Here is a 56,480-nt window from a genome sequence, read left to right as displayed (position 1 = left end):
CTCCACATCGAGAAGATGCACCTCAACGGCTGAGGGGGACCCGGGATCCACAGTGGGTTGAGGTCCGAGATTCATCACCGCTGGCAGCCGCGTGCCGTTGCCATCCACCCAAGCCCAGGCCGCGTACACCCCAAGCCCGGGCAGGAATTTGCGGCCATCCACCTGCAGATTGGCTGTCGGCCATCCCAGACCACGCCCCAGCCCTCGCCCGCGCACCACCTCTCCTTGAAAGTGATAGGCACGGCCCAGCAGGGTGGCAGCTCTGTTCAGCTCTCCCGCGCTGAGCGCCGCGCGGATGCGGCTGCTGCTCATCCTCCCTTCCCCGTCTTCCAGGATCGGCACGACGCTGACCTTGACTCCAGCTGCTGAGGCCAGACGCGCCAGTGTGGTGGTGTCACCCTCGCGGCCGCGGCCGAAACGGAAGTTGGCTCCAACAGCAATGTGACGCGCCTGAAGAGTGGTCAGCAGCACTTGATCCACGAAGTCGGCGGCGCTCAGTTGTGACAGCTGCTTGGTGAACGGCACCAGGACCAGCTGATCAATCCCCAGGGGGTCGAGCAAATGCAGTTTTTCATCCGGGAGATCGAGGCGTAGGCGAGGCTCTCCGTGCAAAACCTCCCTGGGGTGGGGCCAGAAACTCACCACGGTGGGATGGCCGCCTTCAGGATCCGTGGTGATGGCCTTGATTACACGCCGGTGCCCGGCATGGAGACCATCAAAACTGCCCAGGGCTAGCGCAGTGGGCGTGCGGGCCTGCTGAGGTGAGCAGAGGGGGATCAACGGGCCGTGCACAGTGCGGTGGTTAGTGGCAAGTTTGGACGACAGACGACCAAGCCCGCATGGCCGACCGGCTCGATTTCCAGCTGCTGGCCCTTGGCCTGAAGCGGACGGCATGGATTCGCTTCTGGATCCAGACCGTCCTCGGTGTGGTGGTGGTCGGGGTGCTGCTCTTCAACAACATCGGCGGCAGCCTCTCCCGGAATGCAGATCGTGCAGTGGGACTGAGTCCGGGACTGTCCCTGACCACCCTGTCGTTCTTTGTGTTGCTCTTCAGCCTCTGGCAGGGCTGGCTGATCGTGCGCTTGGGGCGTGCGCTCGACAGCGGTGTGCGTCCGAGTCGCTCAGAAGCCAGTCGTCTGATCAAGCGAGGCATCTTTGCCGATCTCCTCGGACTGGTGTTGGCGGCGGTTGGCTATCAGTCGCTGGCAGGAGCCCTGTTCGTGCAAGCCTCGTCGCAGACTCCAGGAATTGCGATCGGTAGCCAGGGTGCTGCTGAGAACTTGGCAATCACCTCGCTGGAGATGCTCTCCGTTTTGAGCAACACGCAGGTGCTGTTCGCCCACCTGATCGGATTGCTGTTTTCGCTCTGGCTGCTGCAGAGGATCTATCGAACGCGTTGACCATTGAGGTCCAATCGTGGAAGACCTCCGAGGGGACCACGCCAGAACAACTCTGGTTGGATGGGGGTGAGTGAGGGGCTGTTGGCTTCGATCTGGGCCACATCCGTTGGCCAGTCCCTCGGACCATCCCCGCCCGACTCCAGGTCTTCCACGACTTCGCCCGCCAGCCAGTAATAGGTGCGGCCACGAGGATCCTTTCGTGGGCTGAACTGCTCGTCGTACCGACGGATTGAGAGGCGCGTCCAGCGCAGAGGGCCCATCACTTCTGGCCGGCAGGGGGGGATGTTCAAATTGAGGAGCAGATTCTCGGGCCATTGGTCCTTCAGAGCAGCTGTAGCCACGTCCACCGCCAGGGCGGCGGCACCCTGGAAGTCGCGCCACTGGAAACAGGCACTGCTGATGGCCATCGATGGCAACCCCTCGAGGGTTCCTTCCATCGCAGCGGCCACGGTGCCGGAGCAGAACACATCCGTCCCCAGATTCGGGCCATGGTTGATGCCGGACAGCACCAGGTCCGGCGCTTCGTCCATCAGCTCAAACAGGGCCAATTTCATGCAGTCGGCTGGTGTGCCGCTGCAGGCCCAAGCAGTGATCCCCGCATCAAACAGGCTGTCGGCTTTTTCGGCTCGAATCGGGGTTTGGAGGGTGAGGCCATGGCCGGTGGCGGATCGCTCGCGGTCGGGGCAAACCACGGTCACCTGATGCCCTGCCGCGGCAGCGGCAGCCGCCAGAGCGCGGATGCCGTCGGCAAATACCCCGTCGTCATTGCTGATCAAGATCCGCAAGGGGGCCATGGAATCAAACGCCGATGGGGCGAACCTAGTCGTGATCACTGCTTACAGTCAGCTGTCGTCTTGTCAAAGCCGTGAGCGCCACCGTCACCCTGCAGCAGCTCACCGATCAGCTGGAGGCCCTTGAGGCCGAAGCGGCTGAAGCCATCGCCGCCGCTGCCGATGCCGATGCCCTCGAGCAGTTGCGGGTTGGATTGCTTGGAAAGAAAGGCCGTCTCTCCGGCGTTCTCGGATCCATGGGTAAGTTGCCCGGCAACGAGCGGCCGCTGGTAGGGCAGCGCGCCAATGTTTTGAAAACTCAGGTGCAGACGCTCCTGGGAGAGCGCCTCCTGGCCGTGAAACAGGCCGCGATGGAGGCTCGCATCGCAGCGGAGACTCTGGATGTCACCGCTCCTCCGGTAGGCGTTCCCATGGGGCATCGCCACCCCTTGATCAGCACCACCGAGGAGATCGTTGATCTGTTCTGTGGTCTTGGTTATCAGGTGGAGGAGGGGCCCGAGGTGGAGACCGACCATCACAATTTCACCGCCCTCAACATTCCCCCGGAGCACCCGGCCCGGGACATGCAGGACACCTTTTATCTGAAAGACAACCTGCTGTTGCGTACGCACACCTCACCGGTGCAGATCCGGCATCTGGAAAGCAATCCACCGCCGGTGCGCATCGTGGCCCCCGGCCGCGTGTATCGCCGGGATGCCGTGGACGCCACCCATTCCCCGGTGTTCCACCAGGTGGAGGTGCTGGCCATCGATGAAGGCTTGGATTTCAGTCACCTGCGCGGCACGGTGATGGCCTTCCTCAAGGCCTTTTTCGGAGATCTGCCGGTGCGTTTCCGCGCCAGTTATTTCCCGTTCACAGAGCCTTCCGCTGAGGTCGATGTGCAGTGGCGGGGTCGCTGGCTTGAAGTGATGGGTTGCGGGATGGTGGACCCTGCGGTGCTCGAAGGCCTGGGGCTCGATCCTGAGCGCTGGAGTGGTTTTGCCGCTGGTCTTGGCGTGGAACGTTTTTGCATGGTCCGCCATGGCATTGACGACATCCGCCGGCTCTACACCAGCGATCTGCGCTTCCTCGAGCAGTTCTGAGGGCAGGGCTGATCCTTTGCGGGCGCGTTTCGGGGAAGAGTGATGCCCGATCTCTGCGCTCTCTCCATGATCCAGTGAGATGTGATTCGGCTTGAGCGGTGTCTGTGCTTTCGGTGTTCGATGGCTCCGCGCGAGCCCTGGAGATCGTTCAGGTTCTCTCGAAGCATGAATGGGCGTTTCTCTCCCAGCTTCTGCGTCGTGGTGATGCCGAGGAGACCAGGCTTCCCCTGCCATCGGTGCTGTGCAACATCCTCACGGAGCTGGGACCGGTTTACGTGAAGCTGGGCCAGTTGCTCAGCACGCGCCCGGACCTGCTCGGTGAGGCCTATATCGAGGCCCTCAGTGAGCTGCAGGCCAACGTGCCGCCAGTGCCCTGGGAGAAGGTGCGTCCCCAACTGGAAGAGCAGCTGAACAGCGAGGTCACGCAGGCCTTCCGCACGTTCGACCACGATCCGATTGCAGCTGGCAGTGTGGGACAGGTGTACCGGGCCTCCTTGCAGGACGGGGTGCCGGTGGCCGTGAAGGTGCTGCGGCCAGGCATCGAGGTCCAGGTGGCTGAGGACGGCCGTCTGCTGCGCAAGATTGCGGCCCTGGCCTCAGCCACGGCGTTGGGCAGCCAGTACGACTTCATCGGGCTGGCTGACCAGGTGCTTGATGCCCTGGGCCGAGAATTGGATTTCCGCATCGAAGCTCAGAACACTCTCCGTTTGGAGCGCTGTCTGGAGGCCTCTTCATTTGTTCCTGAGGGGCAGCTGCGGTTGCCCCAGGTGGTGCAGAACCTCTCCGGTCAGCGGGTGCTGGTGTTGGAGTGGATTGAAGGGGACGCCATCCTCACGGACCAAGCGCGGCTCTCCCTCAGCCAGGGTCCGGGGGTTGGTGCCACCACCACGGCGCTTCTGGGTGCCTTTGTGGAGCAGTACTTCGTGGAGGGTTTTTTCCATGCTGATCCCCACCCGGGGAATCTGAAGGTGTTGAGCGATGGCAGCGTGGTGCTGCTCGATGCCGGCATGGTCGGCGTGTTCGACCCGCGCACCCGCAGCAATCTGCTGGATCTGGTGCTGGCGCTGATCAATCAGGATGGTGCCAGGGCCACCGATCTGCTGGAACAGATCGCTCCAGCAGCCCGCGGGATAAAGGTTGACCGGCAACAGCTCCAACGCCAGTTGGATGCGTTGATTGCCAGCAGTTTCTCCAAACCCTTGGAAGAGCTGAATTTCGCTCTGTTTTTGGCCGATCTTCTGCAGTTGGCCAACCGCACTGGTCTGCGCGTGCCCGGAACGCTTGGGCTGTTTGTGAAGTCGGTCACCAATTTGGAAGGTGTGGGCTGCTCGCTCAACCCTGCGTTCAGTTTCACCGGAGAAATGCAGCCCCTGGTGGCTCAATTGCTGGCGCGCTCGGTGATGTTGCCGCAGGAGCGTTTGATGCAGTTCGGCCTGGATCTGCGCAATTTCTCCCTTGAAGCGCCGCGTCAATTCAGTCAGCTGCTGCGGCGTTTTAGCAGTGATGAGCTCGTGTTTGCCCTGCAGCTTGAGGGGCTGGAGTCGTTGCGCGCCACGCTGGAGCGACTGTCGCAGCGGGTGTCGCTGGCGATTCTGGTGGCCGCACTGCTGCTCAGCGCCACGCTGATGGCGACGCTCGCTCAGCAGCAATTGCTGCGCAATGTGAGCGAGGGCTTGTTTATCGGCGCCACGCTCTTCGGTCTCTGGTTGATCGTGTCCCTGCTTCGCTCCAGCCGTCGCTGATCAACAAAGATCCAACCGAGGGCCATTCAGCTGAGCTTTCTCATAAACTTGTTGTGCTGTTGCTTGATGCGATCGGTGCCCCGGGTCGGACTGATCGTCAACGATGGCAAGCCTCTGGCGGTTGAGATCGCCATCACCATTCAGGCTCGCCTGGAGCGCGGCGGCCACGAGGTGGTGAGAGTGAGTAGCTCCGGAGGGATGGTGGGCTTTGCCAATCCCGACCAGCACCTGCGCATGCTCGGATACAACGCCTGTGTTCCCGAAGGCTTTGATCCGTCGATGGCCCTGGCGATCGTGCTGGGGGGAGATGGCACGGTGCTCTCGGCCGCGCGTCAGACAGCGCCGGTGGGTGTGCCGATTCTCACGATCAACACGGGCCATCTCGGCTTTTTGGCCGAGGCTTACCTCGATGACCTGGATCGGGCCTTGGATCAGGTGCTCACGGAGCAGTGGACGATTGAGGAGCGTGCCAATCTGGTGGTGAGCGTGATGCGCGGCGATCAACGCCGCTGGGAGGCTCTGTCGCTCAACGAAATGGCTCTGCACCGTGAACCACTCACGAGCATGTGTCACTTCGAGATCGCCATCGGCCGCCACGCACCGGTGGATATTTCTGCGGATGGCGTCATTCTCTCCACACCCACCGGATCCACGGCTTATGCCCTCAGCGCTGGAGGACCGGTGATCACACCCGATTGTCCGGTGCTGCAGCTGACGCCGATCGCGCCTCACTCGCTGGCCTCAAGAGCTCTGGTGTTCAGCGACCAGGAACCTGTGACCGTGTTTCCCGCCACGCCGGAACGGCTGATGATGGTGGTGGACGGCAGTGCGGGCTGTTATGTGTGGCCTGAAGACCGGGTGCTGATCCGGCGCAGCGACCATCCCGTTCGGTTTGTGCGCCTGACAGACCATGAGTTCTTCCAGGTGCTGCGCAACAAACTGGGCTGGGGTCTTCCTCACGTGGCCAAGCCCAATCGTTCATGACTGTTTCTGAAACGCTGATGAGCGAAAGCGATGAACGCCCTTTGGTGTTGTTGCTGGGCCAGGACGCTTTGGCCCTGGCGGACCGGCTGCTGGCGTCTGGCTACCAAACCCACGCGGGGGCGTCTGCCGGGATTAGTGGCGTGCCGGCGGCGGGCCTTGTAGGAGCTGATGCGATCGATCAGGTGGCCTCGCTCAGGGATCGGTTTGGGTCAATGCCGATCCTGATTGGCGTCAGCGAAGACACGATTGAGGCCCGCGAGGTTTGTTTCAGCTGCGGAGCAGACGATTTCTGGTTCACCACGAGTGGGCCAAGCGATCTGTTGCAGAGGCTGCGGCTGCATCTGGTGATTCAGGACCGCAGCCAGATGCGTCGTCCCTTATTAAAGGTGGGCGATCTCAGTGTTGACATCAGCTGCCGGCAGGTTCGGCGTGGCCAGAGGCCCGTTGCTCTCACGTCTCGTGAATACGCCCTGCTGATGTTGCTGATGGAGGAGCGCGGCACCGTGGTGGGCCGCGACAGGATCCTGCGTGAGGTCTGGAACGACGAACAGGGATCCTCTAGCAACGTGATCGAGGTCTATGTGCGTTATTTGCGTCAGAAGCTGGAGGAGGGGGGTGAGTCGCGACTGATCCATACGATTCGTGGCCGCGGCTACTGCCTCAACGATGGTGCGCCAAGACTCGACCCCAGCTGATGGAGCTGCCACCGCCACCGCAAAACCTGCCGATTGAAGCGCGCTGGTGCCTGGAGTCGCGTGAATCCGCCTGCATTGATCTGGAGGTGGCTGATACGCCCAGGGAACAGCAGCTCGGCTTGATGCAACGTCCAGCGCTGCCGCCGCTGCGAGGCATGTGGTTCCCCGCCAGTCCGCCCCGCCCCATGCGCTTCTGGATGTTGAACACCCTCGCCGCGCTCGATCTGGTGTTTGTGCGGGATGGACAGGTGCTGGCGATTTCCGCTGAAGTGCCTGTCTGTCCATCGCTTCCTTGCCCGTCCTATTGGGCGGATGCTGATGGAAACGGGCGTGCGGATTTCGCTGATGGTGTGATCGAGATCGGTGCTGGCGAAGCGGCGCGCCTGGGGATCAAGATCGGCGACTCCGTTGTGATTGAAGGCCTGTGAACGAACGCCGATGATTGAACATTTGCTCGTCAATTTCAAAACGAACGAGTAAGCACGACCTGTCGTTTGGTGCGTTCGATCATTGTCTGGATCCTCAGCTGTCTGGGTCACCGCTGAGGATCAGCTGAAAGGTCTGTTGGAGTGTGGGTTGGGTCCTGCTGGGCGCGGCATTGTGAAAGAACACTCTCGAGCGTTGCAGAGCAGCGTTGAATGGTATGGCCGATGTTTCAGCTCTGATGCGGTCGGTGCTTGCCGGTACGGATGCCCACGTGTACGTCAAGGACTCCAACTTTCATTTCGTTTATGGCAATGCGGCTGTGGCCCGCACATTGCAAACGACCCCTGAGCAGATGATCGGAAAAGCCGATGTTGATTTCGTTGATGAGCAATCGGCTTTTCCTTTTCGCGAAGCCGATCAACGGGTCCTTGCTACTGGTAAGCCTGAGGTTTTGCTCACCGAGATCTTTGTCAACGGAGAACGATTGGCCTTCGAAGACCGTAAGTTTCCCGTGCAGCTTCCCGATGGCAGCGAGGGCGTTGGCGGCATCGCCTTTTTGCGTCGAGATCAATGAAAGCGCCGCTGTCTCCAGGATTCTTCTGTACTTAACCGAAGAACCCCTTGGATTGCAGGAATAGTCCGATGGCCAGCAGCGGCCCGAAGCCGGCGATCAGCACGGTGATCTTCATGCGCAGCGGGGAAACCTGTTTGTTCTTCTGAATTGACATGGTGCCTGACGCTGTTCTCAGCCTGATTCTGGGGCTCAGGACCCCGGTTTTGTGCCCTTGAGGATCAGAACGGGATTCATCGGCGCCAGGCGAGTGCCCTCGGCAAGAGGCTGACCGCGCCAGGATTGTTGCTGGCTGATCCGCAGCTGCAGCCCGGCCAGCTCGAGCACAGGCCGCAGTTCGGCAAGAGCTTCCAGGGTGGCCAGGGGGATGACCACGATGCCGCCGGGTCTGAGGCGATCAATCACTCCCTTCAGCAGGGCTGTTCGTTGGCGCCCGCCTCCTCCCACCAGCACGCGATCTGGATCCGGAAGCTGAGGCAGCAGCGTCAGAGCATCCCCTTCAAGTACGGAGCTCGGTGCAACGCCGAGGCGTCGGGCATTGGCCTGGATCAAAGCCCCGCCACCGCTTCGTCGTTCGATCGCCATCAGCTGCAGCCGCGGGCGCAGGCGTAGGGCCTCCAGGCCCACACTCCCTGTTCCAGCCCCCAGATCCCAAAGTACGCCTTGTTCCGGCAGGTCGAGATCCGAGAGCAGCTGGATGCGCACCTCCCGTTTGGTCATCAGCCCAGGGCGGTCGTCGTGCTGCAGGTAGTCGCCATCCTCAATCCCAAACAATGGAAGAGCCTCTGGCGCGGATGGGACGGGAGGTTGGGCCAGCAGTACAACCAGGTGCAGAGGATGAAGGTCATCCGGGCAAGGCTTGTTCGCTTCGATGCACTGCACGCGTTCGTCGTGGTGACCGAGGGCTTCACACAGCCAGAGGCAGTAGCTCGATTCGAGTCCGCTGCCGCGCAGAGTCGCGCGGACCTCTTCGACGCCCCCTCGGCCTGGATCGGTGAGCACCGCCAGGGCGGCCGGCCGTTTCTGCAACCGCTGGGCCAGGGGGCTGGGATCACGGCCGTGCAGGCTGATCCATTCGGCTTCCTGCCAGGGTCTGCCCAGGCGGGCGAAGGCCAGCTGCATGGAGGAGGGTGCTGGGTGGAAACGCAGCCGCTTGCTCCCCAGCCGCTCGATCAACACGCGACCAATGCCGAACCACAGGGGATCTCCACTGGCCAGCACCACAATCCGCAGGGTCTGCGCAAGCGGGCGAAGGGCTTCACTGAGGGCAATCGGATCATCACTGGCCAAGCGCTGCTGTTCGGTGGCGCGACTGCCCAGCCAATCCACAAGTTGGGGCAGCATGCGCTTTGGAGCTGCCACCAGGTCAGCGTCTTGCACCAGGCTTTGGTGCATCGGAGGTAGGGACGCAGGTGCGCCAGCGTCGGTTCCGATCACATCGATCATGACGTCATTGTGCTGAAGCCTGGATGTGGTGGGGATGGTCCCGATCGGGCAAATCTTTGGTGCAAAGTTTTGCGTTGACCGGACTCTTTTTTAGGAGCTGGCTAAAGAAGGTTCACCTTGAACTTTGGCAATGCCAGTGCGCTCTATCGCCCGCCGCGGCTCCCTAGCGCTTTTGGCCTCTGCCATCACGGCAGGTGTTTTGGTGAGCTCCTGCGGCAAGTCGGAAGAGAGCAAGACGGCTTCGGCTGGCAGCGACTGTCCGAAAGCAGCGGTGGTTCAGGAGGGCACAGCCGTGACACCGGTGACAAAAGCCAATTACGCCGTTGCAGAAACTGAAGTGATCTTGGCGGATTACGTACGCAAGATCGCCAAGGGCACCTGCAGCGATGGCGTTGGTGTTTTCCTCCACCAGCGCGCAGCCATGGATCCAAAGGAGCGCACCATCCTGCGCCCCAATTTCGACACCCTGTATTCCTTCGCGGTGCTTGATCTCGAGAGCCCCGCCACTGTGGTCCTTCCTGATACGGACCGTTACCAGATTCTCGAAGTCATCGATGAAGAGCATTGGATTCCCCTGATCAGTGACAAACCAGGCAGTTATGAGTTGACCAAGGAGTCAGTTGGCAGTCGCTATGCCTTCGCTTTCGTACGCACGCAGGTCAATGTGCAGGATCCAGAGGATCTCAAGAAAGCAGCTGCTGCGCAGGATGGGATCAAGCTTGAGCAAGCCAAGAAAGGTGAATTTGTCTCGAAGAAGAAATACGACATGAAAGAGATCCTTGCTTTGCGTGAGGATTACAACAAGCGTCGAGAACCTGAAGGAGTTACATCAGAGATGGCGTTTGGAAAGAAGGGTGAATTGACAGAGGAATTGCGTAACTTTGGCGTTGCGGTTGGCTGGGGCGGCCTTCCCAAAGAGGGAGCCGTTTATCCCTTCCCCAAAGTGGTCAATTCCACTGAGCCCCACACGCTCACCTTGAAAGATGTACCCAGTGATCCCCGTGCTTTCTGGTCGGTGACTGTCTATGACCAGAAGGGGTTTTCAACCGGTGAAAGCTATAATATTAACAGTGCGTTTGCCAAAAAGAATGAGAATGGAGACTATGTGATTCACTTGGGTGGAGATAAGAGCAAAGACAATTATCTTGATATCTATCCAGGCTGGAATGTTGCTCTACGGATTTACTCGCCAACTGAGAATTATTTCAACGGAAACTGGACACCGCCTCAATTTGAGCCTGCGAATTGATTAATCGCTTCAGTGCGCATCAATCTAATTATTCATTTGTATTAAATTCATGACCAAAATTTTTTCCAGTTCCGCTACTGCGGCTCTGCTTGGCATCGCTTTGATTGCAGGCGGATGCGGTCAGACCAAAGCGCCTGATGCATCCTCCGAAGCACAATCTGATGCAACAGCAAAGGCATCATCTTCATCGCAAGCGTCTAAGCCAGAGGATTGCCCGAAGCCTGCCGTTGAGATCCAAAGTGAAGAGGTTGTGCCCGTTACCAAGGCCAACTACGCCGCAGCAGAAACCCAAATCGTGATGGCCGCTTATGTGGGCAAAATTGCCAAGGCCACCTGCAGTGGAGGTGTGGGGGTGTTGTGGAACGACAGCAAGGCTGCTGATCCCAAGGATCGAACGGTGATCCGGATTAATTTCGATACCCTCTATTCCTGGTTGGTTCTTGATCTCAACAGCCCAGCGACGATCACATTGCCTGAAACGGGTGGTCGTTATCAGAGCGCCATGGTTGTGAATGATGAAGGGTATACCTATGTGCATCAAGATCCCGGTGAATACAAGCTCACCAAGGAGGCCGTTGGCAGTCGCTATGCAACGGTGGCCTTCCGTACCGGTGTGAACATTCAGGACCCAGCTGATGTTGCGAAGGCGCAGGCCTTGCAGGCCAAGCTTGCGGTGAAGCAGGCACAGAAAGGGACCTTCATTCAGCCCAACCAATGGAATAAGGAGCAAATGCTTGCTCTGCGCGCCGACTACAACAAGGAGCGCAACGAGAAGGGGATCCAGTCGGAGGCCTTGTATGGGCGTAAGGGAGTCGTTTCTCCTGAGCAGAACAATATGGGAGTCGCCGTTGGCATTGGTGGACTTCCCAAAGAGGGAGCGGTGTACCTCTTCTACACACCCACATCAACCGATCCCCAGACACTCACTCTTAAAGATGTTCCCAATGCTGATAATGCCTTCTGGTCATTGACTGTGTATGACAAGGAGGGCTTCCCCACGGGTGAGCCGTTCAATTTGAACAGCGCCTTTGCGAAAACGAATGACCAGGGCGACGTTGTCGTTCACTTTGGCGGTGATAAAAATCAAGACAACTATCTTGCAATCTATCCAGGTTGGAATGCCACCTTGCGCATCTACAAACCTAAGCCTGCCTATTTCGACGGCAGTTGGGACCGGCCTGAATTGCAGTTAGCTCAATAGCTGGCCGGATTCGTTTTGTTTGAGGGCTCTTCTTGATAGGGCCCTATAGATCAGGAATTGAATGTTGCTGATCGGTCGCGCAGGCTTGCAATGAAAGCGACAACACAGATGCCCCAGATCACTCCTTTCACGATGATCCCACTAACATCTTCAATCGGGTGATCAGGCCTAAAAGTAGCGCCTCTCAAGTAGGCCTCCAGATGAGCAAAAAAGGGCACAAACATTCCGCCTGCGCTGTATCCCCATGCCCCAGCGAGGTACATGGTGGATTGGCTCAGTTTGGCCGTGCAGGCTGCTGCAGCCAGAAGTAACAAAATGCCTGAGCCATAGTCCTCAAGCATCGTTGTGGCGTTGATTGCGAAATAGTCGAGGCCGCGACGTGCAGTCTCGCCAAGGATGAAGATAGCTCCCATGGCATAGGCCATGGCTTGGGTTCCTTTCATGTTGAAGAAAAGTGCTTCTTAGGCTCAGTTTGCTCTCGCTGAACAGTTTGCGCTGGTCTTGTCTGGGAGAACTTTCGATTTCTGTCTGTATTGGTTGAGCTGCACAGATTGAACAGATGGAATAACAGAGCTTTCCTTTTTAAATCATTGCCTGAATGGGATCATCTTTAAATGTCCCTTGGCTGCCGCTTCTCGAAGTTACCCCTAGCTTCCAAATAGTGAGCTCTATCTTCGGATGACCATGACGCGTCGGCTGAGTCCGGTTTTCAAAGGACTCTCCACTGTCACCCTTGCTGCTTTGCTCGCTGTGGGCTATTCCAGTAAGTCTGATGGCGGCAATCAGTCTTTGAATAAAGGCAGCGGTGATGTCCCTAAGGGGTATACGTCGCCTATTCCGGACGAGCTGATGACGCCGGATTCGGTGAAAACCAGTGCCGGTACGTTCAACTTCTTTGATGGCATGCCCGATGCGGTCACTGCCAAGGCCAGCTTCGACAACCTCAAGTTCATTCGGGCTTATGAGACGTTCCTTACCTTGATGCCTGCGGCCAGCATCGAGATGTTGCGGGCTGGACATGCCTCTCAGGGAGTGACGGATCACACCAAGGTCATGTTGATGGCCCCACTGAATTCCAACCCCCTCTTTCTCACGGGTAACACCGATACGGTGTATGGGTCCACCTTCTTCAATTTGAAGAATACAGGGCCGTTGGTGATCGAGATTCCGGCAGGTCTTGGCCCTGGCACCATCAATGATGCATTCTTCCGCTTCGTGGCTGATACCGGAGCTCCCGGGCCGGACAAGGGCAAAGGCGGCAAGTATCTGATCCTTGGTCCTGACGACAAGGAGCCTGAGAATACCGATGGTTATTTCGTTTTCCGTTCGCCCAGTTACTCCAACTGGTTGATTTTAAGAGCCTTTCTCGATGATGAGGGTAAGCCAGATCAGGCTGTTGCGAATTATAAGAAAGGCCTAAGGCTCTACCCACTTTCGCAGAAAGATGACCCTCCAGCAATGACCTTTATTCAAGGAGGTGAAGGTGTATTTAACACGGTTCATGCGAATAATTTCCACTTCTTTGAAGAGCTCGACACGGTGATTCAGCGGGAGCCGATCAATCTGCTTGATCCTGAATTAAGAGGTTTGGCGTCATCGATTGGTCTGGAAAAAGGCAAGCCTTTTGCACCCAGCGCGCAGGAACGAGAACTCCTGGAGGAGGCGGTGCAGGTGGGTGTGGCTTATGTGCGCGCTGATATGGGCAAACCTCGCAACCCTGAGGTTTATTTCTACGAAGGTAAGCAATGGTTCACACCGTTTGGTGGTGGGAGCTACGAATGGCTGATTGATGGCGGTAAAGGAGGTCGGAATCTCGACGCTCGAAACAATTTCTTCTGGGGATACACCGTCAACACGCCAGCGATGGTGCTGAAGATGGAGGGCGTTGGCTCCCAGTACGGAGTGGTGGCTACAGATTCCACTGGCGCCTATCTCGATGGCAGCAAGACCTACAAATTCACGGTTGAGGCCGATGTTCCGGCGAAGGATTTCTGGTCGATGGTTGTTTATGACCCTCAGACCCGTTCTGAGCTGCAGACCGATCAGCTTCTTCCCAGCAAGAACAGCAAGCGCAATCAAGACATGGTTGTGAATGCTGACGGAACCACTGATCTGTATTTCGGCCCCTCAGCGCCGAAAGGTATGGAAGCGAATTGGATTCAAACGGTTCCTGGTAAGGGCTGGTTCGCTGTCTTCCGTCTCTATGGCCCGCTTCAACCTTGGTTCGACAAAACCTGGCAGCTCAACGACATCGAGCAGGTCAAGTGAGCCCTGTCATTCCTGAAATCCCTCCCATTTTTTGCTCTTCCATGAAACGCTTCACCCGCCTTCAGTTTGTTCTCGCTTCCGCTCTGCTCGTAGCCGGAAGTGGGGTTGTTCTCAAAGCCAACAACCTCATTCCCAAGGGTTACAACACGCCAATTCCTGGTGATGTGTTGACGCCGGATTCGGTTCAAACCCGAATCGGTACGTTCAATTATTTCGATGGTTTTCCCGACGATGAAACCATGCGCAAGGCACGCCGTCAGGTGGACCTAGGGCGTGGCGTTCAGACATTCCTGAACTTCATTCCCGCAGCATCCCTCGAGATGCTCTACGTCGGTCACCGTGATGGCTATGGCTTGAAGCCAAATCGCGACATCGGGTTGTTCGAAGAGCTGATGAGCTCCACATCCCTCTGGCTCACTGGGAACACCGACACGGTATACGCCTCAGCCTTTCTGGATCTCAGTGAAGGTCCTGTTGTGGTGGAAGTTCCCCCTGGCACAGGTCCTGGAACTGTCAATGATGCCTTCTTCCGTTTTGTTGTTGATATGGGCGGCCCTGGTCCAGATAAAGGTAAGGGCGGCAAGTATTTGATTCTTGGCCCAGGTCAGGAAGCTCCGGCGAGCACAGAGGGCTACTTCGTGGCCAGAACCCCGAGCAAGATCAACTGGCTGATCCTTCGTGGCTTCCTCGATCAGCAAGGCAAGCCCGATACAGCAAAAGCGGCATTTATGAATGGCCTCAAGGTGTATCCCTTCGCTAAAAGGAACAACCCTCCTGCCAACACGTTCAAGAACCTTACCGGTTCTGACGTGAACACGATCCATGCCAATGACTTCAAGTTCTACGAAGAACTCAATGACGTGATCCAGCGTGAGCCATCTGAGGTTTTCTCTCCTGAACTCCTGGGGATGGCTTCAGCAATCGGCATTCAAAAAGGGAAGCCATTTAAGCCATCGAAGGAACAAAAAGCCCTGCTGACTGAAGCTGTTGCCATCGGAAATGCCACAGCGCGTTCGATTCTGTTTGCTCCGCAGGATCCCAAGGCCTATATCTATCCCGGTAAAGCCGGCTACTGGCAAACCGGCTTCCCAGGCGGAAACCATGACTATGTCGTCAATGGCGGCAAGGGTGGGCGCGACATGGACGGACGCACCCTGTTTTTCTATCTCGCCACAGTGAATACTCCGGCGATGGTGCTGGAACTTCCTGGTGTGGGTTCGCAGTACGCCTTTTCTTCTCGTGACAGTAGCGGTGCCTATCTGGATGGTTCTAAAACCTACAAACTCAACATCCCTGCCAATCCCCCTGCCAAGAGGTTCTGGTCGTTTGTTGTTTACGACCCGCAAACCCGCTCCATGTTGCAGAGCAAGGAGATGCCCTACCCCAGCAAAAACAACAAGCGCAATCCTGAGATGGCCAAGAATGCCGACGGCAGCATTGATCTGTATTTCGGCCCTGAAGCCCCTGCTGGGAAAGAGGCCAACTGGGTGAAGACGGTTCCAGGAAAGGGTTGGTTCGGCATCTTCCGTCTTTATGGCCCAGGTCAGGAATGGTTTGACCGCTCCTGGAAGCTGGGAGCGATTGAAAAAATCTGATTGTTTTGACGATCTGAAATTTGTTTGGTTAATTCTCTTTTTACTGAATTCTTATGGCTCGTTCTGTTGATGTGGCTGTGATTGGTGGTGGTTTTGCCGGGATCACAGCAGCCCGTGACCTTCAAAAGCGGGGTTTCAAGGTCCTTCTCTTGGAAGCCCGAGATCGCTTGGGCGGTCGTACCTGGCACAAGCCGGTGAACGGTTTTGCGGTGGAACTTGGTGGAACCTGGATTCATTGGACCCAGCCATTCGTCTGGGCGGAAAAAGAACGCTACGGCCTTGAGATTCAGGAAACACCCGGCTGTGCTGCCGAGCGGATTGCGATCAAGATCGGTGATCAGGTGCATGACCTGCGCGAAGACCAGTTGGCTGAATTTGTTGATGGCTTTCATCAGTTTTTTGCAGAATCCAAGGCGGTTTGGGAGCTCCCTTACGACTCTCGTCACACGCGTGAGGCGATTGTTGAATGTGATGCTCTAACGGTGGCTGATCGGATGAATGCTTTGGAACTCACTCCCTTGCAGCGGACTGCTGTCGGGGGCATGCTCGAGATCCTTTCGATGAACCAACCCGCGAATGCTTCCTATGTGGAGATGATGCGTTGCTGGTCGCTCACCGGTTGGAATTACGAGCTGTTCAACGACACTGCCGCCCGTTACAAGTTCACGGAAGGGACTGGCGCTCTCGTTTCTGCGATTGAAGAGGATGGTGCTTTTGAAGTTGCACTGAACACGTCGGTGTCCTCTATTCAGCACTCAGCGACCGGTGTGTCAGTGACAACCGTGAATGGTGAGGTTGTCACTGCCAAGCGTGCTGTGGTGACTGTGCCGCTGAATGTGTTGAACAGCGTTTCGTTTGATCCGCCGCTCTCTGCGGTGAAGCAAGAGGCTTCGCAGCTGAAGCACGTCGGGGGCGGATACAAGGTGTTTTTTGAAGTGGAGGGTGACCCCGGAGCGGTGATGACCCTGTCCCGCTCCACCGATTCACCCCTGATCGGCAGCTTCACCTACAAACGCGGCGAGCAGCATTCGGTGTTGGCCGGGTTCAGTCTCGAACCCGGTGCCCTGGAGAAGCCAGTCTCTGAATGGCAAACCATTCTCGAAGAATTCATTCCTGGTGTTCGCCTGCTCTCTACGTTTGGTCATGACTGGGGTGATGACGCGCTTTCCAACGGCAGCTGGTGCACCTACCGACCCGGTTGCTTCGAACGCTTCGCCGATGAGCTTCCGCATCACGAAGGTCATCTGTACTTTGCCTCCGGTGATACCACCGAGGGTTGGCGCGGCTTCATCGAAGGCGCCATCGCCAGCGGCTCGCGTACGGCTGTGAATGTGGCTGACAGCCTGACTTCTCAGGCTGCTGCATCAGTCAAACAGCCAGCGCAGGCCTAGGTTCACGCCGCTTTGATCAACGCTGTAGGAATTACCACCGCCTCCGGCATAGTCAAGGCCGAAATACTTGTAGGAGAGTGAGATCTGAGCTGAGTTTCCTAGCGCATAGGCAATGCCTGCCTGGGCGGTTCCACTCAGATCCTTTTCTCCGCTCAGCCCGAATCCACCTGCGTCAAGGTAGGCAAAGGCCTGCCAGTCCTCACTGATGGCATAGGTGCCATAGACACCAATCAGCGGTTGCACCCAGGTGTTGCCGAAATTTTCACTTGAGGATTTCTCCAATTTGCGGCTGAGTTCTCTGTTGACGCGTACTCCCTCAACGGAGAGTGTTGTCTCGTTGTTCAGCGTGAAGTTGGTGCGAACGTTGGCGTCAATGATCCTCGCTCCGACAAGTCCAAGAAAGCTGCTGCTCCCTTTTTCCATGCGAGGTTTCTGGATAGCACCCCCGCGGTAACGGAAAGCCAGATCAACGATGGTTTGATTGGCCTCTACATCGAGATCAAGATCGCCTTCGACACGAAGAGTGCGTTTTCGAAGAGCACTTGGAAGATCCAGTCGGTTTCGTAAGGGATTGTTGGTTTCGTTGTAGAAGTTTGCGGATTGGCTATCCGACAAACTGCCGCTGTAGATCCCTGCCATGAACCCCAAGCGTCCATATTCCACCTGAGCTCTGAAGGTCAGTGCTTTATCGAGCTTGTCGATGACCTCGGAAAGTGGTAGTTCTGAGTCTGTTCTGTTGCCATTGACTTCTGACGTCGTGTAAGTCGTCGGCACCAAAAAGGCATAGAGATCAAGATAGACCCGCCAGGAGTCTTCCTCATCTTCCTGAGATTCTTCCTCATTGTTGACTGATTCAGCCTGGCTAAGCACCAGTGGTGTGCTGAAATCAGTTGCGTTCGCCTCGTCAGGAGTGCTTTCGTCTTGTGGCTTCGCTGCAACCTCCACACTCAGGAAGCTCAGTGTCGCAAGAAGGGCCAAGGATAAAGCTCGCATCACAACAGAGGTTGAATTCGCAAACGGTAGGGACGGCTTGGAATCATTGCTTCTCAAAATGGTCCCATTTGTGCAGAATTATTCCGGACAGGATTTGACCTTGCTGCCCAACTGGTCCCCTTGTTTGTTGTGGTTGTGGCGATGGAGCAACATCAAGCACTGTGTTCACTCTATTGACGGCTAAGCTCAAAGCGCTCCAGAATTATTCTGATTCATTGAGTCATTGGATTCAATTCATCGAGTTTGTTGAATCTTGTTATGCACATGAGTGGTCAGCGCGCTCAGATGGTTGTTATTCCTGCCGGGACGTATCGCGTCGGTTCAGAGTCTTTCTATCCGGAAGAGGCTCCAATCCGATCCATTCAATTGCAGTCGTTTGTGATCGATGTGGCGCCAGTCACGAATGCCGAGTTTGCTCGGTTTGTTGCCGACACCGGCTATCAGACAGTCTCTGAAAAGCCGCCTGATCCAGAGCTGTATCCCAACCTGCCCCCAGAGCAGCAATGCCCTGAATCGGCAGTCTTCACGCCGCCTCCAGCGAGTGTCGATCGCAGCCAACCTCTTTCCTGGTGGGCCTTGGTGGAAGGTGCGGATTGGCGCCATCCCCAGGGACCTTCAACCACCATCGACAACCTCATGGAGCATCCGGTGGTGCATCTTGCTTACGAGGATGCATTGGCTTATGCCGAATGGGCAGGAAAACGCCTGCCAACAGCTGATGAATGGGAAGTGGCGGCTCGGGGCGGCCTCGTTGGGCATGAATATGCCTGGGGGTCGGAGATGACCCCCGAAGGCCAGTGGCTAGCCAATGTCTGGCAAGGGCCGTTCCCTTGGATCAATGAGCAGACCGACGGCTGGTTTTGGACGTCTCCTGTCGGCAGTTTCCCTGCCAATGGCTATGGCTTGGTCGATATGTGCGGCAACGTCTGGGAATGGACGTCGACGTTGTTCCCTGTTCCGAAAGGAGAGCAGGAAAGGCGGATTATCAAGGGCGGATCGTTTTTGTGTGCGGAAAACTATTGCCATCGGTTCCGGCCGGCTGCATTGATGGGCCAGACAACCGACACCGCAACGTGTCACATGGGTTTTCGTTGCGCAGCCGATTCAGATTGATCGCTGTTTCAGCTGATCGATGATCATCAACGCGCCGAGCACGAGGTGCAAGGAAGCGGCCGCCAAAACCATGAGTCCACCCGAGATCGCCTTAGCAATTAGCGCGAATAAGAACACAGCCGCGACAACGTTGTAGATCGTGATCCCTCGTTGTGCCGACATTGGACAGGGCTGGCTCCAGCAGGCCACGCCGAGTCCGATCAAGGCCAGGCCATAGAGCTGGGCCAGATATGGCTCCGCGCCAATTGCTTTGGCTTGGAACAGCATCTGGACGATGAAGCCCGGAAGCAAGAGCAGCGTTACTCCTGTGATCAGCTCTATAGCAGCGGCGATTCGATAAAGATTGCGTTGATTAAGCATGTGTGTGGTGTTGGAATGGTTGTTGATGACTTCGTTAAAGATGGCTATTTGATGGGATTTTTTTGATGTTGGCTATGATGTTGATAGATCCTGATTCGGTGGCTGATCCATCCAGGGCCAAGTAGGCCAAGCACAATGATTGTTAGAGAGGTAGTGAGTCTGCTTGAGAGCATTCGTGCTTCGTCCAGGCCTCCTAGTACAAATCCGATGGCAACTAAGACACCGAATACGCCCGTAAAAGTTCCACTGAGTGCGCGAAGCATGTCCCCGATCGTGCGGCCTTCTACTGCATCAGGGTTGATGCCAATGCGACTGCCTGAAAAAAAGCCTGTAATCCCTAATATGATGACAAATACAAGGCGTTCCCACGGAGTATTGGCCGGACTAGTACCACTTTCGAGAACATTGTTGACCATCGTCGAAGCTGTTCCAAGGAAACTTCCTGTGCATAATCCGATGCCAGACCACCAGAGATTTGGTTTGCGTAAGCGATTGCGTAGCCTGCTCAATGTGATTAACAAGGTGCAGCTTATGATTAAGGATGGGAATAATGGGGTTGTCAGGGTGATGAGATAACTAGCCAAGGCAGTGACGAATAGAGCCTGAATGTCGGCTCCTCGACGAGGCTTCAAAGTGAGCTCGGCTTCTTTGTTTAAATCAGTGTGCATAAATCTGCTGGTATGTTCTTCGCTTGGTCATGCTTGTGATGTAGTTGTTTTGCGCCATTTCATGAATGGTGCAGTTCCAACCGCAGTAATGACGACGTAGCCCACAACCGCTGCCTTGAGATCGATGGCGTTGGGGGCCATGCCTTGAACGATGAGCAATGCAAGGCCTGGATTACGCATGGAAAGCACCAAGGGCAGGGTGCTGCGCTCGACTTGGTTATTTCCTGCCACGACATATCCCAGCCCAAGGCCAATCCAGGTGAGGATGAGCATCACGAGTGCACCTCTGAGGTTGTCGATCAGCATTGGCGATACTTTCGGCAAGGCCACGACCAGGATTAGGGTTAGGAGCACAAATAGAAGAATGTTGCTCAATTTCTGAACAATTGGATTCCAGCGTTCAGCCCAGTCTGCACACCAACGCCGCAATGACACGCCGAGGAGTAATGGAAAGAGTTGCACGGTGAAGACTTGATGAGCGACATCCTTGGCGTTGACGCTCCAGATGGTTTCCCCCGCTTCAGCTGGCAACTGAGAGACCCAGAGCGGAACGCTGATGATGGCAGCGCAAGCTGACCAGAATTGCAGCCTTGTCGCTAGTTCAGGGTTGTTCGCCAACTTCCTGCTCTTCAAGGCGATCATCGGGGCGCTGGGGCAGATGGCCATCAGCATCACTGCTGTTGCGATGGCTGGCGACAGCCCTTGTCCCATTGGGGTTTTTAGCAGCAGCCATGCTGCCAGGGGCATGGCTGCGCAGGTGGCGAGTAGTACACGACCAATTAGAGCGGGTCTGTGTTTAAGCAAGTCAAATTGCAAGCTGGGCAGATTGAGTCCCAGAGACACCATGATGAAGAAAAGGGCCAGAGAAATCAGGATGGACATTGAAATAAGGGGGCTTCAGGAGTAATTCGAGAAAGGTGATGTCTTCAGATCAAGCTGGATAGCAGCAGCAGAAAGGCCATCACTCCGATTCCAAGCACGGCTGTTGCGGTGGCAATCGAAAGTGATGGATCATCGCGGTAGAGGTAAGGGTCGCTACGCAGCCTCATCAGTTCGCGTTTGTGCTGACGGATCGCGATCAGCAGTGTAAAAATTCCGACTGCGATGAATCCCATTGACATCAGCTGGACACCGATGTCATGCCTGGAGTTGGTGTCACCTCCTGCATCTCGAATGGCATCGATGATTTTGTCGAGACCGAATCCGAAACTGATCAAGGCAAGAGCGGTTCGGATCCACGCCAGGGTTGTGCGTTCTGCTGCGGCTCTATTGCGCGTTTTGGCCAGTTCCGTATTGGCATTGCTCATCCGCTGCGGTGGGCCGGAATACTTTCTTTAAAGTAGAAACGCCTGCAGATCGCGTCATCCCGGAATGATCCTGATTGTGCAGGTTTGTTGTGTTCTACTTTTAGGAAAGCGATAATTTTTGTTTTTCGATTCACAATGACCTCAAACCTGCATTTGATTATTCATGGGATTAGCTGAACATGTTCTGACACATTCAGCAGAGGGATTGCGTCTGATTCTCGAATACCTTTCGATTCTTTCTGTTGCTGTTGGTCTTATTGCGGTTTTTTGCCCTGGTGGACCACTTCGCCTACGAGCCATTCCGCCGCGCCTTTTGCAACGAGGGCCGTTAACAGCGGCCCGTTTGACATTTGGTGGGTGGGTTGCCCTGGCACTTGAGTTTCAACTTGGCGCTGATGTGGTTCAAACCACAATAAGTCGCGAAGCATCTGCATTGATTCAGCTGGGTGCTGTGGCACTGGTGCGTACATTTCTAAATTACTTTTTGAGCCTTGAACTTAAAGAAAAAGAGCAGGCTTCTTGACGAAGCCTGCTCCAGGGTATTGATAATTGCTCCCATTAAATGTTTGTTTTATGTTATTCGAGATACTCCACGTGCATGGTGTGAATGGATCCGTTGAACTTGAATGGCGCACGCTCGTGGTAATCGAGTGAAACAGGAGAACCGAGCGCCTGACCGACATCCAGACAATCATTTGCTGTAAACAGCACAGCTGCAACCCTCGGCACAGTTCCGTCGATCACCTGGGTGCCATTGAGGGATACCTTGATCGACAGCGGGCCTCTTGGGTTGTCGTCGGTGTGCTGGGTGACGATCTCCAGTTTGTGGCGACCGGCCGGCAGTGGCTCAGCAGAGCGCAGCTTGGTGCGTTCAATGATGAACAGGTTGTACTCATAAATGAGAATCCCCTGATCCATGTACAAGGTGAGGCCACCTGAATTGGCACCGAGCTTGTAGAGCACTCCACTGGCCGTCTCCGGAATCTCCATGTCAATCGTGACTTTGTTGTTGAGGCAACCAAGTCGTGGAGCACAGGGTTCCGGAATACGCGTGATGGTCCCTGGCAACTCCCAGGATGTTGCCGGCGGGGCAACCTTCAGTTCCGGGTGGAAGATGATGGTCCAGAGGCCGCCGCCAATCGGCAGGTTTTTGTATTTGGCCGATTCCACCAGGAACAGATTTTTAAGCATCTGCAACTTCTCTGGATGCTGATCTGCCAGGTTCTTGCTCTGACTCCAATCCTCATCGAGGTTGTAGAGCTCCCAGTCATCGGTGTCGGGTGACCAGGTGAGGATGTCGGGGTCGACACCCTTCACCCAGGGCAGCCGAGGCCCTACGGCCCCAGCTATCCAACCGTTGTGATAGATCGAGCGAGAACCCATGATGTCGAAGAACTGGGTCTTGAGCTGATCTGGAGCATCGGGGGCATTGAAGGCATAGGCAAAGCTGGTGCCGTGGATGGGATCCTGCTCCACGCCATTGACGATCTTGGGTGGAGTGATCCCCACCAGCTCATAGATCGTTGGTACAAGATCGTTGCAGTGGTGGAACTGCGACCGCGGCTTGGGATCCGGCTTGATGCCCTTGGGCCACTTGACCATCATGGGATTGCGGGTGCCGCCGAGATAGGAAGCCTGCAGCTTCATACCTTGGTAAGGCGTGCTGCCGGCCCAGGCCCAGCCTGCGTGATACATGTTGTCGACCAGCGGGGAGCCGAGCACATCGAGTCCGCCAAGTTCATTGAGAACCTCGATGTGCTGCTCAATTTCCGAGGCGACGGAGTTCTGAGCCAACAGCTCGGAGATGGTGCCGTCCTGGCCTTCTCCAGAAGAGCCATTGTCACCCCAGATGTAAACAACGAGTGTGTTTTCCTCGTAGCCCAGCCGTTCAATTTCTGAGACGATGCGACCGACTTGGTGATCGGTGTGTTCAGCAAAGCCTGCCAACACTTCCATCAAACGTGACTGGAAGGGCTTCTGATCATCAGGGATGGAATCCCAGGCAGCCAAACGGGGGTGGCGTGGCGTGAGCTGTGCGTTTTCGGGAATCCAGCCTTTGGCCTTGGCATTTTTAAATGCCTTTTCGCGATACGCGTCCCAGCCCCCGTCGAACTTGCCCTTGTACTTGTCTGCCCACTCCTTATTCACATGGTGAGGACCATGCAGGGCTCCGGATGCCCAGTACATGTAGAAGGGCTGATCGGGGCGGAGAGCCTTGTGGGTCTGCAGCCAGTTGATCGCGTCGTCGGCCAGGTCTTCACTGACGTGATATCCCTCTGCTGCTGTTTTTGGTGGCAACACCACTGTGGTGTTGCGCACCAGATGCGGCTCATATTGAGAGCACTCACCTGCGAGGAATCCGTAGAAGTATTCGAAACCAAGACCCGTTGGCCAGTTTTCAAAGGGACCTGCAGCCGTGGTCTCATTGGAGGGCGTGTTGTGCCATTTGCCCCATGCTCCGGTGGCGTATCCGTAATTGCGCAGCACCTCCGCCTGCAGTGCACAGCTTTCAGGAATACGCCCTGAATAACCGTCCCAGTCGTTGGCGAATTCACAGATCTGGCCGTTGCCTACGAAGGTGTGGTTACGACCGCATAGCAGCGACGAGCGTGTTGGTGAACACATCGCTGTGGTGTGGAAGCGATTGAAACCCACACCACCATCTTTGATCGCCTGAAGTGTAGGTGTATGAATTTCGCCACCCAGGCATTCCGGCATTGCAGGACCGGCATCGTCAATGAGCACCACAAGAATGTTGGGTGCGTCGTCTGGAAGTCTCTTGGGATCGGGTAGTGGGCTATATGTCGACTCCTGCATCGACGTCCCAGCCTTGCTGCCCGACGGTTTGGCAGGAAACGGCAAAATCGAGCCATCGATTGGTGATGTGTTGCTGTTGCCCATGGTTAAGAAGTGAGTCGAGCGTGAGCGGACAGTTCATAACTACCGGCTGTTTCAATCTCTGAATACGTCAGGGAAGAGAACTTGCACAGACGGGATCAATGGGTCTGGGAGACCACAATCGAGCTCAATACTGGTGATCCCGATTGTGCGCAGTTGAGCGATGCTCGACCCCTCTCCGTCAATCCAGAGTTAAGAAGTTGAAAGTCCTAGGACCTCGTTGCTGGAAGAACTTCAAGGTATGCCAGATCCCATCAAAGTCCCCCGTTTGATCCGCCGTCTGACCGTTGGAGGGGGTGTGTTGCTTGCGACAAGCTTGACGATTGCCTGCATGAAGCAGGGGCAATCCCAAGCAGGTGTCTTCGATCGGACGAATCTCCCCATCGCTGAGCCAAGGCCTGAAAAGGTCACCAAAGTTCTGCCTTCAGAGGTGCCATTGCCCGCACAGTGGGAGGTGACCGCACCAGCCGATGCACCCAACGTGGTGATCATCCTTTTGGATGATGTGGGCTACGCGGCTCCTTCCGCATTCGGCGGTGTGGTGAACATGCCGACGGCGGAGAAGCTGGCCGACAATGGGCTGCGCTACAACAAGTTCCACACCACAGCCCTTTGCGCCCCAACGCGGGCAGCATTGAAATCTGGTCGTAATCACCACAAGGTGAACACGGGATCCATTCCAGAGATCGCGACGGGTTATGCAGGTAATTCAACCGTTGTGCCGGATTATGCCGTGCCGGTTGCAGAAATTCTGAGACTCAATGGTTACAACACAGCGGCCTTCGGTAAGTGGCATGAAACCCCAGGCCGTGAAACCACGGCTGCTGGCCCTCAAACCCGTTGGCCAACGCGTCAAGGATTTGAGAAGTTTTACGGGTTCGTTGGGGCGGAAGACAACATGTGGGAACCCACCATCCACGATGGTGTCACCGTTGTGGATGCACCGAAGAAAGATCGGTATCACTTCACCGAAGACATGACCGATCAGGCGATCGGTTGGGTTCGTCAACAGAAAGCGATCAAGCCTGATAAACCATTTTTCATCTATTACTCCTCAGCCGGTGCCCACTCCCCACACCATGTGGGCAAAGAATGGATTGACAAATATAAAGGCAAGTTTGACGAGGGCTGGGATGTCCTTAGGGAACGCAATCTAAAGAACCAGATCAAGGCTGGGATTGTTCCTGAAGGTACGCAGATGGCCAAGGCGCCAGACAGTATTCCCAAGTGGGACAGCCTCACCCCCCAGCAGCAGAAAATTTATGCGCGCCAGGCTGAGGTGTTTGCTGCCTTCACGGAGCACTCCGATTATGAAGCAGGCCGTTTGATTCAGGCGATTGAAGATCTAGGTGAGCTCGACAACACCTTGGTGATTTATATAACTGGTGACAATGGCGCCAGTGTTGAGGGGGATAGGACTGGTCATTGGAATTGGAACCACTACCTCAATGGTGTTGGAGAAACGCCTGACGAACAGGAGGCGAAGCTTGATGAATGGGGTGGTCCAACCACCTACCCCATGTATCACATGGCTTGGGCGATTGCCTTTAATTCACCTTTTGCACTTTCCAAGCAAGTCGCCGGTGATTTTGGCGGAACACGCAATGGCACAGTGATTCATTGGCCGGAGCGCATCAAAAAAGTTGGTGGTGTGCGCACTCAGTTCTCGCATGTGAATGATGTCGCCCCAACAATTCTTGAGGCGGCCAATCTGCCGATGCCCAAAACAATTAATGGTATTCCGCAGATTCCCATGCAGGGAACCAGCCTGATGTATACCTTTGATAATCCAGATGCCAAAGAAAAGCACAACACGCAGTACTTCGAGATTATTGGCAACCGAGGTATCTATCACAACGGCTGGATGGCTCGGGCAACCATCATGTATCCCTGGATGGCGCCCAAAAGAATGAACACGGTTGCGGCAGATGATGGTTGGGAGCTGTACGACACCACGAAGGATTTCAGTCTCTCGAATAATCTTGCTGATCAGGAGCCAGAACGCCTTGTGGCCTTGAAGAAGAAATTTATGGAAGAGGCCATTGAGAATCAGGTGCTGCCCCTGGATGACCGCCTGCTCGAGCGTCTTGTCCCATCTGTTGCAGGTCGGCCCACCCTGTTAGGTGATCGCACGTCGATGGATTTATATCCCTATGCTTGGAACATGGTCGAAGACTCGATTCTCAATGTGAAGAACGTGTCGAATAGTGTGACGGCCTTTGTTGATGTGAAAGGAGGCGAAGAAGATGGCGTGATCTTCTCCCAGGGAGGGCGATTCGGTGGTTGGTCGCTTTATGTTGAAAACAACAAGCCTTCCTATACCTATAACTACATGGGAGAGCTGTTCACCCTGACGAGCAACAAGCCATTGCCCGCTGGTAAATCCGAAATCCGTTTCGAACTCGACTACGACGGCGGTGGCACTGGAAAAGGTGCAGATCTTCGCTTGAAACTCAACGGCGAGGTGGTCGCTGAAGGCCGCCTGGAGAAGACGATTGCATCGCGTTTTTCCATTGATGAAGGCGCTGATGTTGGTCTCGACCGTGGCTCTGCGGTCACGGTTAAAACCATTGGTCCTCGTCGTTACAGCGCCTATGGCGGTCAGATTGACAAGGTGACACTTCAGATCTACCCCAAGGACACGGATGCAGCCAAGGGCTAAGGACGCGTGTTACTGATTCAGTCTGTGGGGATGGCTCCAAGTTGAGCCATCCCCTTTTTCTTGGCTGGCCTTGATGATGCCTGTCAAACAGGGGCCTGAGCCAGAGCATGCTGTTGCATAGGCCCATATCCGTCATCACCGATATTTCATGAACTGAGCTGGAGTACAACTCCATTAAGAGGAAGCATCTGAACGATTCATTGAAGAATCATCCTGTAGACGCTGAACTCATCTTTAAATAAAGCAATGGAGTTTGGACAATGCTTTTTGCCTGGTTGATCCCGTTCGTGCGGAGTATGGGACTTTACTGCCCCTGCGGCAAGGCATCTGGCCTATAAAAGTGCACCGGATTAATTTTCCAACCGATGACGACACTGAAGTTCAAAATATTGTCGTCGGTCTTCATTGCTTTGCTGGGTTCTTCGCAAGGTTTCTCTGCAAGAGCGCAGGTTAGTGATCAACCACTTGTCGCAGATCCAGCGGATTTTGATTTCACTCCTCTGCTTTGGACTGAAGCAACCATCGCTCAGAGTGGTTCTGATCAGCCTCAACCTGTTACTGGGAATGAGCCTGTTTCTGTTACTCCTGGAGAATCGAAGGCGAAGGAAGAAGGATCTCTCGCCAAAGCGGCTCAGAATCCTATTGCGAGTTTGATCAGCCTTCCGATTCAATGGAATTCAACACCCTCAACTCAGTGGGCGCCAAACGTCACGATTCCATCCGCTGATCCTTCGCTTCCTCCTGTACGCACGAACTTTAAAGCCAATCAAACGCAGAATGTTGTGAATGTGCAGCCTGTCATTCCCTTCAAGGTGAGCGATGGGTTGACACTCGTGACCCGTACGATTGTCCCATTCATTTCGCAGCCAGGGCCTCGGGGTACATCCATTCAGTCCCTAGGTGACATCAACCCCTCTGTCTTTTTTGTGCCAACATTAAAGGGTAATTTTACCGTTGGTGTGGGTCCAACGGTGGTGATTCCTTCGGCAACCGATAACCGTCTCAGTTCGAAGCGCTGGAGTGCGGGTCCAACGGGTGTTCTTGTTTACACAAAAGGTCCAATTGTTGCCGGTGGATTGATTAATAATATTTGGTCATTTGCGGGGGACGATGGTCGTGATGTGAATAAAATGTTGATTCAACCTTTTCTGAATTATAATCTTCCGAAAGGGTGGTATCTCACCAGCTCCCCAATTATTACTGCCAACTGGAACCAAGCCGAAAACAAAGGCTGGACCGTTCCCGTTGGAGCTGGCTTTGGGCGCGTTTTTGTTTTAGGGACTCAGCCCGTGAATGCATCACTTAGCGCTTATTACAACGCAGTCAAGCCTGAGGTTGCTGGGCAAACACTGATTGGAGATTGGACTTTCCGCGCTCAGGTTCAGTTCCTTTTCCCAACGGGAGGTTAATCAAGTTGCATTCTCTTGCAATGTTTGACTAGGGTTTTCATGGAAGAGATTTTGATAGGCCCTGGCGAAATGTCCTCGACTATAAAAATTAAAATGTTTAGCGATATCTGAAACGTTCTGAAGCGCCGCCTCCGCTCTCGCGTCTTTGTTTCGCAGCATCCAATTCACTTGTTCGAGGCGGATGGTTTTGAGGAGCTCCATTGGGCCCATTTCGAAGGTGTCTTTTGTGCCTTGAATAAGAGTTCGTCTTGAGCAAAAAAGTTGTTTGCTGATATCGTCTAGTGTTAGATCTTCATTTCCTCGATCAAATCCAAGTTGGATGAAGTTTTTAACAAGTAATTGGCGTTGCGTTAGTTCAAGCGGATGGTAGTTGATGTCTTGTGTGCTCATCAATGAGTCAATAAAATGGCTGATTATCGAGTTCCCGATTTGTTGTCGATTGGATAGGCTTGAGGCTGTATTATTGATTGACTGTTGAAGCAGGGTTTTGAGTTTATTGTGTTGGCTTGGAGTGATCTGTGCACTATTGCAAGTTAGGAATTTTTCTTTTAGTTGCTCTGCCTTGCAATGCTTCAGAATGGAATTAATTCTGTTGGCTGACGTGATTGCGAAGTAAGTTGTTGAATTTGCTGTAAGTTGAAAATGTGACTCCTTTAGGTTTGATTTGAATCCGTTGATTGAGTATTTGGGTACGGCTAGAGTGTGTGTTTTGTGATCGTCGGCCACTCCTGATGATTCCAGGCAAAAGCTCATGAAATCGGGTCCGCGATCTCCATTCAGGAGCAAGCATTGATTGCTGCTGATTTCAAGAATGGTGATCGAATTGAAATTGGCGCAAGTGAATCTGCCCGCTAATCGTCCTTGGCTCAGTTGAATTGCCTCATAGGGTTTGCCGAGACGCTTCAAGTAGTAAGCCAGTTCGCTTGCTGATCCGAAGGAGGCAGACCAGGGAAGAGGCTGATCTTTAGGAAACCTTATGGTTTTGTCGGAATGTCTCCCGTAATAGTGGTCTCTCTTCATTGCTCATAGCCTTCAGTTATAAGTTAATTTCTTTAGTGGCCTTCGCAGGCCTGCTGAGTGTCAATTTTTTGAATGCACCCTTTCCGGCGTTCTTCCGATCAGTTTGTCGCCGGGGGATGCATCAGGCCTTCGGTCCTGATCCAGGCGCTCCGCCTCTACAAGCCCCACTGGCGTTGCGGGTTGAATGGTGTGATTCCCCTTCTCTCTGGATTGGTGCTCGAGCCTTTGGCTTGGCTCCAGACTGCTCTGTATTCCAAGCGCTTAGCGCAGATTCAGCCACCAGATGATCCAGTTGTTGTGATCGGACATTGGCGCAGTGGCACCACCTATCTGCATCAGCTGTTGGCGTCGGATCCAGCTGCAGCCACGGCAAGGAATGCGTTCACTGTGGCTCCGCAGGTGGCCCTTATCTTGAAGCCTTTGATCGTCGGCTTCTTGAATCGGATCATGAGCGTGCATCGTCCAATCGATGCTGTGCCTTGGTCTGCCCTGGATCCTCAGGAGGACGAAATCGGTCTCGTCCGACTCACGTTCGACACCAACATGGCCGGAGTGGCATTCCCTCGTTGTTATCCCAGGTGTTTTCGCCGTTATGTGCTGGCCTCTACGGCATCCTTCCGGCGTGAGCTTGTGAGGTTCACCAAGCTCACCTGGCTGCATGACGGGGTTGGTAAGAGCCATCTCGTGATCAAAAATTCAGCCCATACAGCACGTGTTCTCTTGCTCTTGCAGTTGTATCCCAATGCTCGTTTTGTTTTGCTCAAGCGTGATCCAATCGCTTCGATTCGCTCTCTGGTGCAGGTGAAGCAGCTTTTGGGGGGGCTGATGGGGTTTCAGGCTGTGCCTGATCAGGTGCGACAGGTTGAGGAAACCGTGGCCGCCCACGCTGAGCTGATGGGAGCCTTTGAGGCGTCCCGAGCTCAGATTCCTCCAGGACAGTTGGTGGAGGTGGCCTACACCGATCTGATGGCATCACCCATCACAACGGTGGAAAGGATTTATCGAGACCTCGGAATCGGTGGCTGGCAACGGGCCCGATCCTCAGTGCAGGCGCGCGCGACTCAGGCGGAGAACTATCACCCCTCTCCAGTGAAGTTGAATCCCGCCGCGGAGCAGCGGTTGCAGGAGCTGATGGCCCAACAACCGCCGCACCCCTAAGCCGTTATTGGCCAAAGGCCACCTGGCATGCGGCGTTCAGCAGCTGCGCTTCGTTGGCATTCCTTGGTGTGCTGCCGTTGAGGGTCCCCTGCCTGCAGTTGGCTGAGTAACGCACCGTCTCATAACCGTCGTCGGCTTCAAAGGTGACCACATCGCCAGTGGCTGTGATACTCGGGTAATAGAGCGAGTAATCAGAGCTGGGTACCACGATGTAGCTGACCTGTTGGTTTTGCGCTGAATTAACCAGGCTGTTGATCACACTAAACGTGGCCAGACCTGCCAACCCCCAAGCGGCTGCTTGGCCGGGGTACCAGCCCCAGTTGTTCCAATAAGACCCGCCATACCAGCCGTAAGACCATGGACGGTTGTTGTACCAATTACCTCCGCTGTACCAGCCTTTTCCGTAGCGATCCCAGTTGTTGATCGCCTTGCGGTAGGTGTCGTTGCGAATGTTTGTCCGATCCGTCCGGTTGCTCTGGCGAATGTCGGTGCGATCGGTGCGTCCGTCCTGCCGACTGTTGATGGCGTCGTTGCGATTGGTTTGCCTGGTGTCGCGGGTGCCCTGACGTCCGTCTTGCCGGCTGTTGACGGCATCGTTGCGATTGGTTTGCCGGGTGTCGCGGGTGCCCTGACGGCTGCTTTGGTTGGTTTGGCGGCTGGTCTGTCGCGATCCCTGATTGGATTGGCGGTTGGTCTGTCGCGATCCCTGATTGGATTGGCGGGAACTGCTACGAGAACCACTGCCGCTGTAGGAGCTAAAGCCTGTTCGACCGCTGCTGCGTGAGCCACTACTGCGTGAGCCGCTGCTGCGTGATCCACCGCCTCTGGAACCACCGCCTCTGGAACCACCGCCTCGGGAGCTACCGCCGCGGCGCTGGGCTAGGAGCTGTTCCTGCGAGGACTCCTGGCGGATGGCTTCGTGGCTGGAGAGAGCGGCCAGCCCGGCCGCGGGCTGCAGACTCAGGAGCAGGCCGAGGCATCCTGCGATCCGTCGTGTGCAGCCGTTCTTTATGGCTTGCGTCATTGCTTGATGGCCTCCATGAGGCGGTCACAACCGTTGTCAAAACAGGCCACATCCACGCGTCCGTTGGGACCGAAGGCCATGCCTACTCGGGTGCGGCCCTGCATGGCATCTCCGCTGTTGATGAGAACGTCGGCCAGGAATGAGGGATTCTTGACGCAGAAGGCCTCATCGTTGAAACAAAGTTCTTCCGTCTTGAAATTGATCAATGCGTTCTTCACCGAGATCCATGGCTTGGAGTTACTGCCCCGGCCTTCGATACGAACGTAGGGATCTTCGATCACGCGATAGCTCACGGTGCGGGAGCCGAACTGATGGCGATACTCGGTGGTGTCGTCGACGTCCACAGCCTGAACTCGACAGGAAAAAGATCGATCACCTGTCCTACAGGTGGTGTTCAGGTTGTAAAGCTCCTGGGCTATCACCACGGGTGCGCTGAGACTGCCAAGCAGGACTGTTAGGCCTGCTAGCACCCCACCGCGACGCTGATTGAGCATGGGTGTTGCGGGTGGCGGAGGTGGAAAGCCTCCATGTGGTCACCATGACCAGCAATTCCGCAGTTGGCAGCTTTATTGCCCAGTAGGGATCAATGACCTCTTTGACGATACGTTGGCTCGAAGACGTCAACGTGGTTGTGGTCCGCTCTTTTGCCCTTGTCGTGATGGTGTCTCTGCTGGTGCCGATGTCAGCGCGAGCGGTGGATGATTGCGGATTGATTAAGCGGCTGATGAACACCCTCGGAGCTTCGATGGCGCGCAACCGCATGCTGATCGCATCGTCTCAGGCCTCTGGTGACAATGTGCAGCAGGCCGAGGAGGCAAGTGCACTTCTCGCGCGCCAATCCAAGGACTTTCGCGAGCTGCGGGAGGATTACGTGCGAAATCGATGTGGAGATGACTGGGATTGATTCAAGCCAGCCCTTGCGACGTCAGCGTCTGCATGAATTGCTGCTGGCTTTGATTGCAAGGGAAGACGACCTTGAACTTATGGATGGCGACGGTCCTGCAGGATTGGCTGGCTCGGCTAGTGGAGAAGGGGCCGTTGTGGCGGCCCGCTGGTTGGAGCGCAACCAGCGAGTGTTTCAGAAGTATCAAGCTCTGGTGCGCACGGCGGTGACTCTCGACGCTCTGCTCGATGGTGAGGAACCCTCTGACTCGTAAGGGAGGGAGGGCTTGGCCTGCTGATCTGCTTGAGGCCATCCACTGGTTTGTCCGGCAAGGTCTGGCAATCTGGGGCGACTTTCCGCCGTCCCATGGCTCCCCTCGGTCTGTCTGCCCTGCGTTCGCTTCTGCGCCGCAGTCCCCGGCCGCAGGCCTGGACGCCACCCGAGGCCAGTTGGAGCCGGCCCTTCGGCCTGGGCTGGGATCAGCCCTATACGGTCCGCTATGCCAGCAATCTCGATGACGGCCCATGGCATGGCATGCCCCTTGGGGGATTTGGTGCTGGTTGCATCGGCCGCAGCTCCCGCGGTGACTTCAACCTCTGGCATCTCGATGGTGGAGAGCATTGGTATGGAACGATCCCCGACTGTCAGTTCTCCCTGTTTGAAAACAACGGCAGCAGCAAACGGGCCCACGCTTTGGCCTTGAAGCCCGAGGCTGACGCCTCACGTTCCAACAGCGGTGAGCCTCTGGCTGCCTGGAATTGGTATCCCGCCAGCACGGGTGAGCAGAGCACCGGAACCTATGCCGCCCGCTATCCCCTGAGCTGGACCCATTACGAGGGTGTATTCGACGCCGAGGTGCAATGCGAGGCCTTCAGCCCGATCCTCCCTGGCGACTATCAACGCACCAGTTATCCAGTGGCCGTGTTCCGCTGGACCTTGCGCAATCCCACCGATCAACCGCTGGATCTGTCGTTGCTCCTCAGTTGGCGCAACACGGTGGGTTGGTTCTTCAACACCGACCCCTCGGCAGAGGTGCATTTCCGGGATGACGGCAGCCCGGAACACAACTACGCCCCAGCGATCGGCCACGGCGAGGGGCAACGCAACCGTTGGTTGGATCAGGAAGGCATTCGCGGCATCGTGCTGGAAGGCCAGCGCAGCGAGCCCATCGGCGAGGGGCAAGGGCAGTGGTGTCTGGCGGTTCCTGACACGCTTGATGGTGTTGAGGTGCTGCGCTGCAGCCGCTGGGATCCCACGGGTGATGGCCAGGAGCTCTGGCAACCGTTTGCTGCGGAGGGCCGCATTCCCAACAGCAACAACGATCGGGCCAGTCGTGCCGGCGAGCACGCCAGTGCAGCGATTGCCCTGACGTTCACCCTGGCTCCCGGGGAATCCCGCGAAATCCCGATTGCGATCAGCTGGGATCTGCCGGTCACCGCCTTCGCGTCCGGTGTTCGTGATTTGCGCCGCTACACCGATTTCTTTGGAGCCGATGGTCGCAATGCCGCGGCGATGGCAACGGAGGCCCTGCGGGACTGGCGCCATTGGCGTGATCAGATCGATGCCTGGCAGGCACCGGTGCTGGCGCGCAAGGAGCTGCCGGAAGCTCTGCGCATGGCCTTATTCAATGAGCTCTACGACCTGGCCAGTGGCGGAAGCCTCTGGACCGCGGCGTCGGGTAAGGATCCCCACGGTCGCTTTGGCGTGCTCGAGTGTCTCGACTATGCCTGGTACGAAAGCCTGGATGTGCGGCTCTACGGATCCCTGGGTTTGCTGCAGCTCTGGCCGGAACTCGACAAGGCGGTGCTGCGCAGCTTCGCCAGAGCGATCCCGGCGGCGGATGCCACCCAGCGGCCGATCGGTTGGTATTTCACCCAAGGACGCGGCCGGGTGGAAGCGGATCGCAAGGTGGAGGGGGCCACGCCGCACGACCTGGGGGCTCCCAATGAGGTCCCTTTTGATGCCACCAATTACACGGCGTATCAGGATTGCAATCTCTGGAAAGACCTCGCCAGCGATTTTGTGCTGCAAGTGTGGCGCACCTTCAAGCTCGCACCCACCGGCGAAGACCTCACGTTTCTGGCGGATTGCTGGCCAGCGGCCGTGCAGGCCTTGCACTATCTGAAGCGTTTTGACGTCAACAACGACGGCTTACCGGATAACGGGGGTGCTCCTGATCAGACCTTCGACGACTGGCCGCTGAAGGGGGTGAGTGCCTATTGCGGCGCGTTGTGGATCGCTGCGCTTGAAGCTGCTTTGGCTATGGCCCAAAGGCTGCAGCAGGAGCTGGGGCTGGATACCGGCAGTGAACAGCACACCTTCAGCAACTGGCTGGAGCAATCCCGGGCCAATTTCGATGCTCTGCTCTGGAACGGCGAGTACTACGACATTGATGCCGAAAGCGGCACGCCAGTGGTGATGGCCGATCAGCTCTGCGGTGATTTTTATGCGCGCCTGCTGGGCCTGGAGCCGGTGGTGAGTGACGCCAACAGCCGCAGCACGCTCAAGGCCGTGAAGGAGAGTTGCTTTGAGAAGTTCCAGGGCGGCAGCCTTGGGGTGGCCAATGGACTGCGCCGTGATGGCACACCCTTGGATCCCAATGGCACTCATCCGCTGGAGGTGTGGACAGGCATCAACTTCGGCATCGCCAGCTACTACCAGTTGATGGGTGAAGGGCAGACTGCGGAAGCAATCTGTTCAGCGGTAGTGCATCAGGTGTACAGCGGTGGTCTGCAGTTCCGCACACCGGAGGCGATCACGGCGGTGAACACCTTCAGGGCTTGTCATTACCTGCGGGCGATGGCGATCTGGGGGCTGTGGGCGACGCACACCGATTGGCAACGGATTCCTGGGGCGGAGCGCATCAGCTGAACCTGCGCTATTGCAGCCCCACCACCAACTTCCTACAGACGAAACTGGCCATGATCTGGCAGTTCTGACGCTCAGTTCAGCTCCATGGCGATCCTGTGTTGTTGCGGTTATTGCTTGTTCAAATCGCATGAACTTGGCTTGCTTGATTGCATGAATCAATTCGATTAAAAAGTGAAATGCTTTACTTTTTGTGCATACGCGTCTGACGTCGTTAGCTTGTAAAGGCGCCTTTTTGTGATTTTCAGTGTCGGAATTGTCGCCATCGATGGCTTCGAGTGCCACGCCTTATGTGTGGTCGCTGATCCTGTCATTCGCTGCGTTGCTGATCAGCATCATCCTGCTCTATGCCGCTCGATTTAGTGCAAGGCTTGAAGTCAAGGACTTGGCTGCGTTGCGTTCGATGTTTGATCGCTTTCCGGCCTGGGGTAAGCGTGCAAGTTGGGCACAGCAAAACAGTTTTGAAGCCTTCGCTATGCATGCTCCTGCGGCATTACTTGCTGTTGTTGCGGTGTTGAATGGTCACGCCCTTCCAGGCATCGCTGTCGCGGTTGCATTGGCGCATCCAGTGCTTCGTGTTGCCTATATCAGCGCTTATCTCTTGAACGTTCCGATCGCTCGCTCCGTGGCTTGGTTCTTAGGCCTGCTCTGCAGTGGGATCCTTTATGGCGTGGGACTAGAAGCCCTTGTGTAGCGATGAAAGTTGCAGTCTCTATTCGATGATTGAAGTGAATGATTGCTGTCTGTTTTGTAGGCCTGCTCTTTGGGTTGTTGGCATAGCCTCCCGGTTTTTTGTTGTCACAGCGGATTTGACGGGGTGTGTGCGCACACGCCAGTGGCAGTATCACCTAGCAGTTCTGACGTTCAATTCAGCTCCACGGCGATGCTGCGATTGAGTTTCAAGGTTTCGTGATCGTTCTGGTTGGTGTCGCTCAGCTCCAGATTGAAAAAGGAGGCGGAGTCGGCATCAAACAATGGTCCAGCATGCCAGGTGCCCAGATGCAATTTGATGCCTTCGCCGGCTTCGATGCGCAGCAACCAGGCTGCGGAAGCATCCAGCACTGGCCCCTTTGTGTCTGGCGGTGCCAGCAGCAGCCAGAAGGAACGTGCTTCGGCGGAACTCAGGCATTGGGTGGCGTTCAGGTGGCGGGTCATCGCCGCGATCCGCAGGGGTCTGCGGGGGATGCGCATCACGTAATACCGCAGTGTCCCTGGTCCGAAGCTCAGCTCCGCGTCATGCTCCCCGGGCAAGGTCATGTCGTCCACCTCGCGCAAGGCGGTGCCGCAGGCTTCAAGACGTGGGTCCAGTAGGGACCCCGCTTGCAGTGGCTGATGCTCGATCATGGGAGCACTGTTCGCGCTTGATTCATGCTCGCGTTGCGTCGTCTGCTTTGCACACTGCTGGTTGCCGTAACGCTTTTGCTGCTCACCCCCATGGCCGTGAGCGCGCAGGTGCATGAACACCAGGATGAAAATGGGGCACCGATGCTGCGCAGCCTCGAAAGCCTGCGCGATCTGGATTACCAGAGTTGGCAGGCAGTGGCCTATCGCACCGGTCAGCCTGGTAATCCCGTGGTGTTGCGCATCGTGGGTTACCCCGGCAAGCTGCGCCTCGAACACCCCTCCCCCCTGCTCGTGCAGGCCGGCGTGAAGGAGTGGCAACTCGACGACATCACTCTTGAGAATCCCGTTCTTGTCAGTGATGGCCGGGAGGCGGCCGCTGAGTTCGCCCTCGATCCACTGCTCAACGACCTCATCAACAACCGCCCTCTGCGTTTGTTCCTTCCCGGTGTGTTCAACGAAATGCCTGTTCCCCCTTATGTGGTGGGGGAGTGGCGTGAGGTGCAAACGGAGCCTCTCAGTTCATGAGGGCGGTCGCTGACGCTGATCAGCGCTGGATTCCCTGGATGCGTCGGGCCTTGGAACTGGCGGCCTTGGCCGATGGCTACACGAGTCCTAATCCCCTAGTGGGTGCGGTGGTGCTCGATCCCTCCGGCACGCTGGTGGGGGAGGGATTTCATGCCAGGGCTGGTGAACCCCATGCCGAAGTGGGGGCCTTAGCCCAGGCCGGTGATGCCGCCCGTGGCGGCACGATCATCGTCACCCTGGAGCCTTGCTGCCATCACGGCCGCACCCCGCCCTGCACGGACGCCTTGATCAAGGCAGGGATCGCTCGGGTGGTGGTGGCACTCACCGATCCCGATCCCCGTGTTGCCGGTGGTGGTTTGCAACGGCTGCGCGATGCCGGCGTGGAGGTGATCTCCGGTGTGCTGGAGGCAGAAGCTGCCCAACAGAATTACGCCTTCGTGCATCGCGTGCGCACCGGTCGGCCCTGGGGCCTTCTCAAGTGGGCGATGAGCCTGGATGGCCGAACGGCCTTGCCCAATGGCGCCAGTCAGTGGATCAGCGGATCCACCGCACGCACCTGGGTGCATCGTCTGCGGGCCCAGTGTGATGCCGTGATCGTGGGAGGCGGCACCGTGCGCGCTGATGATCCGCTGCTTACCAGCCGGGGCTTGCGCAGCCCTGAACCGCTGCGGGTGGTGCTGAGCCGCAGGCTGGATCTGCCTGATCAGGCTCAGATCTGGGACCAATCCGTTGCGCCCACCCTCGTGGTGCATGGCCAGGACGCGCCGGCGGAAGCGCGGGACCGGTTGGAGGCGCTGGGGTTGCAACGGGAGGTGCTACCGGCCTGTGGGCCTGAGTCTTTGATGGCGGTCCTGGCCCAGCGGGGCTGCAACCGGGTGCTCTGGGAGTGTGGCCCGGAGCTGGCTGCCGCTGCCCTGCAGCAGGCGTGCGTGCAGGAGCTGGCTGCGGTGATAGCCCCCAAGCTGCTTGGCGGTGAGCCGGCGCGCACACCTCTTGGGCATCTGGGCTTCCAGGCCATGGAGGAGGTGGTGGTTCTGCAGGGGCTGCGTCAGCAGCGCCTCACCGACGATCTGTTGCTGCAGGTGACTCTCAGTTCCCTTTCAGATCCGTGCTGAAGCGGCCGATCAGCACGCCCATCACCACGGCCCCCATCAGGATGCGTTCGTTCACTTTAGTTTCGCTGGCCAGGGCCCGCACCAGCCGGATCACACTCCAGCCCACCCGCTTCACCGGTGTGATCAGCCACATCCACTGCGACACCACCGCGAACAGCCCCAGAACCCGAGTGAACCAGAGAGCGATCAGCGAGTAGCAGGGAGCGCCGAGCCAGCAATACCCTGTAATCCCGCTTGCCGGGACCATTGCGTTGTTGCAGTAGATAGAGACGGAAAGCTCGGCGAGTTCGGCGTCGGTCTACTGGAAGTCTCACCAAAGCGAGGCTGTTTGTCTTCAACGTCGATTGGGATCGTGTTGCTCCAGGCGGTCTTCGATCTCACGGTCACCGGCGTAACGCCCGATCAGCACCCCCATCACCACGGCCAGGTAGAGAGGTCCGGCAATGCCTGTGCTGACGGCCAGGATCCTGGCGAGGGGAAGCTCGGGGTTGATGTCTCCAAAGCCAACGGTGGTGAGGCAGATGAAGGCGAAGTAATTGATCTGAGCGAACACCGCCGCTGACCCGATCACCGTGTAGTTCTGGCCTGCTGCATCCGTGATCGGGATGTCGAGGGGTTCGAAGCTGCCTGGCTGAATGGTTTCCACTGCGCTCATGACCAGCCCGGCTGTGAGTCCCAGCAACAGATAGCCCGCGGCAGCACCCATCAGCATGGCGGAGGTCACATGCCGTTCGGTGGCCAAGCGTTCCATCAGGCGGATCACGCTCCACCCCACCAGCACACCCCAGCTCAACACCAGCGGCACGCCGCTGGTCTCCCAGCGCACCGGGGTGAGCAGCCACAGCAGCAAAGCCGACAGCGCCACGAGTCCCAGTGCTTGGTACAAACGATCCTGCAGGGTGAGCACTGGCTTGCGGATCATCACCAACTGGGTGAGCAGCAGGGCGATCAGGGCATAGCCGAGGCTTCCCAGCCAGGTGAGCCTTGGAAAGGCGAAGCTGGCCAGCACTATCAGACAGAGGCCCAGCAGCAGTTCATAAATCAGTTCCCTCCATCGCTTGCGCCGCCACTCCGATCGCATCATTTCTGGGATTGCTCAGGCCGAGGATGGCTCGAATCGCGCGCAAGGGCGAGCCTCTGTCGCCCATCCCCGTACGGTTCTCCCCCCCCGCCGGACGAACGCCCATCAGTTGCGAGCTTTAGTTTGGGAGCATCATCGGGACCCGAAACATGCCGATCCGCGAGGACGACAATCGCCCCAACCGTCGCTTTGGAATCATCAACCTCGTGTTGATCGGCTTCGGGGTACTTCTGCTGGTCAGCAGTTTCCTGCCTAACCAGGGCATGCAGCAGGTGCCTCGGGTTCCTTATTCCCTTTTCATCGATCAGGTGAACGACGGCGCTGTGAAGCGCGCATACATCACGCAAGATCAGATTCGCTATGAGCTTTCGGAAGCCGAAGAAGGTGCACCTTCTGTGTTGGCGACCACGCCGATCTTCGACATGGATCTCCCCCAGCGCCTGGAGTCCAAGGGCGTGGAATTTGCAGCAGCACCGCCCAAGAAACCCAATATCTTCACCACAATCCTCAGCTGGGTAGTCCCCCCGCTGATCTTCATCCTGGTGCTTCAGTTCTTCGCCCGCCGTTCTATGGGAGCGGGTGGTGCCCAGGGAGCACTCAATTTCACCAAGAGCAAGGCCAAGGTTTATGTGCCTGATGAGCAGTCTCGGGTGACCTTTGCTGACGTCGCTGGTGTGGATGAGGCCAAGGATGAACTCACCGAAATCGTCGACTTCCTCAAGACCCCCGAGCGTTATACGGAGATCGGGGCTCGGATCCCGAAGGGTGTGCTGTTGGTTGGCCCTCCTGGAACAGGCAAGACTTTGCTCTCCAAAGCTGTCGCCGGCGAAGCCGGTGTGCCGTTCTTCATCATCAGTGGCTCGGAATTCGTTGAGCTGTTTGTAGGCGCCGGTGCAGCCAGGGTGCGTGACTTGTTTGAACAGGCCAAAAAGAATGCCCCCTGCATCATTTTCATCGATGAGCTGGATGCGATCGGTAAGAGTCGCTCAGGCTCGATGGGCGTTGTCGGCGGCAACGACGAGCGGGAGCAGACCCTCAACCAGCTGCTCACTGAAATGGATGGCTTTGCTTCGAAAGACAAGCCTGTGATTGTTCTTGCTGCCACCAACCAGCCGGAGGTCCTTGATGCTGCGTTGCTGCGTCCCGGACGTTTTGACCGCCAAGTGCTGGTAGATCGCCCGGATCTCTCCGGTCGTAAAACCATCCTCGAGATCTACGCCAAAAAAGTGAAGTTGGCTGAGGGTGTGGATCTCGATCGCATCGCCCAGGCCACGAGTGGCTTCGCAGGTGCTGATCTGGCCAACCTGGTGAATGAGGCGGCCCTGTTGGCAGCTCGCAACAAGCAGACGTCCGTGCAGCAAGGGGATCTCAATGAGGCGATCGAGCGCGTTGTCGCTGGTCTTGAGAAGAAGAGCCGGGTGATGCAGGACGATGAGAAGAAAGTTGTGGCTTACCACGAAGTCGGTCACGCCATTGTCGGTCACCTCATGCCAGGGGGCAGCAAGGTGGCGAAAATCTCCATCGTTCCCCGCGGCATGAGTGCCTTGGGCTACACCCTTCAACTCCCCACCGAAGAGCGATTCCTTAATTCCCGCGAAGACCTGGAAGGACAGATCGCCACCTTGCTCGGCGGCCGATCAGCCGAGGAAATTGTGTTCGGCAAAATCACCACCGGAGCGGCCAACGACCTTCAGCGGGCCACGGATATCGCCGAGCAGATGGTGGGTACCTACGGAATGAGTGACACCCTCGGACCGTTGGCTTACGACAAGCAAGGTGGTGGGCGTTTCCTCGGCGGTGGCAACAATCCACGCCGCACGGTGAGCGATGCCACCGCCCAGGCGATCGATCGGGAAGTGCGTGCCCTGGTGGATAACGCTCATGAGCAGGCCCTGGCAATCCTTCGCCAGAACATGGCTCTTCTTGAAACCATCGCTCAGAAGATCCTTGAGAAAGAAGTGATCGAAGGCGACGACCTCAAGGAGATGCTGGCTGCCAGCGTGTTGCCTGAGGCCGTTGCGGCCTGAGGCTTGACGGATCCACCACTTGTCCCCGATAACAGCTGTTTGAAGTCCTGCCATGGCGTCCGCTACCACCAGTGTCGCCGCCGTTCTCACTGGGTTGAGCGGCAGCGACTTCCTCTCGTCGGCCGATACCACTGCTCAACAGACTGCGGCATTGCTGCAGCTGGCCACTCAGCTCAAACGTGGCGAACGTCGGATTGATCTGGGTAACAGAGTCCTCGGTCTGATCTTCACTAAAGCGTCCACGCGAACCCGGGTCAGCTTTCAGGTGGCGATGGCCCGTCTCGGGGGGCAGACCGTTGACCTCAATCCTCAGCTCACCCAACTCGGTCGGGGCGAGCCCCTCGAAGACACCGCCCGCGTGCTGAGCCGCTTCTGCGATGTTCTGGCAATTCGTACCTTCGCCCAGCAGGAGTTGGCGGATTACGCCCACTGGGCCTCCATTCCAGTTATCAATGCCCTCACCGATCTGGAGCACCCCTGCCAAGCCCTCGCTGATTTCCTCACGATGCAGGAGGCCTTCGGCGATCTTCAGGGTCAGACGCTGGCCTATGTGGGTGATGGCAACAATGTGGCGCACTCGCTGATGCTCTGTGGTGCGCTGCTCGGCGTGAATGTGCGCATCGGTTGCCCGGAGGGATTTGAGCCACTCCCAGGTGTTGTTGATCAAGCGCGCGCTTTGTCAGTAGAAGGTGCGCAGATCAGCGTGATCACTGATCCTGTTGAGGCTGTGCGTGGAGCCCAAGCTCTTTACACCGATGTGTGGGCTTCCATGGGCCAGGAGCAGGAACAGGCCGAGCGAGAGCGAGCCTTTCAGGGCTTCTGCCTCAACGAGGATCTGTTGGCGGAGGCTGATTCCCGCGCCATCGTGTTGCATTGCCTGCCGGCGCACCGCGGCGAGGAGATCAGTGCCGGTGTGATGGAGGGACCCTCAAGTCGGATCTTTGATCAGGCCGAGAACCGTTTGCATGCCCAGCAGGCGCTGCTGGCAGCCCTGCTGGGCGGACTCTGATGTTGTTGTGAGCGTCTCACCCGATCCGGTTGTTCTGCCCGGTGGGTCTACCACCGTGGTGTTGATTCACGGTTACACCGGGTCGCCTGCTGAGCTCGGTCTTCTTGCCGACTCTTTGCAGCGCGAGGGCTATGGGGTGGAGTGCCCTTTGCTCGATGGGCATGGCACCTGCCTAGAGGATCTGATGCCGGTGGAGCCCGATCAATGGCTCAATCAGCTCGATGCAGTTGTTGATCGCTTGCAACATCAAGGCCAGAGCGTGGTGGTGGGTGGTTTGTCATTGGGGGCGATCCTGGCGTTGCAGGTGGCGCGGCGGCGGCCCTGCATCCAAGGGGTGATTACCTATTCACCACCGATCATCAGCGGTGATCCACGCGCTCTGATCGCCCCGCTTCTGTCCAGGTTGTTGACATCGGTCCCACGGCCAGCTGATGACTTCGTTGATCCCACGACCGCTGAGCGCATCTGGACCTACAACCGCTGGCCATCTCGCTGCAGCGTGAAGGTGTTGGAGCTGATCGCTGACACTCGCCACCATTTGGCGGAGGTGACGCAGCCACTGCTGGTGATGGCCAGTCGCCTTGATCGAGTGATCACTGCGCGCGGGGTGAACCGTCTGCGCCAGCGGGTCAGCTCTCCTTCTGTGGAACTGCAATGGTTAGAGAACAGCGGCCACCTGATCACCACGGATGCTGAATGGCGCACCGTGGCGGATGTAACAGCAGAGTTCATCAGGCGTTTATGTGGGTGATTGGTTTCTGAGGACTTGGCTTGTGATCAGGGATTCATTTGCTCCCACCCGACGTTTGCCGCTTCAGCCAGATTCACTTGATTTTGATGAGCAGCAAGCGAGTCGTTCTGTGGCACCTTGATCAGCGTGGTGATCAGAGGCTGCGCGCCGATTGCGACTGGTCATAGGAGTACATAGATGCAGCGTCACTGATCGTGGTCACTTAAAAGGACTGAGCGAATGATTCCTCGGATTTTTGAGATGCGCCGTCTAGCTCTCTTGCTGGCCCCATTGATTGGGGCTGCCGTTGCGATTGCTATTCCTGTCTCATTCGTGGATGCAGACGGCGCGACTCAGCCGCTTTTATTTTCTGCTCGTGTTGTTGCTGCTCTTGTGATTTGGATGGCCCTCTGGTGGATGCTTGAGCCCATTCCTATTTATGCAACAGCTCTTCTGCCATTGGTCGTGCTGCCGATCGTTGGGGTGGCTCCTTTAGCAGAGATCGTCAGCCACTACACGAGCACTCTTTTGGTGTTGTTTCTTGGAGGATTCATCCTGGCTTTGGCCCTGCAGCGATGGGGTTTGCACAAGCGAATCGCCACTTTGGCGTTGCGCCACATTGGAGGGACCCCCCGCCGAATCCTTGGAGCCTTGATGGCAGTTGCAGCCTTTTTGAGTTTGTGGATGTCGAACACCTCCACAACCTTGATGATGGTGCCGATTGCAGAAAGTATTGCCAATCGGCTGAACGAGGATGGTGTCAACCGGCGTCATGGATCAACAGTATTTTTGCTGGGAGTGGCTTATGCAGCGTCAATTGGTGGGATTGGAACCATCGTTGGATCACCGCCGAATGCAGTAGCAGCTGCTTACCTCCAGGCCAGTCTTGGCCTGGAGGTGACATTTTTAGAATGGATGCGTCTTGGGGTTCCGATTGTTCTGGTGATGGTGCCACTGACATGGGCCTTGCTCGCTTGGGTTTTGTTCCCTCTTCAGGATTCTTCTGATTCCCTACGTGCTCTCGATGTTCAATGTGAATTGGAACCGGCTGCTCCAATGCGTTTTGGCGAGTGGGCCGTTCTGCTGATTTGTGCTGGCACTGCTTTGATGTGGATGATTCGTTTACCTCTTAAGGGTGTGATGATCGAAGGATGGCAGCCATTCTCTGGGCTGACAGATGCGGGGATTGCCATCACAGCAGCGCTCATTCTGTTTGTGATTCCGATGGATCGACGCTGTGAACGTTTTGCTATGGATTGGGATTGCGCATCTCAAGCACCCTGGGGAATCTTTCTCCTCTTTGGAGGTGGTCTTAGTCTTGCATCGTCGATTGAAAGCAGCGGATTAAGCCGCTATCTGGGCTCGATGTTTTCAGGTCTTCAGTTGGTTCCAATTTGGCTGGCAGTTGCCTTGGTGATCAGTGTGATTGTCTTCCTCACGGAAATTACAAGCAATACGGCAACGGTCACCACAGCTGTGCCCATCCTCGTGCTTGTTGCGGGCGCCATTGGTCTCGATGCTCCGGTTTTGGTGCTTCCGGCTGCATTGGCGGGTAGTTTTGCATTCATGTTGCCCACAGCGACAGCACCCAATGCGATTGTTTACGGCACTGGTCAAATCAAGATCAGCGACATGATTCGAGCAGGATTCTGGTTGAATTGCTTAAGCATTATCGTTCTTGCATTGTTAGCATTTCCTCTAGTTCAATCTCTGCGGTTGTGGGGGTGATGGGTTTTTGGAAGTTTGAAAAATATAGCTCAGAAGGTATATCTATGTAGTGTCTGCGTAAAGATTTTTCTGTGATTTTTTCATGAATAAAAGGGCTTGTATTGAAGAGGGTTGATCGTTTGTATCTGCATTGCTCGGTGACGCTCTTAAAAAATACCGGGAGTGTTTCCCATGCTGAACTGAGATGAAAAATTTGAATATAAAATTTCCCAGAGTCCTGGGCGCTCAGACAGGTCGTTTTTGGCTTCTGCTGCTAACTCATCTCGTGTGTTTTGATCGAGGGCAAGCTGATCGCAAAGCCGATCAAAAGCCTTCTGTTCATCTGAATTGACAGTGAATTGATAGGCATCTCGCGAGGCTGCTATCACCATGTAGGCCAGTTTGGCGGTTAGAGCTCTGTGCATTTCAGGGATTTCCTCCGCTAGCACCTCTAAATCATTGGGGTGATTGAAGGCCGCTGTCCATGATGGGATGGAGGCTTCTTTTAAATAACGTTTGCCTAGCGACTCCAACAGCTCTTCTTCTTCCGCTGCCACATTCCCATCTGACAGGGCCATCAATTTCAGGATCTGAATCACAACTCCTGCGGTTCGGAGGTCCATGAAGACAATGCTTTTCATTCACAATAGCCGGATGCTTTGGAGGGCATGGCACTTAGGGGTAGTGATGGATTCATCCCCCAGGGAGGATTAGAGGCGATGCATCGTCAGTTTCAAAGAGCCAACTCAAATTATGGGTACACCTGTGCCGCCTTCGAGAAGAACTGCGGTTCCGCTCACAGAGACCATCATCATGCCTCCTTCACCAAACACCTCGTAATCCAAGTCAACGCCAACGATTGCATTGGCTTGCATCAGTGATGCTCGACTTTTCATCTCTTCGATCGCATTTTCACGAGCCGTCATTAAGGCGTCTTCGTAAGCCTTCGATCTTCCGCCGATTACGTCAGTGATGCTAGCCAGGATGTCGCGGAAAATATTGGCACCAATGATCGTTTCTCCAGTAACCAGACCCCGATAGTGAAGGATCTTCCGCCCTTCAATGCTGGGAGTTGAGGTGATCAGCATAAGGATTGTGCTTTCAAGGTCTTGATAGCCATGGCCTACGCATCGGTGGCCATGCTGAACCGGCTTAAGGTTTGCCTAATCTCTGCGTTTTGATGGATCAGCAGGAGCGGGACAACTGGATGCGCATCATGGAATCGATGGAGGCATCCGGTGACACGGATAGTGCCTTCTACCGCCGGGCGAAAGCCATCTCCGATGGAGAGCCCGATCCCATGCTTGAGATGGAGTCGGAGTCATGAGCATCGATCCCCTCGAGCGCGGTCTGGAGCAGTCGTTTGAAACTGAGAAATGGGGCCGCTTCATTCGAGAGTGTGATGACCTCGAAACCCTGCGCGAAACCTCGCTATCACTGCTGCAGCAGCTCGCCCAGCTCAAGGCTGCCAGTTCCTGGATGGCGTCGCGGGCTTCGGAATCGGAAAACGCCAAACTCAAAATGTTGGCAGAGTTGATCCGTCAACGGACCGAGTCCGCTCCGGACCAGGAGGTGTCGTGATGATGCGCATGATGTCCGCAGGCGGAGCGTGCCTCGTTGCTGCTGCCGTTTTCGGTGGTCCAGCGACGGCTGACACCTGGCAGCCGCAAATGGAACCGCCGACATGGGTGAAAATTCGCGAGACGCTCACGCGTTCCGGCGATCTGCCTGTTCGGCCTTGGCTGTTTATGGAGGGACTTCACACCCCAGCACTGCGCGCCGCTGAATATCTCAGTGATCCAATTCGCACTCCTGCTGGAGTCGAATTCGATGGTGTGCTTCTCCTGCAGAAAAAGGAGGCAGTGGATTGGCAGGTGCGCTTGCTGCGAATGCGGGCCCTCTGCAACCAGATGCGGTTGCAACGCCAGTCTGCCAAGGGAGAGTGGCTCGATTACATCGGTCGTGACGACACACCAGCGAAGGCCAAGTGGATCTGCGGGCTAGGGGGGGCTGGTTGAGCCCTTGCGCGATTTGCTTGTCACCGGTACACATGTATTGACGAACATGTGCATTGCTGGTGCCCGCTGGATCCCCCGAGCCACTGACTTCTGCTCAGCAGGAATTGTACGAATGGCTTGCTGATTACATCGGCAGTCATCATCACAGCCCCTCGATTCGCCAGATGATGCAGGCCATGGGCCTGCGATCGCCTGCGCCGGTTCAGAGTCGGCTGCGCCACCTCCAGCAGAAGGGATGGATTACCTGGCAGGAGGGCCAGGCGCGTACGCTTCAGCTGCTCGGCGGAGTGTCATCAGGGATTCCCGTGCTGGGGGCTGTCGCTGCCGGTGGATTGGTCGAGACCTTTGATGATGTGCAAGAGCGGTTGGACCTGGCTCCTGTGCTGGAAACTCGTGGTTTGTTTGCTCTTACGGTGAATGGCGATTCGATGGTGGATGCTCACATTGCCGACGGGGATGTGGTGCTGATGGAGCCAGTGATCGAGCCATCGCGTTTGCGTGAGGGAACGATTGTGAGTGCGTTGGTGCCGGGGAGCGGAACCACTCTCAAGTATTTCCATCGGGATGGCGCTGTCATCCGACTCGAAGCCGCTAACCCTGCGTATGACCCGATCGAGGTGCCTGCCGATCAGGTGCAGGTGCAAGGAAAATTGGCTGCTGTGTGGCGGCAGGTGTGAGTGGCAATGCCATGGGCGGCGTGACGTTGTAAGCTTCGACACGACGGAGAGACGGCCAAGGCCTTCTTGACGCATTGGGGCCATAGCTCAGCTGGTAGAGCACCTGCATGGCATGCAGGGGGTCAGGAGTTCGAGTCTCCTTGGCTCCATGTCTCAAAATTCTGTCAGTGACAGGGTTGTTGCGATCCGTGGGGATCGCTTTTTTCTTGTTTTTGCCTAAATAGTCGCCGCTGTACCCAAAAAAGTGCCCAAAAATTGGTGCTGTTGAAGTTGCCCGAAGGAGCTCGTGCAGTGACTCGGTCAAACAGTGGCTAGTTCACCCAGCGGCTTGTTCAAAGAGGGGGTGGGCTTAAGAATCGCAGAGTGGTCAGCCGTCGAGGCGAGCCAGCTTCATCGCCTGTGCCACCGCTGCTGTGACAGCGCCCATTTGGTTGGTCTGGGTGCCTTTCTCCATCACCCGATGCAATACCTGCAGCAGCTGTGCGGTGTACTCCTTGCGGTCGATTTCGAAGTCTTGAACGATCTGTTGGTTGGCTTCATGGATGTAGAAGTCAGCTGAGCGAGGTTTGAGGCCCCATTCGGTTGCTGCAAGCTCAAGGCACTCTGAGCGTGTTCCTCCGCGGGCAAGAAGTAGGCGAATTTGATTCACCCGCCTGAGCTTTTCTGCGTTTGTAATTCTCGCCATAGGGTCAGTCTATGTGGCGTTGTTAGGCATGAAAAAACCCCGCCTTTTGACGGGGTTACTCGTGTGATTAAATGTTCAGATCAGATAAAACCATCAGCATTGAGGTCAACGGCAAAGAGTTCCTCAAAGCCTTGATCGGCAAGTTCGTCCCCTGGTTGAAAACCAGTGCTATCGATGATGGTGCCATTGAAGTCAGTTGTCCAAACGAGATATTGGTCACGGAGTGCATCATTGGTGCCTTCCAATAAGACCTTGAATCCGCCATCAACTTGAGCGGCAGCGATGGCATCCCACCTGTTTGTGGTTGAATCGGAGTATGTGCCTCCTTTGTTGTTCTGGAGTGTGATGGCGCCACTTTCACTGAACAATTGGTAATTGGTCACATTGTCTACAAGCCCGTTCTGATCTTCATCTTTGATTTCATTGCCGATGATTCCATCAGCATTGGTATCGAAGTTGAAAGTTTCTTCCCATCCAAGACGAGTTGCGATATCACCAGACTTCCAGCCACTACCGCCTGTAATCACTCCATTTGAATTCGTATTCCAGACGTAGAACGTGTCGTTTCGAGAACCTGTACCTTCCAGTAGGACCTGGAAGCCGTTATCGGTTTCGATAGCAGCAACTACATCGGAGTTGCCAGATGAGCTGTTGTTATAAGTTTGGCCAGCATTGTTTTTGAGTGTGATAGCACCAGCTTCTGAGAAGAGCTGATAAGCGGTGAGTTCGGTGCCATCGACAATGCCGTTGTTGTCGTCATCAAGGATCAAAGCGCCAATGGTTCCATCACGATTGGTATCAAAGTTGAAAGTTTCTTCCCAACCGAGACGAGTTGCGATATTGCCAGACTTCCAGCCACTACCGCCTGTAATCACTCCATTTGAATTCGTATCCCAGACGTAGAACGTGTCGTTTCGAGAACCTGTACCTTCCAGTAGGACCTGGAAGCCGTTATCGGTTTCGATAGCAGCAACTACATCGGAGTTGCCAGATGAGCTGTTGTTATAAGTTTGGCCAGCATTGTTTTTGAGTGTGATAGCACCAGCTTCTGAGAAGAGCTGATAAGCGGTGAGTTCGGTGCCATCGACAATGCCGTTGTTGTCGTCATCAAGGATCAAAGCGCCAATGGTTCCATCACGATTGGTATCAAAGTTGAAAGTTTCTTCCCAACCGAGACGAGTTGCGATATTGCCAGACTTCCAGCCACTACCGCCTGTAATCACTCCATTTGAATTCGTATCCCAGACGTAGAACGTGTCGTTTCGAGAACCTGTACCTTCCAGTAGGACCTGGAAGCCGTTATCGGTTTCGATAGCAGCAACTACATCGGAGTTGCCAGATGAGCTGTTGTTATAAGTTTGGCCAGCATTGTTTTTGAGTGTGATAGCACCAGCTTCTGAGAAGAGCTGATAAGCGGTGAGTTCGGTGCCATCGACAATGCCGTTGTTGTCGTCATCAAGGATCAAAGCGCCAATGGTTCCATCACGATTGGTATCAAAGTTGAAAGTTTCTTCCCATCCAAGACGAGTTGCGATATCACCAGACTTCCAGCCACTACCGCCTATGATCACTCCATTTGAATTCGTATTCCAGACGTAGAACGTATCGTTTCGAGAACCTGTACCTTCCAGTAGGACCTGGAAGCCGTTATCGGTTTCGATAGCAGCAACTACATCGGAGTTGCCAGATGAGCTGTTGTTATAAGTTTGGCCAGCATTGTTTTTGAGTGTGATAGCACCAGCTTCTGAGAAGAGCTGATAAGCGGTGAGTTCGGTGCCATCGACAATGCCGTTGTTGTCGTCATCAAGGATCAAAGCGCCAATGGTTCCATCACGATTGGTATCAAAGTTGAAAGTTTCTTCCCATCCAAGACGAGTTGCGATATCACCAGACTTCCAGCCACTACCGCCTATGATCACTCCATTTGAATTCGTATTCCAGACGTAGAACGTATCGTTTCGAGAACCTGTACCTTCCAGTAGGACCTGGAAGCCGTTATCGGTTTCGATAGCAGCAACTACATCGGAGTTGCCAGATGAGCTGTTGTTATAAGTTTGGCCAGCATTGTTTTTGAGTGTGATAGCACCAGCTTCTGAGAAGAGCTGATAAGCGGTGAGTTCGGTGCCATCAACAATGCCGTTGTTGTCTTCATCGAGAAGCACTTCATCTTCAACTGGATCGAGTGTGAGTGATGTGCTGCCATTGGCGGTTCCCCCATTTCCATCACTGACTACAAAACTGAAGACCACTTCACCATTGAGATCTTGTGTTGGGGTGTAGGTCCAGGTGCCATCACCGTTGTCAGTGATGGTTCCATTGGCTGATGCGGTGCTGACGCTGGTGATCGACAGGGCATCGCCTTCAATGTCGGAATAGCCCTTCAGCAGATCAGACGCCTTCAGCACATAGGCCACATCTTCTGTTCCATTGGGCAGCTCAACAGGAGTGCCGCTCAGAACTGGTGCATCGTTGACGGCAGCAACATTGAGGGATGCGGTGGCATCAGTGGTGAGAGAGCCATCACTGACGGTGTAGCTGAAGGAGACTTCACCGTTGAAGTTCGCTCCTGGTGTGAAGGTCCAGTTGCCATCGTTATTGTTGGTGAAGTAGCCAACAGATGCCGTGATGTCAGTGACTGAGAGAGTGTCTCCATCAACATCGGTGTAGCCCTGCAGAAGATCAGAAGCTTTGAGGATGTAGGGGATATCTTCTTTTCCGTTAGGTAGCGATGCTGGAGTACCGGTTAGTTCAGGAGCATCGTTAACAGGGGTTAGCGAGAAGCTTTGGTAAGCAGGAGTGTATGCACCATTTCCGTCAGTAACGGAGTAGGAGAGGTCAACGTTGCCGTTGAAGTTTTGAGGAGTCGTGAGCGTCCGGGTACCGTCGTCATTGTTGGTGAAGTATCCAATAGATGTCGTTAGGTCATTGACTGAGAGCGTGTCACCATCAACATCGGTGTAGCCCTGCAGCAGATCAGAGGCTTTGAGGGTGTAGGGGATATCTTCTTTCCCATTGGGAAGTGTTGCAGCAGTTCCGGATAAGACGGGGGCATCGTTGATCGGATTAATCGATAGTGAGGCGCTGGTTTTGACCCCAAAGTCAGAGCCAAGTTTGATTTCGGCAATTCCAAATACTTTTATACCATTGAATGCTGGTGATGGCCTATTGCCATCGTCATACCAGCTCCCTTCTTCTAATCCACTTGTTTCAGTTTTATAGAGCGAATCGTTATTAAATCCTCTTCCAATATACGCATAATTTGATATTCCATCGTTAGGGCTATTAGGCTCTGGCAGTCCATCTCCGTTGGATTGATCCCATGACCTAAAAGTTGATTTACTTGCATCCTTCCATGCCCAGTCACCCTCCTTTTCTTCATCCGTTAACCCTATTCCATAGAACACAAAATTTCCAGGTGATTCAAAATAGCTATTTGTTGCTAGCCAATAGTTTTCTTCGGCATCATTGATGGTTACGAGGTTTCCGCCTAGCTTTTCAGCATTTTCCTGAGCGTCTTTCCATGTAGGCCCTTCGACAATCACATATGCAGAATCACCACGTCGAATGAAGGGTATTTCAGCGATTCCCTTTGAGATATTTCCTTGTTGATTGGTCCAGTCATCCCAGAAGCCTTCAATATTTATTACCCCATAGTTTTCTGGCACGTATTCACCATTCGGTGTGCCTTCTGCCCAGTTGAAGTAATTGCTAGGAACCCCGTTAGACCACCCCCAGGTTCTTGCTTCATCCGACTTCGTGAGGCCAATATATGCACCTTCATACGTGTCTTGAATATTTGTTGCTAAGATCAGGTTTGAATATATCCAATCATTCTCGTACTGGTCGTTGATTTGTGTTAAGTGACCGCCCAGCTTTTTTGCATTGGTTTCCGCACTTGTCCATGAGGGCCCGTCTACGATTGTATACAGACTGTTTCCTCGCAAAAATACTTTGTCATTGATCTTGTAGTTTTCTCCGCCTCCGTTGTCGCTAATGCTGTAGCTGAATTCAACCTCACCATTCCAGTCTTTGGTTGGTGTAAATATCCAGCTTTTGTCTGGATTAGCATTCAGTTCTCCAGCACCCTTGCTGAGATCGAGATCGGTGATGAATAGCTCATCTCCGTCTACATCTGAGGCATTCGCGAGGAGTTGCTCAGAAGTGATGAGGAAGCTTGTGTCTTCTGGTGTTGAGCCAAGATCAACAGCTCCGGAGACGATCGGAGCATCGTTAACAGGAGTGAGCGAGAAGCTTTGGTAAGCGGAAGTGTATGCACCATTCCCATCAGAGACGGAGTAGGAGATGTCAACGGTGCCATTGAAGTTTTGAGGAGTCGTGAGCGTCCATGTGCCGTCGTCATTGTTGGTGAAGTACCCAACAGAGGTCGTGAGGTCAGTGACTGAGAGCGTGTCATCATCAGCATCGGTGTAGCCCTGCAGAAGATCAGAGGCTTTGAGGATGTAAGGGACATCTTCTTTTCCGTTAGAAAGTGATGCTGGCGTACCGGTTAGTTCAGGAGCATCGTTAACAGGAGTGAGCGAGAAGCTTTGGTAAGCGGAAGTGTATGCACCATTCCCATCAGAGACGGAGTAGGAGATGTCAACGGTGCCATTGAAGTTTTGAGGAGTCGTGAGCGTCCATGTGCCGTCGTCATTGTTGGTGAAGTACCCAACAGAGGTCGTGAGGTCAGTGACTGAGAGCGTGTCATCATCAGCATCGGTGTAGCCCTGCAGAAGATTAGAGGCTTTGAGGATGTAAGGGACATCTTCTTTTCCGTTAGAAAGTGATGCTGGCGTACCGGTTAGTTCAGGAGCATCGTTAATAGGAGTTAGCGAGAAGCTTTGGTAAGCAGGAGTGTATGCACCATTTCCGTCAGTAACGGAGTAGGAGAGGTCAACGTTGCCGTTGAAGTTTTGAGGAGTCGTGAGCGTCCAGGTACCGTCGTCATTGTTGGTGAAGTAACCAACAGAGGTCGTGAGGTTAGTGACTGAGAGAGTGTCTCCATCAACATCGGTGTAGCCCTGCAGAAGATCAGAAGCTTTGAGGATGTAAGGGACATCTTCTTTTCCGTTAGAAAGTGATGCTGGAGTACCGGTTAGTTCAGGAGCATTGTTCACCGGGGTGACGGTGAGACCAGCCAGAGCTGTTATCACCGTGCCCGTTTGCACAGTTGCTGCAGAGTTTCCTGTTGATAAGTTGCTCTTTATCTTCAGCGTGAAAGCGTCATTGGAGCCGATTTGGCTAGTCAGTACTTTCACATCCTCACCAACCTGGAGAGCACCAGTCGTTGATCCTGAGATGATCAGCTGACCATTGTTGTTCTCGAGAATTTCTCGGGGATAGAGAGTGCCTTGGTGATCAATAACCTGCGTTATACCGAAGTTGCCATCTGAGCTGACAGCTTGTATTTCTAAGGTTCCGTTGCTGCTGGCTTGACTCAGTAGGATTCCTCCATTTGCCGCTCTACCGAGTCGATAGTGTTTGTTCGCGACAGGCTTGCTCCACAGGGACTTACCGGTGCTTCCTTGAATTTTCTCTAGGTTGCCTTTGTCGATAAAATAAAGAGCATCTTCTTCTTCATCGACAATGATGTTGGAGCGGATCCAATTCTCCATCCGCGTCCATATCGTGGCTCCGGTTGTTTCATCGCGCGCAATCAGGTAGTTGTTGGCGCCAGCAGTATCACCATTTCCGATTGTCCCCACACCATTCACTGAGCCAAAGGTGTACCCGTCGATGTAAGCAATGTTGCGGGACTGATCACTGACGATTTGGTTTCCGCCGGAGTTACCTGAACCGGTGGTGTAAGCCTGTCTGATAGTCCCGTCCTCGGGATTGAGTTTCAGTTGAAAGCCCTTCCATCCACCTGTGAAGTCAGCTCCATAGAAATTTGGGACGTCTTTGATGAAGGTGTAGGCATCATTGACTTCACTGACGCGTCCATGGATCAGCAGATTGCCGTTGGCATCGAGTGCAGCGGTTGCGCCGATTTCATGAATGCCAATTCCGTAGTTCTTGTACCAGAGCTGGTTGCCATTGGCACTGATCGCGGTGGCATAGACATCAGAGTCGTTTTTGCCCGATTCACCGGAGGCACCTGTCTTGGTTCCGCCTGCGATGAATACGGTGTCATCACCATTAACCAAAATCTGTCCGGCACCAGGTGCGTAATCAGCATTGATGTCAAGTGACCAGACGACCTGTCCACTGTTGGTCAATCGTTGAACGGTGACGGTGGAGGAGCCGTTGCCATTTTGGCTGCTGACGGCGTGGGCGAGATCTCCATTGCTGAAGGTCGCCAGGCCACCGGAGTAATCATTACCGCTAGTGCCGTCGTATCGCAGCCATTGCTCGCTGACAGGCGTGCTTTTACCATCACTGACGCCATAGGAGAAAGAGGCGTCGCCGTTCCAGTTGGCATCGGGTGAGAAGGTCCAGGTGCCATCGCCGTTGTCCGTGATGGAACCTTGGCCCTCAATGAGCTTGAGGTTGGAGATGGAGAGGGAATCGCCATCGGGATCGGAGGCATTCGCGAGGAGTTGCTCAGAAGTGATGAGGAAGCTTGTGTCTTCTGGTGTTGAGCCAAGATCAACAGCTCCGGAGACGATCGGAGCATCGTTAACAGGAGTTAGCGAGAAGCTTTGGTAAGCGGGAGTGTATGCACCATTCCCATCAGAGACGAAGTAGGTCAGGTCTACGGTGCCGTTGAAGTTCTGAGGAGTCGTGAGCGTCCAGGTACCGTCGACATTGTTGGTGAAGTATCCAACAGATGTCGTTAGGTCAGTGACTGAGAGCATGTCACTATCGGCATCGGTGTAGCCCTGCAGCAGATCAGATACTTTGAGGATGTAAGGGATATCTTCTTTTCCGTTAGGCAGTGATGCTGGAGTTCCGGTTAGTTCAGGCGCATCATTGACCTGAGTAACCGTGAGTGACGCGCTTGTTTTGACGCCAAAGTCAGAACCAAGTTTGATTTCAGCAATCCCCTTGATTTCTCCCTTTTGCCCAAACCAATTCCAGTAGTTAGTAGCAACATCATTCCAGCTCCCATCGCCAAACTGAATTGTTCCGACATTTTCTAACCCGCCGCTGTTGCTTGGATTGCCTGCATCCCAATTTGTGTATGTGGTTGCTTCTCCACTTGACCAGATCCACTGGCCTTCGATTTTTGTATCACTATACCCAATAAATCCAGCACCGTTTGTAAAGTCTTTACGGAACGTATTCAGGATCCAATCATTCTCCTCAGCGTCATTGATGGTTACGAGATGGCCGCCTAACTTCTGAGCATTTGCTTCTGCTTCCTCCCAGGTTGGCCCTTGAACAACAACATATGCAGAATCACCACGTCGAATGAAGGGTATTTCAGCGATCCCCTTTGAGATATTTCCTTGTTGATTGGTCCAGTCATCCCAGAAGCCTTCAATATTTATTACCCCATAGTTTTCTGGCACGTATTCACCATTCGGTGTGCCTTCTGCCCAGTTGAAGTAATTGCTAGGAACCCCGTTAGACCACCCCCAGGTTCTTGTTTCATCCGACTTCGTGAGACCAATATATGCACCTTCATACGTGTCTTGAATATTTGTTGCTAAGATCAGGTTTGAATATATCCAATCATTCTCGTACTGGTCGTTGATTTGTGTTAAGTGACCGCCCAGCTTTTTTGCATTGGTTTCCGCACTTGTCCATGAGGGCCCGTCTACGATTGTATACAGACTGCTTCCTCGCAAAAATACTTTGTCATTGATCTTGTAGCTTTCTCCGCCTCCGCTGTCGCTAATGCTGTAGCTGAATTCAACCTCACCATTCCAGTCTTTGGTTGGGGTAAATACCCATCCTCCGTTTGGATTAGTAATCAGTTCTCCGGCACCCTTGCTGAGATCGAGATCGGTGATGAATAGCTCATCTCCGTCTATATCTGAGGCATTCGCGAGGAGTTGCTCAGAAGTGATGAGGAAGTTGGTGTCTTCTGGTGTTGAGCCAAGATCAACAGCTCCGGAGACGATCGGAGCATCGTTAACAGGAGTGAGCGAGAAGCTTTGGTAAGCGGAAGTGTATGCACCATTCCCATCAGAGACGGAGTAGGAGATGTCAACGGTGCCATTGAAGTTTTGAGGAGTCGTGAGCGTCCAGGTGCCGTCGTCATTGTTGGTGAAGTACCCAACAGAGGTCGTGAGGTCAGTGACTGAGAGCGTGTCATCATCAGCATCGGTGTAGCCCTGCAGAAGATCAGAGGCTTTGAGGATGTAAGGGACATCTTCTTTTCCGTTAGAAAGTGATGCTGGCGTACCGGTTAGTTCAGGAGCATCGTTAACAGGAGTGAGCGAGAAGCTTTGGTAAGCGGAAGTGTATGCA

52 protein-coding genes and 1 tRNA gene (2 of these 53 only partly in view) are annotated in these 56,480 nt (G+C 55.2%); 32 read left to right on the top strand and 21 right to left on the bottom strand.

What is annotated here, in order from left to right:
- Nucleotides 1-780: the 5' portion of a bifunctional riboflavin kinase/FAD synthetase gene (locus tag WH7805_RS04940; protein ID WP_038005065.1), read on the bottom strand. Its footprint begins 147 nt before the window's first position; 780 of the gene's 927 nt are visible here — the first part of the coding sequence; the start codon lies at nucleotides 778-780; its stop codon lies off the left edge, out of view.
- 59 nt (nucleotides 781-839) lie between these two features.
- On the opposite strand from WH7805_RS04940, the gene WH7805_RS04935 reads away from it, so the two are divergent.
- The gene (locus WH7805_RS04935; protein WP_006041903.1) at nucleotides 840-1,400 is read left to right on the top strand and encodes a DUF3611 family protein; all 561 of its coding nucleotides are present in this window, start codon (nucleotides 840-842) and stop codon (nucleotides 1,398-1,400) included.
- Here WH7805_RS04935 and surE read toward each other — a convergent pair.
- Nucleotides 1,385-2,194 (bottom strand): 5'/3'-nucleotidase SurE, encoded by an 810-nt coding sequence (surE, locus tag WH7805_RS04930; protein WP_006041902.1) that lies wholly within the window; start codon nucleotides 2,192-2,194, stop codon nucleotides 1,385-1,387. The two genes, WH7805_RS04935 and surE, sit on opposite strands and share 16 nt — an antisense overlap.
- Nucleotides 2,195-2,265: 71 nt before the next feature.
- Here surE and pheS point away from each other — a divergent pair, with 71 nt between their 5' ends.
- The 6 genes from pheS to WH7805_RS04900 all read left to right on the top strand — a co-directional run bounded on the left by pheS (nucleotide 2,266) and on the right by WH7805_RS04900 (nucleotide 7,694).
- On the top strand, nucleotides 2,266-3,273 hold the full coding sequence (gene pheS, locus WH7805_RS04925; protein ID WP_006041901.1) for a phenylalanine--tRNA ligase subunit alpha: 1,008 nt from the start codon (nucleotides 2,266-2,268) through the stop codon (nucleotides 3,271-3,273).
- 98 nt (nucleotides 3,274-3,371) lie between these two features.
- Nucleotides 3,372-5,015 carry an AarF/ABC1/UbiB kinase family protein gene (locus tag WH7805_RS04920; protein ID WP_006041900.1) on the top strand — a complete coding sequence of 548 codons (1,644 nt, stop codon included), beginning with the start codon at nucleotides 3,372-3,374 and terminating at the stop codon, nucleotides 5,013-5,015.
- A 75-nt stretch (nucleotides 5,016-5,090) separates the two neighbouring features.
- The gene (locus WH7805_RS04915) at nucleotides 5,091-5,999 is read left to right on the top strand and encodes an NAD(+) kinase (protein WP_006041899.1); all 909 of its coding nucleotides are present in this window, start codon (nucleotides 5,091-5,093) and stop codon (nucleotides 5,997-5,999) included.
- Nucleotides 6,000-6,016: 17 nt separating this feature from the next.
- Nucleotides 6,017-6,694 carry a response regulator transcription factor gene (locus tag WH7805_RS04910; RefSeq protein WP_038005056.1) on the top strand — a complete coding sequence of 226 codons (678 nt, stop codon included), beginning with the start codon at nucleotides 6,017-6,019 and terminating at the stop codon, nucleotides 6,692-6,694.
- Nucleotides 6,694-7,122, top strand: a complete 429-nt coding sequence (locus WH7805_RS04905; RefSeq protein WP_006041897.1) for a DUF192 domain-containing protein — start codon at nucleotides 6,694-6,696, stop codon at nucleotides 7,120-7,122. Before WH7805_RS04910 ends, WH7805_RS04905 begins: the two co-directional genes overlap by 1 nt.
- Nucleotides 7,123-7,337: 215 nt before the next feature.
- Complete coding sequence (locus WH7805_RS04900) at nucleotides 7,338-7,694, top strand: PAS domain-containing protein (RefSeq protein WP_006041896.1); 357 nt, start codon at nucleotides 7,338-7,340, stop codon at nucleotides 7,692-7,694.
- A gap of 31 nt (nucleotides 7,695-7,725) precedes the next feature.
- Here the strand turns inward: WH7805_RS04900 and WH7805_RS15070 are convergent, their stop codons facing one another.
- The gene (locus WH7805_RS15070; RefSeq protein WP_006041895.1) at nucleotides 7,726-7,848 is read right to left on the bottom strand and encodes a hypothetical protein; all 123 of its coding nucleotides are present in this window, start codon (nucleotides 7,846-7,848) and stop codon (nucleotides 7,726-7,728) included.
- A 35-nt stretch (nucleotides 7,849-7,883) separates the two neighbouring features.
- Nucleotides 7,884-9,137 (bottom strand): bifunctional cobalt-precorrin-7 (C(5))-methyltransferase/cobalt-precorrin-6B (C(15))-methyltransferase, encoded by a 1,254-nt coding sequence (locus tag WH7805_RS04895; RefSeq protein WP_006041894.1) that lies wholly within the window; start codon nucleotides 9,135-9,137, stop codon nucleotides 7,884-7,886.
- A gap of 130 nt (nucleotides 9,138-9,267) precedes the next feature.
- Here WH7805_RS04895 and WH7805_RS04890 point away from each other — a divergent pair, with 130 nt between their 5' ends.
- Entirely contained in the window at nucleotides 9,268-10,386 is a 1,119-nt protein-coding gene (locus WH7805_RS04890) for a DUF1254 domain-containing protein (RefSeq protein ID WP_006041893.1), read from the top strand.
- 49 nt (nucleotides 10,387-10,435) lie between these two features.
- Nucleotides 10,436-11,587 carry a DUF1254 domain-containing protein gene (locus WH7805_RS04885; RefSeq protein ID WP_006041892.1) on the top strand — a complete coding sequence of 384 codons (1,152 nt, stop codon included), beginning with the start codon at nucleotides 10,436-10,438 and terminating at the stop codon, nucleotides 11,585-11,587.
- A gap of 50 nt (nucleotides 11,588-11,637) precedes the next feature.
- On the opposite strand, the gene WH7805_RS04880 is transcribed toward WH7805_RS04885, so the two are convergent.
- Entirely contained in the window at nucleotides 11,638-12,030 is a 393-nt protein-coding gene (locus WH7805_RS04880; RefSeq protein ID WP_006041891.1) for a hypothetical protein, read from the bottom strand.
- Nucleotides 12,031-12,265: 235 nt separating this feature from the next.
- On the opposite strand from WH7805_RS04880, the gene WH7805_RS04875 reads away from it, so the two are divergent.
- The 3 genes from WH7805_RS04875 to WH7805_RS04865 are packed head-to-tail and all read left to right on the top strand — an operon-like array spanning nucleotide 12,266 to nucleotide 16,841.
- Nucleotides 12,266-13,855 carry a DUF1254 domain-containing protein gene (locus tag WH7805_RS04875; RefSeq protein ID WP_006041890.1) on the top strand — a complete coding sequence of 530 codons (1,590 nt, stop codon included), beginning with the start codon at nucleotides 12,266-12,268 and terminating at the stop codon, nucleotides 13,853-13,855.
- Between the two features lie 41 nt (nucleotides 13,856-13,896).
- Nucleotides 13,897-15,450 carry a DUF1254 domain-containing protein gene (locus WH7805_RS04870; RefSeq protein ID WP_006041889.1) on the top strand — a complete coding sequence of 518 codons (1,554 nt, stop codon included), beginning with the start codon at nucleotides 13,897-13,899 and terminating at the stop codon, nucleotides 15,448-15,450.
- 53 nt (nucleotides 15,451-15,503) lie between these two features.
- Nucleotides 15,504-16,841 carry an NAD(P)/FAD-dependent oxidoreductase gene (locus WH7805_RS04865; RefSeq protein WP_006041888.1) on the top strand — a complete coding sequence of 446 codons (1,338 nt, stop codon included), beginning with the start codon at nucleotides 15,504-15,506 and terminating at the stop codon, nucleotides 16,839-16,841.
- On the opposite strand, the gene WH7805_RS04860 is transcribed toward WH7805_RS04865, so the two are convergent.
- A complete protein-coding gene (locus WH7805_RS04860) occupies nucleotides 16,815-17,819 on the bottom strand; it encodes an outer membrane protein (RefSeq protein ID WP_232198955.1) in 1,005 nt (334 codons plus the stop codon). The two genes, WH7805_RS04865 and WH7805_RS04860, sit on opposite strands and share 27 nt — an antisense overlap.
- 273 nt (nucleotides 17,820-18,092) lie before the next feature.
- On the opposite strand from WH7805_RS04860, the gene WH7805_RS04855 reads away from it, so the two are divergent.
- Nucleotides 18,093-18,947, top strand: a complete 855-nt coding sequence (locus WH7805_RS04855; protein ID WP_006041886.1) for a formylglycine-generating enzyme family protein — start codon at nucleotides 18,093-18,095, stop codon at nucleotides 18,945-18,947.
- Here the strand turns inward: WH7805_RS04855 and WH7805_RS04850 are convergent.
- The 4 genes from WH7805_RS04850 to WH7805_RS04840 are packed head-to-tail and all read right to left on the bottom strand — an operon-like array spanning nucleotide 18,939 to nucleotide 21,282.
- On the bottom strand, nucleotides 18,939-19,307 hold the full coding sequence (locus tag WH7805_RS04850) for a hypothetical protein (protein WP_006041885.1): 369 nt from the start codon (nucleotides 19,305-19,307) through the stop codon (nucleotides 18,939-18,941). The genes WH7805_RS04855 and WH7805_RS04850 overlap by 9 nt on opposite strands.
- Before the next feature lie 44 nt (nucleotides 19,308-19,351).
- Nucleotides 19,352-19,975: a hypothetical protein gene (locus WH7805_RS14375; protein WP_156783616.1), complete on the bottom strand. Its 624-nt coding sequence runs from the start codon at nucleotides 19,973-19,975 to the stop codon at nucleotides 19,352-19,354.
- Between the two features lie 27 nt (nucleotides 19,976-20,002).
- Entirely contained in the window at nucleotides 20,003-20,857 is an 855-nt protein-coding gene (locus tag WH7805_RS04845; RefSeq protein WP_006041884.1) for a bile acid:sodium symporter family protein, read from the bottom strand.
- 44 nt (nucleotides 20,858-20,901) lie between these two features.
- Nucleotides 20,902-21,282, bottom strand: coding sequence for a YidH family protein (locus WH7805_RS04840; RefSeq protein WP_006041883.1), 381 nt, complete (start codon nucleotides 21,280-21,282; stop codon nucleotides 20,902-20,904).
- A 163-nt stretch (nucleotides 21,283-21,445) separates the two neighbouring features.
- On the opposite strand from WH7805_RS04840, the gene WH7805_RS04835 reads away from it, so the two are divergent.
- Nucleotides 21,446-21,805: a DUF1622 domain-containing protein gene (locus WH7805_RS04835; protein ID WP_006041882.1), complete on the top strand. Its 360-nt coding sequence runs from the start codon at nucleotides 21,446-21,448 to the stop codon at nucleotides 21,803-21,805.
- A 53-nt stretch (nucleotides 21,806-21,858) separates the two neighbouring features.
- Here the strand turns inward: WH7805_RS04835 and WH7805_RS04830 are convergent, their stop codons facing one another.
- Nucleotides 21,859-24,183, bottom strand: coding sequence for an arylsulfatase (locus WH7805_RS04830; RefSeq protein WP_006041881.1), 2,325 nt, complete (start codon nucleotides 24,181-24,183; stop codon nucleotides 21,859-21,861).
- Between the two features lie 217 nt (nucleotides 24,184-24,400).
- On the opposite strand from WH7805_RS04830, the gene WH7805_RS04825 reads away from it, so the two are divergent.
- Nucleotides 24,401-26,842: an arylsulfatase gene (locus tag WH7805_RS04825; protein WP_232198953.1), complete on the top strand. Its 2,442-nt coding sequence runs from the start codon at nucleotides 24,401-24,403 to the stop codon at nucleotides 26,840-26,842.
- Nucleotides 26,843-27,207: 365 nt separating this feature from the next.
- Entirely contained in the window at nucleotides 27,208-28,251 is a 1,044-nt protein-coding gene (locus WH7805_RS04820; RefSeq protein WP_038004426.1) for a hypothetical protein, read from the top strand.
- Here WH7805_RS04820 and WH7805_RS04815 read toward each other — a convergent pair whose 3' ends face one another.
- A complete protein-coding gene (locus tag WH7805_RS04815) occupies nucleotides 28,252-29,157 on the bottom strand; it encodes a helix-turn-helix transcriptional regulator (RefSeq protein ID WP_198005733.1) in 906 nt (301 codons plus the stop codon).
- Nucleotides 29,158-29,343: 186 nt separating this feature from the next.
- Here WH7805_RS04815 and WH7805_RS04810 point away from each other — a divergent pair, with 186 nt between their 5' ends.
- Complete coding sequence (locus WH7805_RS04810) at nucleotides 29,344-30,429, top strand: sulfotransferase (protein ID WP_006041877.1); 1,086 nt, start codon at nucleotides 29,344-29,346, stop codon at nucleotides 30,427-30,429.
- A 4-nt stretch (nucleotides 30,430-30,433) separates the two neighbouring features.
- Here WH7805_RS04810 and WH7805_RS04805 read toward each other — a convergent pair whose 3' ends face one another.
- Both WH7805_RS04805 and WH7805_RS04800 read right to left on the bottom strand, forming a co-directional pair.
- Nucleotides 30,434-31,453: a hypothetical protein gene (locus WH7805_RS04805; protein ID WP_006041876.1), complete on the bottom strand. Its 1,020-nt coding sequence runs from the start codon at nucleotides 31,451-31,453 to the stop codon at nucleotides 30,434-30,436.
- A complete protein-coding gene (locus WH7805_RS04800) occupies nucleotides 31,450-31,947 on the bottom strand; it encodes a hypothetical protein (RefSeq protein WP_006041875.1) in 498 nt (165 codons plus the stop codon). Before WH7805_RS04800 ends, WH7805_RS04805 begins: the two co-directional genes overlap by 4 nt.
- Nucleotides 31,948-32,039: 92 nt before the next feature.
- Here WH7805_RS04800 and WH7805_RS04795 point away from each other — a divergent pair, with 92 nt between their 5' ends.
- The 4 genes from WH7805_RS04795 to WH7805_RS04780 all read left to right on the top strand — a co-directional run bounded on the left by WH7805_RS04795 (nucleotide 32,040) and on the right by WH7805_RS04780 (nucleotide 35,898).
- Nucleotides 32,040-32,357, top strand: coding sequence for a hypothetical protein (locus WH7805_RS04795; RefSeq protein ID WP_006041874.1), 318 nt, complete (start codon nucleotides 32,040-32,042; stop codon nucleotides 32,355-32,357).
- Nucleotides 32,344-32,610: a hypothetical protein gene (locus WH7805_RS04790; protein ID WP_006041873.1), complete on the top strand. Its 267-nt coding sequence runs from the start codon at nucleotides 32,344-32,346 to the stop codon at nucleotides 32,608-32,610. Before WH7805_RS04795 ends, WH7805_RS04790 begins: the two co-directional genes overlap by 14 nt.
- 92 nt (nucleotides 32,611-32,702) lie before the next feature.
- On the top strand, nucleotides 32,703-35,207 hold the full coding sequence (locus WH7805_RS04785; protein ID WP_038005047.1) for a GH116 family glycosyl hydrolase: 2,505 nt from the start codon (nucleotides 32,703-32,705) through the stop codon (nucleotides 35,205-35,207).
- Between the two features lie 265 nt (nucleotides 35,208-35,472).
- Nucleotides 35,473-35,898: an MAPEG family protein gene (locus WH7805_RS04780; protein WP_006041871.1), complete on the top strand. Its 426-nt coding sequence runs from the start codon at nucleotides 35,473-35,475 to the stop codon at nucleotides 35,896-35,898.
- Nucleotides 35,899-36,068: 170 nt separating this feature from the next.
- On the opposite strand, the gene WH7805_RS04775 is transcribed toward WH7805_RS04780, so the two are convergent.
- Complete coding sequence (locus WH7805_RS04775; RefSeq protein WP_006041870.1) at nucleotides 36,069-36,548, bottom strand: ureidoglycolate lyase; 480 nt, start codon at nucleotides 36,546-36,548, stop codon at nucleotides 36,069-36,071.
- A 24-nt stretch (nucleotides 36,549-36,572) separates the two neighbouring features.
- Between WH7805_RS04775 and WH7805_RS04770 the strand changes: the two genes are divergently transcribed.
- Together WH7805_RS04770 and ribD are read left to right on the top strand one after the other, a co-directional pair.
- A complete protein-coding gene (locus WH7805_RS04770) occupies nucleotides 36,573-37,073 on the top strand; it encodes a DUF3122 domain-containing protein (protein ID WP_006041869.1) in 501 nt (166 codons plus the stop codon).
- Complete coding sequence (gene ribD / locus WH7805_RS04765; protein WP_006041868.1) at nucleotides 37,070-38,188, top strand: bifunctional diaminohydroxyphosphoribosylaminopyrimidine deaminase/5-amino-6-(5-phosphoribosylamino)uracil reductase RibD; 1,119 nt, start codon at nucleotides 37,070-37,072, stop codon at nucleotides 38,186-38,188. Before WH7805_RS04770 ends, ribD begins: the two co-directional genes overlap by 4 nt.
- Here the strand turns inward: ribD and WH7805_RS04760 are convergent.
- Both WH7805_RS04760 and WH7805_RS04755 read right to left on the bottom strand, forming a co-directional pair.
- On the bottom strand, nucleotides 38,163-38,435 hold the full coding sequence (locus tag WH7805_RS04760) for a hypothetical protein (protein WP_006041867.1): 273 nt from the start codon (nucleotides 38,433-38,435) through the stop codon (nucleotides 38,163-38,165). The two genes, ribD and WH7805_RS04760, sit on opposite strands and share 26 nt — an antisense overlap.
- An 87-nt stretch (nucleotides 38,436-38,522) precedes the next feature.
- The gene (locus WH7805_RS04755; protein WP_006041866.1) at nucleotides 38,523-39,272 is read right to left on the bottom strand and encodes a potassium channel family protein; all 750 of its coding nucleotides are present in this window, start codon (nucleotides 39,270-39,272) and stop codon (nucleotides 38,523-38,525) included.
- A gap of 146 nt (nucleotides 39,273-39,418) precedes the next feature.
- On the opposite strand from WH7805_RS04755, the gene ftsH reads away from it, so the two are divergent.
- The 4 genes from ftsH (at nucleotide 39,419) to WH7805_RS04735 (ending at nucleotide 44,763) form a co-directional block, all read left to right on the top strand.
- Entirely contained in the window at nucleotides 39,419-41,296 is a 1,878-nt protein-coding gene (ftsH, locus tag WH7805_RS04750) for an ATP-dependent zinc metalloprotease FtsH (protein ID WP_006041864.1), read from the top strand.
- 52 nt (nucleotides 41,297-41,348) lie between these two features.
- Nucleotides 41,349-42,305 (top strand): ornithine carbamoyltransferase, encoded by a 957-nt coding sequence (gene argF, locus WH7805_RS04745; RefSeq protein ID WP_006041863.1) that lies wholly within the window; start codon nucleotides 41,349-41,351, stop codon nucleotides 42,303-42,305.
- A complete protein-coding gene (locus WH7805_RS04740) occupies nucleotides 42,262-43,056 on the top strand; it encodes a carboxylesterase (RefSeq protein WP_006041862.1) in 795 nt (264 codons plus the stop codon). Before argF ends, WH7805_RS04740 begins: the two co-directional genes overlap by 44 nt.
- A gap of 219 nt (nucleotides 43,057-43,275) precedes the next feature.
- The gene (locus WH7805_RS04735; RefSeq protein WP_006041860.1) at nucleotides 43,276-44,763 is read left to right on the top strand and encodes a DASS family sodium-coupled anion symporter; all 1,488 of its coding nucleotides are present in this window, start codon (nucleotides 43,276-43,278) and stop codon (nucleotides 44,761-44,763) included.
- Nucleotides 44,764-44,909: 146 nt separating this feature from the next.
- Here WH7805_RS04735 and WH7805_RS04730 read toward each other — a convergent pair whose 3' ends face one another.
- Nucleotides 44,910-45,383: a hypothetical protein gene (locus WH7805_RS04730; protein ID WP_006041859.1), complete on the bottom strand. Its 474-nt coding sequence runs from the start codon at nucleotides 45,381-45,383 to the stop codon at nucleotides 44,910-44,912.
- A 105-nt stretch (nucleotides 45,384-45,488) separates the two neighbouring features.
- Complete coding sequence (locus tag WH7805_RS04725) at nucleotides 45,489-45,830, bottom strand: YbjQ family protein (protein ID WP_006041858.1); 342 nt, start codon at nucleotides 45,828-45,830, stop codon at nucleotides 45,489-45,491.
- A 71-nt stretch (nucleotides 45,831-45,901) separates the two neighbouring features.
- Here WH7805_RS04725 and WH7805_RS14370 point away from each other — a divergent pair, with 71 nt between their 5' ends.
- The 5 genes from WH7805_RS14370 (at nucleotide 45,902) to WH7805_RS04705 (ending at nucleotide 47,586) form a co-directional block, all read left to right on the top strand.
- Nucleotides 45,902-46,069, top strand: coding sequence for a hypothetical protein (locus tag WH7805_RS14370; RefSeq protein ID WP_156783614.1), 168 nt, complete (start codon nucleotides 45,902-45,904; stop codon nucleotides 46,067-46,069).
- Complete coding sequence (locus tag WH7805_RS04720; RefSeq protein ID WP_006041856.1) at nucleotides 46,066-46,323, top strand: hypothetical protein; 258 nt, start codon at nucleotides 46,066-46,068, stop codon at nucleotides 46,321-46,323. Before WH7805_RS14370 ends, WH7805_RS04720 begins: the two co-directional genes overlap by 4 nt.
- A 2-nt stretch (nucleotides 46,324-46,325) precedes the next feature.
- On the top strand, nucleotides 46,326-46,760 hold the full coding sequence (locus WH7805_RS04715) for a hypothetical protein (RefSeq protein WP_232198952.1): 435 nt from the start codon (nucleotides 46,326-46,328) through the stop codon (nucleotides 46,758-46,760).
- Nucleotides 46,761-46,813: 53 nt separating this feature from the next.
- A complete protein-coding gene (gene lexA / locus WH7805_RS04710; protein ID WP_006041854.1) occupies nucleotides 46,814-47,437 on the top strand; it encodes a transcriptional repressor LexA in 624 nt (207 codons plus the stop codon).
- 76 nt (nucleotides 47,438-47,513) lie between these two features.
- Nucleotides 47,514-47,586, top strand: a tRNA-Ala gene (locus WH7805_RS04705).
- 218 nt (nucleotides 47,587-47,804) lie between these two features.
- Here WH7805_RS04705 and WH7805_RS04700 read toward each other — a convergent pair.
- Entirely contained in the window at nucleotides 47,805-48,122 is a 318-nt protein-coding gene (locus WH7805_RS04700) for a hypothetical protein (protein ID WP_006041852.1), read from the bottom strand.
- A gap of 80 nt (nucleotides 48,123-48,202) precedes the next feature.
- A protein-coding gene (locus WH7805_RS14365) for a cadherin-like domain-containing protein (protein ID WP_038004422.1) crosses the window boundary here: on the bottom strand, nucleotides 48,203-56,480 show its 3' portion. The gene runs 2,672 nt beyond the window's last position; 8,278 of the gene's 10,950 nt are visible here — the last part of the coding sequence; its start codon lies beyond the right edge, outside the window; the stop codon is at nucleotides 48,203-48,205.

This window comes from Synechococcus sp. WH 7805 (genome assembly GCF_000153285.1).
Classification (GTDB): Bacteria; Cyanobacteriota; Cyanobacteriia; order PCC-6307; family Cyanobiaceae; genus Synechococcus_C.
The sequence above is the reverse complement of the archived record's forward strand: the minus strand, read 5'-3'. Positions and strand labels throughout refer to the sequence as shown.

Coding starts and splice junctions, on each gene's coding strand:
- WH7805_RS04880 (WP_006041891.1), bottom strand. CDS start 12,030: ATGAAAGGAACCCAAGCCATGGCCTATGCCATGGGAGCTATCTTCATC.
- WH7805_RS04700 (WP_006041852.1), bottom strand. CDS start 48,122: ATGGCGAGAATTACAAACGCAGAAAAGCTCAGGCGGGTGAATCAAATT.
- WH7805_RS04790 (WP_006041873.1), top strand. CDS start 32,344: ATGACTGGGATTGATTCAAGCCAGCCCTTGCGACGTCAGCGTCTGCAT.
- ribD (WP_006041868.1), top strand. CDS start 37,070: ATGAGGGCGGTCGCTGACGCTGATCAGCGCTGGATTCCCTGGATGCGT.
- WH7805_RS04840 (WP_006041883.1), bottom strand. CDS start 21,282: ATGAGCAATGCCAATACGGAACTGGCCAAAACGCGCAATAGAGCCGCA.
- WH7805_RS04715 (WP_232198952.1), top strand. CDS start 46,326: ATGCGCATGATGTCCGCAGGCGGAGCGTGCCTCGTTGCTGCTGCCGTT.
- WH7805_RS04755 (WP_006041866.1), bottom strand. CDS start 39,272: ATGATGCGATCGGAGTGGCGGCGCAAGCGATGGAGGGAACTGATTTAT.
- WH7805_RS04800 (WP_006041875.1), bottom strand. CDS start 31,947: ATGCTCAATCAGCGTCGCGGTGGGGTGCTAGCAGGCCTAACAGTCCTG.
- WH7805_RS04935 (WP_006041903.1), top strand. CDS start 840: ATGGCCGACCGGCTCGATTTCCAGCTGCTGGCCCTTGGCCTGAAGCGG.
- WH7805_RS04835 (WP_006041882.1), top strand. CDS start 21,446: ATGGGATTAGCTGAACATGTTCTGACACATTCAGCAGAGGGATTGCGT.
- WH7805_RS04870 (WP_006041889.1), top strand. CDS start 13,897: ATGAAACGCTTCACCCGCCTTCAGTTTGTTCTCGCTTCCGCTCTGCTC.
- WH7805_RS04780 (WP_006041871.1), top strand. CDS start 35,473: ATGGCTTCGAGTGCCACGCCTTATGTGTGGTCGCTGATCCTGTCATTC.
- WH7805_RS04725 (WP_006041858.1), bottom strand. CDS start 45,830: ATGCTGATCACCTCAACTCCCAGCATTGAAGGGCGGAAGATCCTTCAC.
- WH7805_RS04885 (WP_006041892.1), top strand. CDS start 10,436: ATGACCAAAATTTTTTCCAGTTCCGCTACTGCGGCTCTGCTTGGCATC.
- WH7805_RS04900 (WP_006041896.1), top strand. CDS start 7,338: ATGGCCGATGTTTCAGCTCTGATGCGGTCGGTGCTTGCCGGTACGGAT.
- WH7805_RS04895 (WP_006041894.1), bottom strand. CDS start 9,137: ATGATCGATGTGATCGGAACCGACGCTGGCGCACCTGCGTCCCTACCT.
- WH7805_RS04795 (WP_006041874.1), top strand. CDS start 32,040: ATGACCTCTTTGACGATACGTTGGCTCGAAGACGTCAACGTGGTTGTG.
- surE (WP_006041902.1), bottom strand. CDS start 2,194: ATGGCCCCCTTGCGGATCTTGATCAGCAATGACGACGGGGTATTTGCC.
- WH7805_RS04820 (WP_038004426.1), top strand. CDS start 27,208: ATGACGACACTGAAGTTCAAAATATTGTCGTCGGTCTTCATTGCTTTG.
- WH7805_RS04865 (WP_006041888.1), top strand. CDS start 15,504: ATGGCTCGTTCTGTTGATGTGGCTGTGATTGGTGGTGGTTTTGCCGGG.
- WH7805_RS15070 (WP_006041895.1), bottom strand. CDS start 7,848: ATGTCAATTCAGAAGAACAAACAGGTTTCCCCGCTGCGCATGAAGATC.
- WH7805_RS04845 (WP_006041884.1), bottom strand. CDS start 20,857: ATGTCCATCCTGATTTCTCTGGCCCTTTTCTTCATCATGGTGTCTCTG.
- WH7805_RS04890 (WP_006041893.1), top strand. CDS start 9,268: ATGCCAGTGCGCTCTATCGCCCGCCGCGGCTCCCTAGCGCTTTTGGCC.
- WH7805_RS04875 (WP_006041890.1), top strand. CDS start 12,266: ATGACCATGACGCGTCGGCTGAGTCCGGTTTTCAAAGGACTCTCCACT.
- WH7805_RS04905 (WP_006041897.1), top strand. CDS start 6,694: ATGGAGCTGCCACCGCCACCGCAAAACCTGCCGATTGAAGCGCGCTGG.
- WH7805_RS04735 (WP_006041860.1), top strand. CDS start 43,276: ATGATTCCTCGGATTTTTGAGATGCGCCGTCTAGCTCTCTTGCTGGCC.
- WH7805_RS04760 (WP_006041867.1), bottom strand. CDS start 38,435: ATGGTCCCGGCAAGCGGGATTACAGGGTATTGCTGGCTCGGCGCTCCC.
- WH7805_RS04785 (WP_038005047.1), top strand. CDS start 32,703: ATGGCTCCCCTCGGTCTGTCTGCCCTGCGTTCGCTTCTGCGCCGCAGT.
- WH7805_RS14375 (WP_156783616.1), bottom strand. CDS start 19,975: ATGCACACTGATTTAAACAAAGAAGCCGAGCTCACTTTGAAGCCTCGT.
- WH7805_RS04910 (WP_038005056.1), top strand. CDS start 6,017: ATGAGCGAAAGCGATGAACGCCCTTTGGTGTTGTTGCTGGGCCAGGAC.
- ftsH (WP_006041864.1), top strand. CDS start 39,419: ATGCCGATCCGCGAGGACGACAATCGCCCCAACCGTCGCTTTGGAATC.
- WH7805_RS04855 (WP_006041886.1), top strand. CDS start 18,093: ATGCACATGAGTGGTCAGCGCGCTCAGATGGTTGTTATTCCTGCCGGG.
- WH7805_RS04770 (WP_006041869.1), top strand. CDS start 36,573: ATGCTCGCGTTGCGTCGTCTGCTTTGCACACTGCTGGTTGCCGTAACG.
- WH7805_RS04810 (WP_006041877.1), top strand. CDS start 29,344: ATGCACCCTTTCCGGCGTTCTTCCGATCAGTTTGTCGCCGGGGGATGC.
- WH7805_RS04850 (WP_006041885.1), bottom strand. CDS start 19,307: ATGCTTAATCAACGCAATCTTTATCGAATCGCCGCTGCTATAGAGCTG.
- WH7805_RS04830 (WP_006041881.1), bottom strand. CDS start 24,183: ATGGGCAACAGCAACACATCACCAATCGATGGCTCGATTTTGCCGTTT.
- WH7805_RS04775 (WP_006041870.1), bottom strand. CDS start 36,548: ATGATCGAGCATCAGCCACTGCAAGCGGGGTCCCTACTGGACCCACGT.
- WH7805_RS04730 (WP_006041859.1), bottom strand. CDS start 45,383: ATGAAAAGCATTGTCTTCATGGACCTCCGAACCGCAGGAGTTGTGATT.
- WH7805_RS04720 (WP_006041856.1), top strand. CDS start 46,066: ATGAGCATCGATCCCCTCGAGCGCGGTCTGGAGCAGTCGTTTGAAACT.
- WH7805_RS04740 (WP_006041862.1), top strand. CDS start 42,262: ATGCCCAGCAGGCGCTGCTGGCAGCCCTGCTGGGCGGACTCTGATGTT.
- WH7805_RS04805 (WP_006041876.1), bottom strand. CDS start 31,453: ATGACGCAAGCCATAAAGAACGGCTGCACACGACGGATCGCAGGATGC.
- argF (WP_006041863.1), top strand. CDS start 41,349: ATGGCGTCCGCTACCACCAGTGTCGCCGCCGTTCTCACTGGGTTGAGC.